Genomic DNA, 55,754 nt, shown 5'->3' with positions numbered 1-55,754 from the left:
ACGGGCGTAGTGGTCCTGCTGCCGGTCCAGCCAGGAGTTGGGCGTGCTGTAGACGTTCTTGAAAACGTCCAGGGGCTCCGGGTCCGGCAGGGTGGTGCAGCCCGTCCGCATCTCCCGTGCCACGGCGTCGGCCTTGTCCTTAACCTGCTGCTGCAGTTCCGCGGTCAGCAGGCCCTTCCGCTCGAGTAGAGCGGCGATCCGGCTGATCGGGTCGCGGGCCGCCCAGTCCTCGAGCTCGTTGGCGTCGCGGTAGCGCGTTGGGTCATCCGCCGTGGTGTGCGGGCCCATGCGGTAGCTGACGGCCTCGATGAACGTGGGGCCGCCGCCGCGGCGGGCCCGGTCCAGGGCCACACGGGTGGCTGCCATCACGGCCAGGACGTCGTTGCCGTCAACCCGCAGGCTGGGGATGCCGAATCCGGCGGCCCTGTCGGCCAGCTGGATGTGCGACTGGAGCCGGACGGGCTCGGAGATGGCCCAGTGGTTGTTGGTGCAGAAGAACACCACGGGCACCTGGAAGCTTGCCGCGAAGACCATGGCCTCGTTGACATCGCCCTCGCTGGTGGCGCCGTCACCGAAATAGGTCACGGCCACGGAATCGGCGCCGTCATTCTGGATGCCCATTGCATAGCCGGTGGCGTGGAGGGTCTGGGCGCCGATGATGATCTGCGGGGTGGCCATGTTGATGGTGTAGGGATCCCAGCCCGAGGACGCAGTGCCGCGCCATACCCGGAGGATGTCCGTCAGGTCCACTCCCCGGCAGTAGGCCACCCCGTTCTCCCGGTAGCTGGAGAACACAAAGTCGTCCGTGCGGAGCGCCCGGCCCGAACCGATCTGCGCGGCTTCCTGCCCCAGCAGCGGCGGCCACAGTCCGAGTTCGCCCTGCCGCTGCAGGGCGGTTGCCTCGACGTCGATACGCCGGATCACGGTCATGTCCTCGTAGAGGGAACACAACTGCTCGTCAGTGACGTCCCTGACCCAATAGTCGAACTCCGGGTGGCTGATCCGCTCACCGGAAGGGGTGACCAGTTGGACCAGATCCCGCCCCTGCCCCTGGGGGTGCCGGGCGCTGTTGGAGGCGGCTGGTCCGCCCTGGCCCGTTTCGTCTGTAGACACGATAGCCCGCAACCTTCTTACGTCGTTGACCCGCGGTTTTGGGACTTGTGGCCCCTTCGGCCGCCGGCCGCCCGGGCGCCGTTGCCCCGGATATTTGTGACCCTACTCACAATGCTCAGGAGGTACAACTACCGGCGCGATCACTGAGCAAAATGCTCTGCGGAAGGGCACGGGACCGTGCTAGCGTTGCGCATTATGCAAGCCTTGGATGGCACCGACGCCCGCCTGCTCTCTGCCCTGGCCCAGGATGCCCGGCAAACGGTGGTGGCACTGGCGCAGAAGCTTGGCCTCTCCCGGAACACCGTGCAGGCGCGGATGGCGCAGCTGGAGAAGAAACACGTCTTCCTGTCCTTCGAACGGCGCATCAATCCGGCGGCCCTGGGCTACCCGCTGATGGCCTTCATCTCCGTCCATGTCCAGCAGCAGCGGCTCGCCCTGCTGGCGAAGGAGCTCGCGGACATTCCCGAGATCCTCGAGGGCTATGGCCTGACGGGTTCGGCGGACCTGCTGCTGCGCGTGGTGGCGGTGGATGCCGAGGACCTGTTCCGGATCAACGGGAAAATTTTGGCGTGCGAAGGCGTGGACCGGACCGACACGGCGCTTGCCATGGGAGAGCTTATTCCCTTCCGTGTCCAGCCCCTCCTTGAACGTGGTCCCGGGCGGGCTTAGCAGCCGGCGCACTTTTGCGGAAGGCACGACGCCGGCGGCCCGCGCTATAGGCTGAATGCCAGTAAATCGGCGGGGCAGGCACAGCGCCCCGCATCCAGGCGGTGCCATGCACCATTTTCCGGAAAGGCTCCACCTTGAGCACTCCCCAGGAACCGTTTCAGCCGGGCCGCGCCGGCGCCGCGTCCCCGCAGCTGGCACATCCTCCGCACTACGGGCAGGACCCGGGGTCCCCCTTCGGGCTCCCGGGGCAGCCCCCGCCGAGGAGCCGGCGGAAACTGTGGATCATCCTGGCGGGCGCCGGCGGCGTCCTGCTGCTGGTGGTCCTGGGCATCGTCATTCTGGTTAACGTGGTGGGCAGCGCCACCAACCAGGCCAGGGGCCTGGCTGACGGTTTCACCAAACTGGTCCTTGCCGGGGACAGCTCCAAGGCCTATGACGAGTACCTCGACCCCGCGCTCCAGGAGCAGCTGTCCAAGGAGGCCTTCATTGAAGGCGTCAACAGCCTAGAGATGGATGAAACCTGCACGCCGGACTACAGCGACCTCAAGGTGGCCACCGAGAACGGCGTTAAGTCCGCGGATGTTGCCGGCCTGATCACCTGCGACGGCAAAAACGTGGACCTTGCCTACCGCTTCGAGGGCACTGACGATCTCAAGATGACCAATATCAAGCTGCGGCCGGCAGCGTAGTCCCGGCCGGCACAACAAAGCCTCCGCACCGGGGAACTGTTCCCCGGTGCGGAGGCTTTGTTGTTGCTGCCGTCAGCTCAGTGGTCGACGGCCTTTTCGGCACCCACCCCCGTAAGGGAGCGGACTTCCATTTCGGCCTGCTTGGCGGTGTCCTCCCGCTTCTTGTCGAGCGTCGTTCCGAGCCAGCCCAGGAAGAAGGCGAGGGGGATGGACACGATGCCCGGGTTGCTCAGCGGGAAGAGTGCGAAGTTGACGTCCTTGATCATGGATGTTGCTCCGCCGGAAACCACCGGCGAGAAGATGATCAGGATGATCGCGGAACCCAGGCCGCCGTACATGCTCCAGACTGCACCCTGGGTGGTGAACTTCCGCCAGAACAGCGAGTAGACGATCGTGGGCAGGTTGGCGGAGGCGGCGACGGCGAATGCGAGCGCCACGAGGAACGCCACGTTCTGTCCGTTGGCAAGAATGCCACCCAGGATGGCGAGGACGCCGATGACCACAACGGTGCGCCGGGCCACCTTCACCTCGGTGTCGGCGTCGGCCTTGCCCTTGGAAATGACGCTGGCGTAGATGTCATGGGCAAAGGAGGCGGCAGCCGTGATGGTCAGGCCGGCCACGACGGCGAGGATGGTGGCGAAGGCCACGGCCGAGATGAAGCCCAGCAGCAGCGGCCCACCCAGGTAGAAGGCCAGCAGCGGGGCGGCCGAGTTCACGCCGCCCGGTGCGCCCTTGATGGTCTCGGCACCAACGAGGGCAGCTGCACCGTAGCCAAGCACCAGGGTGAAGAGGTAGAACAGGCCGATCAGCCAGATTGACCACACCACGGACTTGCGGGCTTCCTTGGCCGTGGGGACCGTGTAGAAGCGCATGAGTACGTGCGGCAGCGCTGCGGTGCCCAGGACCAGGGCGAGGCCGAGTGACATGAAGTCGATCTTCGAGGTTTCCGTCTTGCCGTACTGCAGGCCGGGATTCAGGACAGCCGGGTTGTTGGCCGTCTCCACTGCGGCGCCCAGGAGGCTGGAGAGGTTGAAGCCGTAGATGGCCAGGACCCAAATGGTCATGACGGCTGCGCCTGCGATGAGCAGGATGGCCTTGATGATCTGCACCCAGGTGGTGCCCTTCATGCCGCCGATCAGGACGTACATGATCATCAGGGCGCCGACGACGATGATCACCAGGGCCTGCCCGCCCCAGTCGCTGATGCCAAGGAGCAGGGAGATCAGGCTGCCTGCGCCTGCCATCTGGGCCAGGAGGTAGAAGAAGCAGACGGCGAGCGTGGAGATGGCCGCGGCGATGCGGACGGGCCGCTGCTTCAGCCGGAAGGACAGCACATCGGCCATGGTGAACTTGCCGGTGTTGCGCAGGAGCTCGGCCACGAGCAGGAGTGCCACGAGCCAGGCCACCAGGAATCCGATGGAGTACATGAAGCCGTCATAGCCGTTGATGGCGATGGCGCCGGTGATGCCAAGGAATGAGGCTGCGGAGAGGTAGTCGCCGGCGATGGCGGTTCCGTTTTGCGAGCCGGTGAAGGAGCGGCCGGCGGCGTAGTAGTCCGCGGCGGTTTTGTTGTTCCGGCTGGCGCGCAGCACGATCACCATGGTCACGGCCACGAAGATGCCGAAGATTCCCATGTTGAGCAGCGTGGTGTCCTTGAGGGCGGCGACGTCCACCGCTGTTGCGATGCCGATCATTTGCTTGCTCCGCTCACTCGGTTGCCGTGCTTATCAAATTCGTGCCCCTCGATTTCGTCCCTGATTTCCTTCGCGATGGGGTCCAGCCGCTTGTTGGAGTAGTGGACATACCAGCCGGTGATGGCAAACGTCGACACGAACTGGAGCAGGCCGAGGATCAGGCCTACGTTGATGTTGCCCCAGACCTTGGTGGACATGAAGTCCACGGCGTAGTCGGCGAGCAGGACGTATGCGAAGTACCACAGCAGGAATGCGACTGCCATGGGAAAGACAAAGCTGCGGTGACGCTTGCGCAGTTCCTTGAACTGCTCCGTCGACTGGACCTGCTCGAAGTCCACGGACGCCGCTGCGTCCGGAGTGTGGGCATCGTTACCCATCGTTCCTCCTCGTTGAGACTTGCCTGAACACACCCAACGGCAGGCCCTGAAGACGGGATACCGCAAATGTGACTGCAATCACTCTGCAGGCTGCATCGCGCCAGTTCCAGAGCCTGCAGGCCTGCGGGCGCTCAACGGTCGGGATGCTGCGACAAACGGCACCCGCGGCTACGCTGGGCACCATGCCGGACTCCCCCCTCCTGACCGCCGTGGCCGTGGCCGTCATCGCCATGGCCATTGCCGTCGTCGTCGGGGTGGGGCTCAAGGTGCTCAGGTCCTTCCGCGACCTGGGCACCGATGCGGAACGCGCCACATACCACACCCTGCATGCCGCTTCCCAGGCAGGCCAGCACCTGCGCCGGGGCCTCAACCCCGCCGGCGCTGCCAAGGCCAGCCGCCAGCTGCGCACCCTGCTGGGCTGTGACGCCCTGGCCATCATGGACACCTCCGGAGTATTGGCGTGGGACGGTGCCGGCGAGGACCTGAAGCCGCGGATGATGGATCTTGCTGCCGGAGTCCTGGCGAGCGGCCGGACAGCTGTCCTTCCTGCCGGGGAGGCAGGGGCCGCCACGGAGGCCACCGGCGGCCCGCTCGCCGCCGTGATCGCACCGGTGCGTGCCGGCACCCGGGTGGTGGGCGCCGTCGCCGCCTTCGCTCCCGCCGCCGGCGCGGGGCTGGTCAGGGCCACCAGCGAAGTGGCGGACTGGGTGGCCGTGCAGGTGGAACTTGCGGAGCTGGACGCGTCCCGCACCCAGCTGATGGAGGCCGAGGTGCGGGCCCTGCGCGCGCAGATCAGCCCGCATTTCATCTACAACTCGCTCAATGCCATCGCATCCTTCATCAACACCGACCCCGCCCGTGCCCGGGAGCTGGTGGTTGAGTTCGCCGACTTCACCCGGTACTCGTTCCGGCGGCACGGGGACTTCACCACGCTGGCTGAGGAACTCCGCTGCATCGACCGGTACCTGCTGCTGGAACGCGCCCGGTTTGGTGAACGGGTCCAGGTCAGCCTGCGGGTGGCACCGGAAGTGCTCAGCACCGTTATCCCGTTCCTCAGCCTGCAGCCGCTGGTGGAGAACGCGGTCCGGCACGGGCTCGAGGCCAAGGAGGGGCCGGGACACATCAGCATCACCGCCAACGACGCCGGCGCGTTCGCGGAGGTGACCATCGAGGACGACGGCGTGGGCATGGATCCGGAGCAGCTGCAGTCCATGCTGGCCGGCCACACAGACGGCGAGCATGTGGGCCTGCGCAACGTCGATGCCCGCCTCCGCCAGGTCTACGGCAACGACCACGGGCTGGTCATCGAGACCGCGCCCGGCGAAGGAACCCTGATCACCATGCGGGTCCCCAAGTCCCAGCCCGGGCACGATGCGTGACCCTGCCCGGACCGCCGGCGCCTTGCCCCTGCTCCGGAAAGCTACCCTAGGAGCATGATTAACGTCCTCGTCGTTGATGATGAGCTGCCTGCCGTAGAGGAACTGGCCTTCCTGCTGGGCAAGGACGAGCGCGTGGGCAAAATCCTCCGCGCCACCTCCGGCAGCGATGCGCTCAAAGCGCTCGCCTCCGCCAGTATTGACGCCGTCTTCCTGGACATCCACATGCCGGCGGTGTCCGGCCTGGACATTGCCCGTGCCATCGCCGGGAGCAGCCGCCCGCCCGCCGTCGTGTTCGTGACAGCGGACGAGGACCACGCACTGGACGCCTTCGAGCTCGCGGCAGTGGACTACCTGCTCAAGCCCGTGCGGGTGGAACGCCTGTCACGCTGCGTGGGGCGCATCAGTGAACTGCGCGACGGCGGCGCCGCCCCGGAGATGATCACGGTGGACCTGGGCGGGACCACCAAGATGATCAGGCGCGACGACGTGACGTACGTCCAGGCGCAGGGGGACTACGCGAGGCTCCACACCGCCGAAGCCAGCTACCTGATCAGGGTCCCGCTGGCGGACCTCGAACAGCAGTGGGCGGATGCGGGGTTCATCCGGACGCACCGGTCCTACCTCGTGGCCCTCAAGCACGTGACCTCGATGAAGCTCGCCGCGGACGGTCCCAGCGTCACCGTGGCGGGCGCAGGCCTTCCCATCAGCAGGCGGCACCTGCCCACGGTCCGGGAAAAGCTTGAGGCCACCCGGATCAGGCCCAATACATGACCAGGGTGCGGGTGACGGCTCCGCGGACAGCGGCGCGTCCGGCCAAGGAGACGAGGGAGGCCGCGCAGGACTCGGAAGTGGGCCAGGTGTTCGTCAGGTCCCTGATCAGGTCCCAACTTCGGCTGGCCATGGTGGTGGCTGCAGGTTTCCTGCTGATCCTTTGCGCCTTCCCCCTGCTGCTCGCAGCGGTCCCCGGCCTGGCGGAAACCCGGGTGGCCGGCATTCCGTTCGCCTGGCTGCTGCTGGGGGCCGGCATCTATCCTGTCATCGGGCTCAGCGCGTGGCTGTACATCCGGACTGCGGCGCGCAACGAGGCCCGCTACCGCGACCTGGCCGAGGACCAGTGAGGGCTCCGTGAACCCCGGAGTGGCAATAGCTGCCCTGGTAGGGGTGTCCGTGGCCACCGCGGTCATCGGTTTCTACGGCCTGCGGATTTCACGGACCACGGGTGACTTCTATGTTGCCTCCCGGACGGTCCGGCCGTGGTGGAACGCCTCCGCCATCGGCGGCGAGTACCTTTCCGCCGCCAGCTTCCTGGGAGTTGCCGGCCTGATCCTGTTGTCCGGCACGGATGCGCTGTGGTTTCCGGTGGGTTACACGGCCGGGTACCTGATGCTGCTGCTCTTCGTGGCCGCACCGCTGCGGCGGTCCGGGGCCTACACCATCCCGGACTTCACCGAGGCCAGGCTTGACTCCCTGCCGGTCCGAAAAGTGACCAGCCTGGTGGTGGTGCTGGTGGGCTGGCTGTACATTGTGCCCCAGCTCCATGGCGCTGCCCTCACCATCCGCATCACCACGGGCCTGCCGTCCTGGGTAGGATCCGTGGCGGTGGTGATTGTTGTGTGCCTCACCGTGGTGGCGGGCGGCATGCGCTCCATCACGTTCGTCCAGGCGTTCCAGTACTGGCTCAAACTCACCGCGCTGGCCGTGCCCATCCTGTTCATCATCTTTGTCCTTGCCGGCAGCGGGACCGCCCCGCTCGCCCCGCCGTCGGTCAACCCCACCGGCGCGCCCCCTGCCGGCCTCTACCAGAACGTCTCGCTCCTGGTGGCCCTCCTGTTCGGAACCCTGGGCCTGCCGCACGTCCTGGTGCGCTTCTACACCAACCCGGACGGGCAGTCCGCCCGCCGCACCACGCTGATCGTCCTGGGCCTGCTGTCCGTGTTCTACCTGTTCCCTACCGCGTACGGGCTGGTGGGACGCATGTTCGCTCCCGGCCTGGCTACTGCGGGCCAGGCCGACGCCATGGTGCTGCTGCTCCCGGGGGAACTGGTGGGCGGAACGGCCGGGGACCTGTTGTCAGCCCTGGTGGTGGCGGGAGCCTTCGCCGCGTTCCTGTCCACCACGTCGGGGCTGGTGGTTTCCCTGGCCGGCGTCATCAGCCAGGACGTCCTGGGGGCAGGCGTGGGCAGCTTCCGGCTGGCAGCAGTCATTTCCGCCGTGGTGCCGCTGGGCTTTGCGTTCATGACCGATTCGTTCGCCCTCGCCGGGAGCGTCGGGCTGGTGTTCGCATTCACGGCCTCAACGGTCTGCCCGGTGTTGCTGCTGGGCATCTGGTGGCGCGGGCTGACCGACGCCGGCGCCATCGCCGGGATGCTGACCGGCGGGGTCCTGTGCGGCGGGGCAATGATCGCCGGAGCCCTGGCCGGGGCAGCCAGCACGCCCGGCTGGCTGGCCCAGCCGGCGGCGTGGACGGTTCCCGCCGCCTTTGCGGTGATGGTCATCGTGTCCCGCGCAACGTCGCAGCGGATCCCCAAAACCATGTCGAAGGTGATGACCCGGCTGCACACCCCCGAGCGGCCGCTGGCCACCGAACGCTGAGGCGGGGCCGGCAGGATCAGTCGATGGCAGCCATGAGCTCGACGACCCGGTCCAGGAAGGCATCCACCTGGGCTTCCTCGTACCCGTCGCGGCCCGCGGCGGGGCGGAAGACCGCCCGGCGGACGCTGTCAACGCTGAGCGGCTTGTCCTGCTCAAGGTAGGCGATGAGCTCACGGCACAGCCGGTCGACGTCGGCCGTGTTGTAGCTGCGGGCCTTCTTCTTGGCGGGGCGGCGGAAGCGGTCGCCGTCCGGCCGGTGCAGGCGGCCGCGCAGGATGCCCGAGAGGTGTCCGATCTCGCGCAGCCAGGCTTCCTCGCCGCTGGCAGCGATCAGCTCATCACGTTCCCTGCGTGCGAAGGCATCCTCGAGCCGGTCCAGTGCGGCATCCACGATGGCCGCGGAGTATCCGCCTTTGACCGGATCGAAGGAGACAGCCCGCACATCCGAGCTGTTGATGGGCTGCGGCGCTGATTCCGGGTTCTCCAGCGATACGCGCGCCTGCTGCAGGAACTGGTCCACCTGTTTGGCGTTGTAGCCGTATTCGCCGCGCTGGACGCGCTCAAAGGACGCAGGGATCTGCCGATGAATGTCCAATGCCACTTTGCTTCCTTCAATGCTCTTCAGCGGTGGTGCTTTCTGCACCAGCTTATTTGTGCCGGGGGTTCTCTGCAGGTCCGGCAGGGTTTGTGTCAGGCGACGGACACCAGTCCGTACAGGATGAACGCGGCCGGGGACGCGAACACGATTGAGTCGAGCCTGTCCATGACTCCCCCGTGCCCGGGCAGGATGCTGCTCATGTCCTTGATGCCCAGTTCGCGCTTGACCATCGATTCCGCGAGGTCGCCCGCCGTGGAAGCCGCCACCAGGCCGACCGCCAGGACGACACCCACCCACCAGGGCTGGTCCAGCACATACAGGCAGGCCAGGATTCCAATGAGAATGGCCCCGCCGATGGAGCCGGCGAATCCTTCCCAGGACTTCTTGGGACTGATCTTGGGCGCCATGGGGTGCTTGCCCAGCGACGCACCCACCAGGTATCCGAAGGTGTCGTTGGAGACCACCAGCAGGAGCATCACGGCTACCTGCCACGCGCCGTGGGGAACCGTTCCGCCCGGCCAGAGGCCCAGGGGCGTTGCACCGCCGGCCGCGTGCAGCGGCAGGATGGCGAAGCTGATGAAGAACGGCACCCAGCCGAGCGTGAAGACGCCGGCGAAGATGCTGTTGGCGGAACCTGCCGCGCTTTCGATGGACCGCCACAGGAGCACGGCCACTGAGCTCAGCAGCATCGCGAACAGGAGGCTCTCGATGCCTCCGAGGTAGGCGGCAAACGGCATGGCGACAGTACCCGTCATGACCGGGATGATGGGCATCCTGGTGCCGTTGGCCTCCAGGGCGCGGTAGATTTCCCACACGCCGAAAATGGCGAAGGTGGTGGTGACCGCTACGAAGGCAAGCGGGAGGAGCAGCAGTCCGCCCAGTACGGCGAAGAGCATGGCCAGGCCCACCACGACGGCGGCAGGGAGGTTCCTCCCTGCCTTCGGCGTCGGGTTGCTCCTGGGCTGCTTCCCCCGTATGCGCGCCCTGGATGCCGGGGCCTGATCTGCCTGGCCCATCAGACTTCGAGCAGCTCTGCTTCCTTGCGCTTGAGCAGCTCATCGATGCCGTCAACATGCGCCTTGGTGAGGCTGTCCAGTTCCTTCTCGGCCCGGGTGCCTTCGTCTTCGCCGGCTTCGCCGTCCTTGACCAGGCGGTCCAGGGTTTCCTTGGCCTTGCGGCGGATGTTGCGGATGGAGACCTTGGCGTCCTCGCCCTTGGTCTTGACGATCTTGACGTATTCCTTGCGGCGTTCCTTCGTCAGTTCCGGGATGGTGATCCGGATGACGTTGCCGTCGTTGGACGGGTTGGCGCCGACCTCGGAATCACTGAGCGCACGTTCGATATCCCGCAGCGCCGTCTTGTCGAAGGGTGTGATGAGGATGGTGCGGGCGTCCGGGATGGCGAACGAGGCGAGCTGCTGCAGCGGGGTGGGTGACCCGTAGTACTCCACCAGGACCTTGTTGTACAGGCCCGGGTTGGCACGCCCGGTGCGGACGGAAGCGAAGTCTTCCTTGGCTACCTCTACGGCCTTGTCCATCTTTTCTTCGGCTTCGAGCAAGGTTTCTTCGATCACGGTCTCTCCTCAGATTCTGGTGCAGTCCGGGGCGCCGGGTCCATGCACAAACGTGGTTCTTTGATGCCGGCCCGCCCCCGCCCGCAGGGGCAGGAACGGAACAGTCCTGAAATCATCCTAGCTGTAGCTAGGTGGTGACCAGCGTGCCCAGCTTTTCGCCGAGGATGGCCCTGGTGACGTTGCCTTCGCCTTCCATGCCGAAGACCACCATGGAAAGGTCGTTGTCCTTGCACATGGTCATGGCGGTCTGGTCCATGACCCGGATGTCGCGGCGGAGGGCGTCGTCGTAGCTGAGGGTTTCCAGCCGCTCGGCGGTGGGGTCCTTCTTGGGGTCGGCGGTGTAGACGGCGTCCACGCCGCTCTTGGCCATCAGGACGACGTCGGCATGGACCTCGAGGGCCCGCTGGGCGGCGACGGTGTCGGTGGAGAAGTACGGCAGGCCCGCGCCGGCACCGAAGATGACCACGCGGCCCTTTTCCATGTGGCGGATGGCACGGCGGGGAATGTAGGCCTCGGCGACCTGGCCCATGGTGATGGCGCTCTGGACCCGGGTTTCGACGCCGGCCTGTTCCAGGAAGTCCTGGAGGGCAAGGCAGTTCATCACGGTGCCGAGCATGCCCATGTAGTCCGCGCGGGAACGGTCCATGCCGCTCTGGGAGAGCTCCGCACCGCGGAAGAAGTTGCCGCCGCCGACGACGATGGCCACCTCCACCTGGGGAACGGCTGCAGCGATCTGCTTGGCGACGTCGCGGACGGTCTCGGGGTCAACGCCCAGCTTTCCGCCGCCGAAGACTTCACCTGAAAGCTTCAAGAGGACCCGGCGTCGGCTTTTCTCTGGCTGGATTACAGTGTTGACGGCTTCCATGATGCCTTCCCGTTGGTGGACTCTAAAAAGGTTATCCTGCTGCGTGGCCAAAGGTCTTATTCCGGCCTGTTCCATACGGGGCATCCCCCGCGCATGCAAAAGGGGCGGCCACCGAAGTGGCCACCCCCTTGCAGTTTCGGCTAGGAGCCGACGCGGAAACGCGTGAACGCGGTTCCCTTGACACCGGCCTCTGTGAGGACCTGCGCCACGGACTTCTTGGCGTCCTTCGCGAATGCCTGGTCAACCAGGACCTCACCCTTGTAGAAGCCGGTAACGCGGCCTTCCACGATCTTGGTGAGCGCGGCCTCGGGCTTGCCCTCAGCCTTGGCGGTCTCTTCGGCGATGCGGCGCTCGGACTCGACCAGGTCGGACGGGACGTCCTCGCGGGTCAGGTAGTTCGGAGCCATGGCAGCGATGTGGACTGCGACGTCGTGTGCTGCGGTGGCAGCGGCTTCGCCTTCACCGTCAACAGCGAACAGCACGCCAACCTGGGCCGGAAGGTCCTTGGAGGTCTTGTGCAGGTAAGCGTCGACCGTTGCGCCCTCAATGCGGGAGATGCGGCGGACAACAACCTTTTCGCCCAGGACAGCGCCTTCTTCGACGACGACCTCGGAGAGGGGCTTGCCGTCAACATCGGTGGCGAGCAGGGTCTCGAGGTCGGCAGCGCCGGACTCGACGGCCACGGCCAGGACCTTGTCGGCCAGCTGGATGAACTTGTCGGCCTTGGCCACGAAGTCGGTCTCGCAGTTGACCTCGATCATGACACCGACGCCGTTGCTGACCTTGGCGGCCACCAGGCCTTCAGCGGTGGAGCGGCCTTCACGCTTGGTAGCGCCCTTGAGGCCCTTGATACGGATGATTTCGATGGCCTTCTCGGCGTCACCGTTGGCCTCGTCAAGAGCCTTCTTGACGTCCATCATGCCGGCGCCGGTGCGCTCGCGCAGGGCCTTGATGTCCGCGGCAGTGTAGTTCGCCATGTGAACCCCTCTGTCTAGAAATGTGTGGTGGTGTACGGACTGACAGGACGGCAGCCCACGGGTGGGCCGCCATCCTGTCAGCAGCTCCGGCGCTGCAGGCAGCGCCGGAAAATCCGGATGTACTTGTGTTACTTGGCGTCTTCGGCGGGAGCCTCGGCAGCGGCCGGAGCTTCCTCGGCAGCCGGAGCAGCAGCCTCTTCAGCGGCCGGAGCGGCAGCCTCTTCAGCCTTGCTGCCTTCGAGGAGCTCGCGCTCCCATTCAGCCAGGGGCTCTTCCGGAGCTTCGGCAGCACCGGTGCCGCGGTTGTTGCGGGCGATGAGGCCCTCGGCAACGGCGTCGGCAACAACGCGGGTGAGGAGGTTCACGGAGCGGATGGCGTCGTCGTTGCCCGGGATCGGGAAGTCGACTTCGTCAGGATCGCAGTTGGTGTCCAGGATGGCCACAACGGGGATGTTCAGCTTCTTGGCCTCGTCAACGGCGAGGTGTTCCTTCTTGGTGTCCACGATCCAGAGCACGGACGGTGCCTTGGTCAGGTTGCGGATACCGCCAAGGTTGGTTTCCAGCTTGGTGAGTTCACGGCGAAGGAGCAGCAGTTCCTTCTTGGTGTAAGCGGAACCGGCGACGTCGTCGAAGTCGATCTCTTCGAGTTCCTTCATGCGCTGGATGCGCTTGGAGACGGTCTGGAAGTTGGTCAGCATACCGCCAAGCCAACGCTGGTTGACGTACGGCTGGCCGACGCGGGTGGCCTGCTCGGCGATCGCTTCCTGGGCCTGCTTCTTGGTGCCGACGAAGAGAACGGTGCCGCCGTGTGCAACGGTGGCCTTCACGAACTCGTAGGCACGGTCGATGTAGGACAGCGACTGCTGCAGGTCAATGATGTAGATGCCGTTGCGCTCGGTGAAGATGAAGCGCTTCATCTTCGGGTTCCAACGGCGGGTCTGGTGTCCAAAGTGGACGCCGCTGTCAAGCAGCTGGCGCATGGTTACGACGGGCATGCCGGCGCTCCTTCCGGCAGGTCATTCATGAGAGAGCCCATGGCTCTCTTACCCTGCCAATAGTTGACGGTTGATTAGCGTGGCCCGGGCCGGGCCGTGCTCCTGGCATCCACCATGCTTCCCATCAGGACGATGGTCCTGACCGCAGGAGGCCTGATCCTCCGTCAGCGAGGCCGGAGCGTCGCTTGCAGGAGGGCTGGATGCGCGTAGTCAGCTGCTGCTCCCCCACACTCCTGAATGAGATGTGCCGACGCATTCCGGACACGGGCATATACCGTTGGAAAGACCACTGGGATATCCGCCGGACCGAAAGCATTGAGGGCGCAGCAAACTGCTCCACCAAGTGTACTACAGGCACCTTCAGCAGGAGGACACTGACGAGGACAGTGACGACGCCGGCACGGGGCTTGTCCACATAGCCGGCGTGGGCACTCCCGGCGCCTTTGAAGCAGGAGCAATCTGGTGGCATGAAACCATCACGGCAGCTCGCGGCCCTTCTCCTGCTGCCGGCCTTGCTGACCCCGGCCGGCGGGCCCCTGGCGTTCGGGCCGGCCTATTCCGTGCAGCAGGCGGGGCATTCCCCTGCGGGCGCCAGCTCCCCGGCGGTGGCCGTGCCTTCGTGGCAATGGCCGCTTGCCCCGCGCCCGCAGGTGCTGCGGCATTTCGATCCCCCGCCCAAGCCCTGGCTCAGCGGCCACCGCGGCGTTGATTTGGGAGCAACGGCCGACGGCGCACCGGTCACCTCCCCGACGGCGGGTACCGTCAGCTTCGTGGGCATGGTGGTGGACCGGCCGGTGATCACCATCGACCACGGGGATGGGCTGCGGAGCAGCTTCGAGCCGGTGGACAGCACCCTGGCCGCCGGGACCCCAGTGGCGGAGGGCCAGGTTATTGGCACTGCGCTTCCCGGGCATTGCTCTACCGTGCTCTGTGTCCACTGGGGCGTCCGGCGCGGGGAAGATTACGTGGATCCGCTGCAGTTCGTGATGGACCTGAGGCCATCGGTCCTGCTGCCCCTGGACTCCTAGGGAGCAGCAGGCCTGACGAGGCCTGCCATGGACCCTAGACGATAGCGGAGATCCCGGTGATGGCCCTGCCGGTCACCAGCGTGTTGATCTCGTGCGTTCCTTCGTAGGAATAGATAGCTTCTGCATCCGCAAAGATTTTGGCCATCTCAAAGTCCGTCACAATGCCGTTGCCGCCCAGCAGGCTCCTGCCGATCGCCACGCTCTCACGCATCCGCGCAGTGGTGAAAGCCTTGGCCAGGGCGGACTGCTCATCCTTGGCCTCGCCGGCGTCCTCCAGCTGGGAGAGCCGGACCATCATGCCCATGGAGCTGACGGCGTTGCCCAGAATCTGGACCAGCTGACTTTGCACCAGCTGGAAGGATGCCAGCGGCCGGCCGAACTGGTGGCGCTCCACCGCATAGCGCCGGGCCACGTCGAAGGCAGCCAGCTGCTGGCCGACGGCCTGCCAGGCCACACCGAGCCGGGTGACCTTCAGGACCTTGTTGACGTCGCGGAAGCTGTTGGCGTTGGCGAGCTTGAAGAAGTCGGGCACCACCACATTGTCCAGCTTGATGTCGGCGTTCTGGACGGTGCGGAGCGCAATCTTGTTCTCGATTTTGCTGGCGCTGAAGCCACCGAGTGACGTGTCCACCAGGAACCCCTTGACCTTGTCATCGGCGAGGTCGCGGGCGTAAACCACCACCCAGTCGGAGAAGGTTGCATTTCCAATCCAGCGCTTTTCTCCATTGAGGATCCAGGAGTCCCCTTCCCTGCGCGCCGTGGTGCGGGTTCCGCCCGCCACGTCCGATCCGCCAAGCGGCTCAGTGAGGCCAAAAGCCCCGATCTTCTTCATGCTGTAGATGTCCGGGAGCCATGCATCCTTCTGCTCCTGCGAAGCCAGCGCTTCGATGGAACCCGTGAACAGCCCGTCATGGACTCCCATGAAGGTGGAAATGGAGGTGTCGGCGCGTGTCACTTCGGCGTGGACCAGGCCGGCGAACAGGTTGGAGTGGCCCTGCCGGTGGACGGGGCTGACCAGGTCGATGCCGGCAAGCTTCGGGATGAGGTCCATCGGGAACTCGCCCCGGTTCCAGCAGTCCACTGCGATAGGCCGCACTTCGCGGGCCAGGAACTCCCTGATCTCCGCCAGCCGGTCCCGTTCCTTGTCGCTCAGCAGTTGCTCGAAGGCGAAAAAGTCGCCATCCGCATAGGGAAGTTCGTTGAGGTCGGCAGCGGTGGTGGACATGGTTACCTCACAATGATCAGCGGTGACCGGAGCTCTCCAGGAAGGAGCACGGTAAGTTACTGCTCAGTAACTTACCGCAGATCTAAGGCTTTAGAAAGAAAACCGCGGCTGGCATGCATGCCGGCCGCGGATTCCGCGTTGGGGGGTAGGGCTACTCGGACTTGAACCGAGGACCTTAGGATTATGAGTCCCGCGCTCTAACCAGCTGAGCTATAGCCCCTAGATGTCCCGAACCTCCCGCGATCGGTACGCGGTGGCAGGGCAAAATTACTCTAGCAAACCCGGGAAAGCGTTCAGACCACCTTGTCCTCGAAGCGCGCTCCGCGGTACAGGTCCTCGAAGGTCTGCAGCGTGCCATCGATGCTGTGGGGTTCCACCATCTGCCGGCTGGCCTGTCCCATGGCGGCCCGCTGGTCGGCAGGGAGCTCCAGGACCATGGTGATCTTCTTGGCGAGGTCGTCGCTGTCGTTCGGCGTGAACAGGTAGCCGTTTTCGCCGTCGCGCACCAGGTGCGGCAGGGCCATGGCGTCCGCCAGCACAACAGGAGTGGAGGCAGACATCGCCTCGAGCGTGACCAGGGACTGCAGCTCCGCCGTTCCCGGCATGCAGAACAGGTCGGCCTGGATGTAGGCCCGGCGCAGTTCCTCGTCACTGGCGAGGCCCAGGAACTTTACCCGGTCCGTCATGCGCAGCCGGCGGACCAGCTCCTCCAGGGAGGAGCGCACCTCGCCGCCGCCAACAATTTCCAGGTGGACGTTGAGTTCCGGCGGAGTCTTGCTGACGGCTTCGATGAGCACATCCACGTGCTTCTCCTCGGCCAGCCGCCCGGCAAACATCACGGTTGGGTGCGGGTGGGGTTCGATCTGCTCGCCGGGTTGGAGCTCGTAGGCGGCGGAGTCAATGCCGTTGGACAGCGGCAGCACCTTGCGCAGGAAGGCGTGCTGGTGCATGGCCTTGGCGGCAAGCGGGGTGGGCGTGGTGACCACGTCCGCCTTGCCCATGACCTTGCCCATGTCCTTCCAGGAGATCCGGCCGATAATGTCCTTGAACCACTGGGGAAACGGCAGGAACGGGTTGAGGTTCTCCGGCATGAAGTGGTTGGTGGCCACGATCCGGACGCCGCGTTTCACGGCCTCGTACAGGACGTGCTCGCCGATCATGTAGTGGCTCTGGATGTGCACCACGTCGGGTTTCACGCGGTCGAAGAGGAGGCTGATCTCCTTCTTGATTTCCCACGGAAGGCAAATCCGGAAGTACTCGTGCGTGGGGACGCCGTGGGAGCGGAGCCTGTGGACTGTCCCTTCGGGCCGAAACTCCGTGAAGCTCTTTCCGTTGTCCGCGCGGCAGGCCAGCACATGGACGTTGTGCCCGCGGCCGGTCATTCCCTTGGCCAGGCGGTAGCCGAACTGTGCTGCTCCGTTGATGTGGGGCGGGTATGTGTCTGCAGCGATCAGGATGGTCAAGGGACGCTGGTCTGCGGGCGTGGTCACGTGGAGAGCTCCTGATGGTCACGGTGCGTTCAGCATGTACTGGCAGCACAGTTGGCCGCTGGCGCGGTGGCGCCTGGCCTCGTGGTGAAACTTGCTTGCGTAGATAACGGGCGGGATCTGGTGGTCAATGGCTAGCGGCTCGCCCGGCCCACGGCCTTCCGCGCGTCCTTCTTGCGCTTCGTGACCTCAGGATGGTGCCTGGAAAGGGCGATCACCCCAACGATAGCAAGGGAGGCAGCGGTTCCCATGGCAATGGCCATCACGGCGTGGACATCCGGCCGCAGTTCGCCGAGGATCACAATGCCGATGGCTATTCCCACCAGGGGATCAATGACGGTCAGTCCTGCGATCACCAGGTCCGGCGGACCCGACGAGTAGGCGCTCTGGACAAACCAGGACCCCAGCCCGCCCGCGGCGATGAGGGCCACCACGGAGTACCACTGCACGTTCAGCAGGAACAGCCCGTTCGGATCGAGCAGGTGCTTGCCGATGATCCGGGTCAGGACGGCCACGAACCCGAAGAGGACCCCGGCGCCGAGGATATAGACGAAGGCGTTGATCCGGTGCCTGAACATCACGGCCAGGGTGCCGAAGAGACCGACGGCGAGGGCCAGCAGCAGCACGATGGTGATCTCGTCAGCGACGTTTACGTCGTGGTTTTCCTGCGTGACGTTGACCGCCAGGAGGACGAAGAGCGCAGAGCCCGTCACGCAGGCCGCGATGGCCACCACCGTTGCCCGGTTGATGGTGAGGTTCTGGTCCTTGGCATTGATGACGGTGGTGATCACCAGGGCGATCGCGCCAATGGGCTGCACCACAGTGAGCGGTGCGGACACGAGTGCCACGGCGTTCATGGCCATGCCGGCACACAGGAGCAGGAGGCCAAACACCCAGCGGGGATTTCGCAGCAGGCGCAGGAAGCCGTTCGAGCTCAGGGCCAGGCCGCCAGTGTCGGCTTTGACGGCGCTCCCCTGGCGCTGCGCACCAAGGGCCAGGCAGAACGCGCCAACCAGCGCAAGCCCGACTGCCAGCCATACCATCAGGCGGTCCCGTCGCCGTGCTGTGCCTGCATTCTGCCCTTTCGCAGGATGGCCCAGAAGTAGTTGTAGGCGGCGATCCAGTGGCCGATCAACCCCAGGCCCAGGACTATCCACGCGGCGACGAACAATTCGGTGGAGAACCCGGTGTCCAGGCGTGAGAGGACCAGCATGGGGGTCCCCAGCAGCAGCAGGCCTGTGCGCACCTTGCCAACCACGCTCACGGGAAGGTCAGGGTGTCCACGGAAGAAAAACAGCGTCATGGTCAGCAGGACAGCGTCCGGAACCACCAGGGCGGCCAGGTAGAGCCAATGGACGACGCCGGCAATCACCAGCGTGACAGCGACCGCGATCAGCGCCAGCCGGTCGGCGATCGGGTCCAGGACCCTGCCAAGTTTCGAGGCTTGGTCAAAGCGGCGGGCGATGTACCCGTCAACCCAGTCGGTGCTGGCCATAACGGCGAGGACCACAACGGCGGCACCGTATTCCTTCTCGGCCAGGACAAGCCAGATGAAGAGCGGCACCCCCATGAAGCGCACCACGGTCAGCAGGTTGGGGATGGTGAACACGAGGTCGTGGTCCACCTGGGGGCGTCCGGGACGGGAGCCGGCACCAATGAACTTCACCCCGTCCCCCCTTCCTTCCTGCCGCCCCCTGCGAGCGCAATTACCGTTCCCTGAACTTCCGCGGCTGCCGAAGAGCCTGCCCTATCCCTGTGCTAGTACGTCCGGAGGAGCTTGCGCACCAGGACCAGGAAGACGGTTCCCGCGGCGATAAACGCTGCCAGCGGCTTCCAGCGTTGCTCCAGGTCCGCGGATCCGGACAACGCTGCGAATTTCCGGTCGGCAATATCCCTGCCGTGGCCGGCCAGGGCCTGGCCTTCGCGCAGTTTGTCCTGGGCGGTTGCCAGCAGGTACCTGCCCTGGGGCTTGACATCCAGTTCGGTGCCGAGTTCGTCGCGCACTTCGGTGAGGTGGTGGCGGCGCTGGCTGAGCCTGCGCACCAGCTCCGGTTCGGAGGCGTGCGGGAATTCCTTCTCGTGTTCAGCGGCCTTGGCTGCCTTCTCGGCCTTGGCCTTGGCAGCCGCTTCATCCTTTGCGGCCTTCGCCGCCTTGGCTTCGGGACTCTGCGGGTCAAGGACAGCCGGGTTGAACGCGGAGCCTTCTTTGACCACACCGATATCGTGCTTGATGCCGCGGATGGTCTCTTCCGGCATGAGCGGCATGGCCTTCTTGAACTTCCGGGCCCCGATCAGGCCGCCGATCAGCGCTATCAGCAGGAAGGCCGCGGACACCAGCAGGGCGGCCAGCCAGGCGGGCATGATGGTTGCCAGTCCCATGATGGCTGCCACAATGAGGCCCACCACCAGGAAAAGGAGGAAAACGAGGGCGACGGCGAAAAAGGCAGCGGCGACTCCGACCTGTATTCCCTTGCGCTTAAGCTCAATCTTCGCGAAGGCGATTTCGTCATTGAGCTGGCGCGGCGCCAACCGGAAAAGGAGTTTAAGCGTCCTGGGCAGCGCAGTGATGCGCAATCCCTGGCTGGTACGCCCGCTGTGACGTCCGCTCATCGGTTCCGCCTTACTGGTTATGGGTCGAATCGGCTTCCGTGTGCTGCAGGAAAGTGCAGCTGCACAGTCCCCGCACCAAAACTATCATTCAGGTTCAGGGCGAACTTCGGGGCTTGCCGGGCGGCGTGGACTACAACGCTGCAAAATTAGGCAGCGCCGGGCCTAGGATTGATCTCCGTGACCACTCCCAGCAATCCGGGCGACCTGTTGAGCCGCCGCCGGAAACTTTTGTACATCCTGCTGCTCGGCGCCCTGACGGCGTTGGGTCCGTTCACGATCGATCTTTACCTTCCCGCGTTCCCGGCCCTGGAGGCGAGCCTGGGCGTGACCGAGGCCCAGGTCCAGCTGACCCTCGCCGGCACCACCGTTGGATTCGCCATCGGCCAGCTGGTGGTGGGCCCGTTCAGCGACAGGTTCGGCCGCCGCACCCCGCTTATCCTGGCGACGGCGGTCCACATTGCAGCCTCCGTGGGCGCCGCCCTGTCCACTGACATCACCACCCTGGGCATTTTCCGCGTGCTGATGGGCGTGGGGGCTGCCGGCGGCGGCGTTGTGGCCATGGCTATGGTCCGGGACCTGTTTTCCGGATACGCCATGGTGAAGATGTTTTCCCGCATGGCGCTGGTGAACGGGCTGGCACCCATCCTGGCGCCCGTGATCGGTTCACAGCTGCTCCTGGTGATGGAATGGCCCGGGATCTTCGTGTTCCTTGCCGCCTACGGGACGCTGGTGATCATCTCCGCCCTGTTCCTGGTCCGCGAAACCCTGCCGCCTGAAAAGCGCCGACAGAGCGGCATGACGGCCCGCCAGCGCTACCGGGTCCTTTTCAGCGACAGGGTGTTTGTCGGTTTGCTGCTGGTGGCCGGGCTGAACTTTGGCGGGCTCTTCACGTACCTGTCGGCCTCCCCTTTCCTGTTCCAGGACGTTTTCGGCTTCTCCCCGCAGGAGTACGGCCTGCTGTTCGGCATCAACTCCCTGGGTATTGTTGCCGGCATCCAAACCAGCGCCCGCCTCATCCGCCGGGTTCCGCCGCAGTGGATCATCGCTGCCGCCACTGCCTGGATGTTCGTGATGGCCACGCTGATCGTCGTGTTCGACCAGCTGGGCTTCGGCTTGTGGGGCGTGCTGGTTCCCCTGTGGTTCTACATCCTGGGAACGGGGTTCATGTTCCCCTGCGTGCAGGTGCTCGCCCTGGCCGGCCACGCGGGACAGGCCGGTACTGCAGCCTCCCTGCTCGGGTTCTCGACGTTCATGATGGCGGGGCTCATCTCACCGGTGGTCGGCTGGCTGGGCATCACCAGCGCCGCCCCCATGGGTGCGGTGCAGGGAGCATGCATCCTGCTGGCCATCGCAGCCCTGTGGCTGGTGGTCCGGCCACGTACCGTTCCGTCGATCCACTGACGCCGTGCAGAACACACCAAAGCGCAGGCCGCACCGGAACCGCCGGGGACTTTTCCTCGGAGCGGTGATTGGCGCCGTCGCGGGCTACTTCGCCGGCCGGGCCCTGGGCAACCCTGCCATGGGCATTGTCCTGGGCATGGTTGCAGGGTCGGCACTGCTGTACCGCGTCAACCCGGGGCCCTGGAACCGACCCTGAAGCCGTACCGCAGGGGCGGAAGCAAAGCGCGTGGCGGGCGTGGAGTACCTGCCACCCGCAGGGCGCCCGCGATAAAATAGTGCTTGTGCCCACCTGGCAGGACCAACCGCCGCTTCCGGCCACATGGCAACGGTGCGATCACCGGATACTGCCACTGTGGTGGGAACGGCTGCGTGCCCAGGCGGGCGAACAGTCAGCAGCGCTGTATGCGGCGGGACTGTTTACTGAGGACCGGCGGCGGCCCATCGCGCAGTGGTACAACCCCGCTTTCAATGCCGCGCTGCTGGTAGCCCCTGAGGCCTCCCCCGAATGGCCTGTGCAGCGCTTCGGTATTTTCTACGCGCCGCCGGACACCGGAGTGGTGCGAATCCATTCGGCTCCCCACGAGTGGAACCCCCGCCAGCCCCGGACGTCGCCCACCGAAAAAGAGGCGTTCCTGGCAGCCATCGCGGAGGCGGAGCGCTTCCTGCAGGTGGAGATGGACTTCGTCTAACAAACAAAAATCCCCGTGCCTCACAAAGGAGGAACGGGGATTTTCCGTGTTGCTCCTCCTGCTGGACTTGAACCAGCAACCCTTCGATTAACAGTCGAATGCTCTGCCAATTGAGCTAAGGAGGAATGAAGCAGGTATGACATTAGCAAAGGTTTCCGGCCAAAGTGAAATCGGCGCTAATCCGGGGTGGAACGGGCAGTTGCGGGCATAAAAAATCCCCGTTCCGGAGGCCGGAACGGGGATTGTGCGCTCCTCCTGCTGGACTTGAACCAGCAACCCTTCGATTAACAGTCGAATGCTCTGCCAATTGAGCTAAGGAGGAATGAAGCGGGTATTAGCCTAGCAAAGACCCCGGCTGGAAGCGAAATCGGGAAACGGCGTCATAGGGTCCGGCGCTGCCGCGGGAACGGCTCAGGCGTCAGACCTGAGCGCCCGGCGTTCCATCTCCAGCATCATCAGTTCACGGTTGAGCCGCTGGTACATTTCCGGATCAGCCGCGGGGTCCAGCCGCTGGAGCTGGCCCATCTTGTCCGCCTTGACCCGGGTAATTTGAAGCTCGAACAGCCGCGAGAGGATGTCCCGGCAGTACTTCTGCACTGCTTCTTCGGTGCTGGCGGGCAACGGAACAACAGCAAGCTCGGATACCAGGGGCCGCAATGGTTCCGGAACCTCGTGCATCACATGCTCAACCCACCGGACGGGGTCGGCAGTGAGGGCGGGATCCGTGGCCCGCATGGCGTCGTGGACGGCCTGGAAGGCGGGGGTGGCGAAGCGGGCGGCGGAAAAGCGTTCCCAGACCCCACCCGCCAGGAGCGACGGCTCCTGCAGGGCAACCTCGAGCGCCTGCCGCTCCATGGAGGCCACGGGATCCCGGGGGTCGGGCCGGTGGTAGGACGGCACAGCTCCCGACGGCGGCCCTGCAGCTACGCCGGGTCCGCCGGGTGGGGCTCCGGGGGCGGAGGCCCGTGGAGCGGCGGCGGGAGCCCCTCCCTGGTCACCGCGCTTGCCGGCATTTTTGACTTCCGTGGTGACCAGCCGCAGCACCTCGTTCGGGTCCGGCATGCCCAGCCAGCCCGTGAGGGCCTGGCAGTAACCGGTCCGGGTGGAGGCGTCGCGGATGGCGGCAACCACGGGCACCGAGGCTTTCAGGCCCTGGACGCGCCCCTCCACGGTGTCCAGGTTGAACTGCTTCAGGGTGGTCCGGATGGCGAACTCAAACAGGGGCCGGCGGGACTGCACCAGCGCGTGCACGGCTTCGTCTCCGCTGCTTTGCCGCAGGTCGCAGGGATCCGCACCGGTGGGCTCCACGGCGACGTAGGTCTGGGCAGTAAAGCGCTGGTCCTCCTCGAAGGCGCGCAGCGCCGCCTTCTGCCCGGCGGCGTCGCCGTCGAAGGTGAAGATGACCTCTCCCCCGGTGCCGTCGTCGGACAGCAGGCGGCGGGCGATCTTGATGTGGTCGGTGCCGAACGCGGTGCCGCAGGTGGCAACCGCCGTCGTGATTCCTGCAAGGTGGCAGGCCATCACGTCCGTATAGCCCTCCACCACCACAAGCTGCCGCTCCTTGGCGATGCTGCGCTTGGCGAGGTCGATGCCGTACAGCACCTGTGACTTCTTGTAGAGCGCGGTCTCGGGGGTGTTGAGGTACTTGGGGCCCTGGTCGTCCTCATAGAGCTTGCGGGCGCCGAAACCGATGGTGTCCCCGGCGATGTCGCGAATGGGCCAGATCAGGCGCCCGCGGAAGCGGTCGTAGATCCCCCGGTTGCCTTCGGAGAACATCCCCGTGAGTTTCAGTTCCGCATCCGTGAAGCCCCGGCCGCGGAGGTGCTTGAGCAGCGCGTCCCAGCCCTGTGGGGCGTAGCCCACACCGAACTGCTCCGCGGCCGCCCGGTCGAACCCGCGGCCATGCAGGAAGGTGCGGGCCTCCGCGGCGCCGGGCGTCAGCAGCTGCGCCTGGAAAAACTCGTCGGCGATTTTGTGGGCGTCCAGCAGCCGCTGCCGGCGCCCCACTTCCTCGCGGTTGGGGCCGGTTCCGCCGTCCTCGTACCGCAGCTCGTAGCCGATCCGGGCTGCCAGCTTCTCCACGGCCTCCTGGAAGGAGCTGTGGTCCTGCTTCTGCACGAAGGCGATGACGTCTCCGTCCTCGCCGCAGCCAAAGCAGTGGTAGCGGCCCACCTGCGGCCGGACGGTGAAGGAGGGGGAACGTTCGTCGTGGAAGGGGCACAGGCCTTTGAAAGTCCCCAGCCCGGCGCCCTTGAGCGTGACGTACCCGTCAACCACTTCCTTGATGTCCGTGCGCTGGCGTACTTCGTCTATATCTTCGCGTTTGATCAGGCCTGGCACAGAGCCATCCTAGTGCCGGGGCCGGACATCGGACGCGCCGGAGTAACCAGGGTCACCACAGGGACGGCAGGCTCCCTACCAGCCGTTCGTACATGGCCAGCGCCGAGCCGTCGGTCAGCGACGCCACCTGGTCGATCACCACGCGAAGGCGCGCACCGTCGTCGGGCGCGTCCCGCCAGTCCGCCGCGAACATCGGTTCCAGGTGGCGGTCCCCGGTGGCGCTCAGCGCGGTGACCAGGGCGTGAAGCACCTCCCGCTGGCGCTCGTAGATGGGCTGGCGGTGCTCGGTGGTCATCACGAACGTGGTGGCCAGGCCCTTCATGACGGCGATCTCCATGACGGTCTCGTCCGGAACCATGAGCTCGGCGTTGAACCGCGTCAGGTTCTCCGGGCCGTACACGGCGCGGGTGGTTTCCAGCGCGCTCTGGCAGAACCTGCCGATCAGCTGGCTGGTCATGTTTTTCAGGGCCGCCATGGATTTGCGGCTGCCGTCGGCCTCGCGCACCCACACGTCCGTGGCTTCGAGCCGGGCCAGCGCGGCGTCAATGGCGGCGGGATCGTTGTGCGGCAGGTACCACTGCTTGGCGTACCCCACCACCCGGGCGCGGTGGTCCGGGTTGTCCATCCAGCGCAGCTGGAAGTGCCCGGCCACGATCGCGTCCTCGACGTCGTGCACGGAATACGAAATATCGTCCGCGAGGTCCATCACCTGGGCCTCCAGGCAGGAGCGGCGCTCCGGAGCGCCCTCCCGGATCCAGTTGAAGATCGGCAGGTCGTCCTCATAGGCGCCGAACTTGCTGGTCCGCTGGCCGTGGATCACCGGGGCTTCCAGTGCGGACCACGGGTATTTGGCTGCCGCATCCAGGCTGGCCCTGGTGAGGTTAAGGCCTGCGGGCTGGCCGTCCGGCGTCAGCACCTTGGGCTCGAGCCGGGTCAGGAGCCGCAGGGTCTGGGCGTTGCCCTCGAAACCTCCGATGGCGTGCGCCACCTCGTTGAGCGCCGATTCACCGTTGTGGCCGAACGGCGGGTGTCCAAGGTCGTGGCTGAGGCAGGCGGTGTCCACAACGTCGGGATCGCAGCCGAGGGAACGGCCCAGCTCGCGGCCCACCTGGGCAACCTCGAGGCTGTGGGTCAGGCGGGTGCGGACGAAATCATCCGTGTCCGGTGCCACCACCTGGGTTTTGGCACCCAGCCGGCGGAGCGCCGAGGAATGCAGCACACGGGCACGGTCACGTTCGAAGTCCGAGCGGTAGACGTTCTTGGGCGGCTCCTCCACCCAGCGCGCGGAGTCGTGGGTGTCGTAGCCCGGCAGGACGGGGGCTGCAGTGCGCGTTTCAGCCACCGGAAACGTCCAGTTCCGCCGCGGAGATGTCCCGCGACTGGTCGGCATTGAGGGCCCGGGACTCCAGCCAGTCCTTCGGGAGGGCCGGCCTCTTGGGTGAGCCGGCGCGGCCGCGGGGGCCTTCGGCGTCGTTGCCCGGGTAGGGCGAAGCGGCGTCCAGCTCGTCCAGGGCGGCGCGCAGTTCCCCAAGGCTGCTCACCAAAGCCATCCGCGTGCGGAGTTCGCCTCCCACCACGTAGCCCTTGAAATACCAGGCGATGTGCTTGCGGATCTCCCGCAGCGCCTTGTTCTCGTCGCCGAAAGTCTCCACCATCAGTTCGGCGTGACGGTACACGCCCTGGGCCACCTGGCCCAGATTCGGCTTGTGCCGGGTGTCGCTGCCTTCGAAGGCAGCCTGCAGGTCACCGAACAGCCAGGGCCGGCCTTGGCAGCCGCGGCCCACCACCACGCCGTCAACGCCGGTTTCACGGACCATGCGGACCGCGTCTTCCGCGGACCAGATGTCCCCGTTGCCCAGCACCGGGATGTCCGGCAGGGCCTCGCGCAGGCGCGCGATGGCGGACCAGTCGGCCTGACCGGAGTAGAACTGGGCGGCAGTCCGGCCGTGAAGGGCGACGGCGGCCACTCCGGAGTCGCGGGCGATGCGGCCGGCGTCGAGGTACGTGAGGTGGTCATCGTCGATGCCTTTGCGCATCTTGATGGTCAGCGGGACGTTGCCCTTCGACGCTTCCCTGACGGCCGTCTGCACGATCGAGGTGAAAAGGTCGATCTTCCAGGGCAGGGCCGAGCCGCCGCCCCGGCGGGTGACTTTGGGGACCGGGCAACCGAAGTTCAGGTCGATGTGGTCCGCGCGGTCCTCTTCCACGAGCATCCGCACGGCGCTGCCCACGGTCACCGGGTCCACGCCGTACAGCTGGACGGACCGCACCTTTTCGTCGTCGTCGTGGGAAATGATCCGCAGGGACTCCGGGGTCCGCTCCACCAGGGCACGGGAGGTGACCATCTCCGCCACGTACATGCCGCCGCCGTATTCACGGCAGAGCCTGCGGAAGGCGGAGTTGGTGATGCCGGCCATGGGCGCCAGGATCACCGGCGTGTCCACGGTGATGGGACCCAGCTTCAGGGGCGGGAGTTCCAGCTTGGGGGCGGGAGGGGTTGCTGCAACAGTCACCTGTCCATTGTTGCAAAGCCGGGCAAATCGGGCTGCCGGACGTGCTGGTCAACCAAGGTGGTCAGCCGCGGTCTGCCCGGCGCCCACGCCTGGTGGGCGGTGCGTCCTCCAGCTCAGCGGCGGAAAGCCGCGACCGGCGGGCAAAGGCTGCTGCGGCCAGCGACCCGTTGTCATCCACGCCCGGCTCCCCCTGGCTGCCTGTTTCCGCTGCCTGGGGCTCCTGCGCCTCCGAAACTCCTGCCCGGACGCCGGTGGCCTTGACCACCAGCACAGCGATCAGCGTGGTGACCGGGATGGCCAGGACCAGTCCGATGGAGCCCACGAGGGTCCGGATGACTTCCTCGGACAGTTCCGCGCTGGTGAGCGTGTCAGCGAGCGGGCGGTCGTAAAGCATCACGATGATGAGGATGGGAAGGGCCGCGCCGGCGTAGGCGAACGCGATGGTGTACACGGTGGACGCAATGTGGTCCCGGCCGATCCGCATGGCCGAGGTAAAGAGTTTCCTGGCACTGCTGCCCGGCGCCAGTTCGTACAGTTCCCACACCGCGGAGGATTGGGTGATGGTCACGTCGTTGAGGACACCCAGGCCGGAGATGATGAGCCCGCACAGGATGACGCCGGAGATGGAAATGTTGGCGGAGGTGTTCACCAGGGTGGTTGCCTCGTGGTTCCCCACCCCGGCAAGGTTCGCCGCGCCGGTTGCCCACGCCGCCAGGAGCGCGGTGATGCCCAGCCCGAACATGGTGCCCAGCAGTGCGGTGGAGGTCCGGGCCGAGAAGCCGTGGGCGAAATACAGCACCCCGATCATGATCACCGTGGATCCCACCAGGGCCAGCAGGAGCGGCGGTTTCCCTTCCACCAGCCCGGGAAGCATAAAGCTGGCCAGCACGAAGTAAGCGCCGACAAGCCCGATCAGGGCGCGGAGGCCCCGCCAGCGGGCTACCGCGATCACCACCGCCGCGTACAGCAGCGCCAGCAGGACGATCGGCAGGGTGCGGACGAAGTCAACGAAGATGAAGGCGGGCGAACCTTGGGAGGCGGAAGCGCCCTGGGCGTTGGACAGGTTCAGGTAGCGGATCTGGTCACCGGGCTTCACCCCGTGCGACTTCGCGACGTCCGGGTTGATCACCACCTTGACCGGGCTTCCTCCCTTGTCCGGCTCCGTGTAGGCAAAGGTGCAGTCGGATCCCTGCTGGCTCTGCTGGCCCTGCTGGGTTTGGGCCTGGTCTCCCTCGCCCGGCTCTCCCTGGCCCTGCTGGGCAATGCCCTGCATGCAGTTTTCGGTCACCACGCTTTGGATGGTGCCGGTATCGAAGGTGACACCAGGCGCGGCGGAGTAGGGGTTGGCCAGGGAGATGCCCTCCTTGCTGCCCGAGGGCCAGAGCATCGCCATCCCTGCGAGGGTGAGCAGCGTCAGCGGAATGAGTACTGCCGCGAGGATGCGGTTTGCCTTCCGCCGGGCGGCCATCGCCTGCGGCGTTGGCTCCGAATGACCTGTGGAAGCGTGGGAGTGACCGGACCCCATCAGCTGTAGAACCTCATACAGTGAACTCTACGTCCGGCACCGTAGGGTTGATAAATGGATCATCGGGGACTCGGAGGTACCAGGTATGGCCAACAGCAATACTGAGAAAAACGGCGGCGCGCGCCCTTCCGAAGCACCCGGCGCCGGGCGGCAGGCAGTCCTCAGCGTCCGGAAATCATCAGGTACCACCCGGGGAGTGGCCCTGGTCCTGCACGGGGGCAAATCCCAAAGCCGTGAGCCGGTGGAGGCCAGGCACCTTAGTCCGGCACGGATGGTGCCTTTCGCCTGGCATCTGCACCGGTCCGGGCGGAAGCACGGGCTGGCTGTGTGGTCGCTCCGCAACAGCGTTCGCGGCTGGAATGGCCAGGACATGTCTCCGCTGCAGGACGCCCGCTGGGCACTCGCCCGGATCCGGGAACAGCACCCTGATGTGCCCGTGTTCCTGGTAGGCCATTCCATGGGCGGGCTCACGGCTGTGATCGCCGCGGACCACCCGGGCGTGGAAGCCGTCGTCGCCCTTGCCCCCTGGCTCAACCCTGCAACTCCCACGTCCGGCGTGGCCAACCGCAAGGTGCTCATTGTGCACGGAACCACGGACAGGTGGACCAGCGCCTCGGCGTCCCTGCTGTTCGCCCGGCGTGCCTCTGCCGAGGCCGCCAGCATGCAGTACGTTGCCCTCAGGGGTGCCGGCCACTTCATGCTCCGCAAGGTCGGGGTGTGGCAGACGCTGACTACCGGTTTTGTGATGAAGGCCTTTTCCGAAAGCATTGGGGCGGAGCTTCCCCTGCCTGCGGACTACAGCAGGCTACTGCCGGAATCGGCCGTCCAGGTGACCCTCTAAACCCGTTCCCCCGGATTCGGCCCGTGCTTCCCAACGAGGTAGCGCTAAGTGTCGTTATGAGGCTTCAAAACGACACTTAGCGCTACCTGGTCGGGGTTGGGCGGGGCTAGTCCGAAACCACCAGGGTTTCCGCGCCCGCCAGGCGTGCCTTGCCGTTCTCGAGCAGGGGTTCGACGGCGGCGCGGAGGGCAGTCATGGAATCGTCCAGTTCCAGCATGACCGGGTGCTGGTACGCGATCAGCGAGAGCATGTCGCGCACGGCTTCCGCAGCGTCGTCCGCCGCGAGGGCGGGCTCGTGGCCAACGAAGACGTCCGTGGGCGTTTCCGCCCCGGCATCCTCCTGGCCAGGTGCCGCGTCCGGATTGGCCGGCGCCGCGTAGCTCACGGCGAAGGCCCGGATCCGGCCCTTCTTGCTGGGTGCAACGCCTGCCCCGAAAGCCGACTCAGGCTGGGCCCGCAGCACAATTGCGCCGTGGGCGCCGGTGAGGTCGTCCAGGAAGAGCTTCTGCACCTGGCCCATTGACAGGATCCCGGGGGAATCCCAGTCGTGGATGGAGGTGTAGTACCTGCCCACAACGTCGGTCAGTTCCACGGAGCCCGTGGCCAGGTCCATCACGACGTCGGAGCCTGCGTTCTCGTCGTTGGCCGGCCCCCCGCCGTCGTCCTTGGCCGGGAACACCGGCAGCCGCAGGGCTCCCGGTTCAATGACCACCAAACGGGAACGCTGGATGGGTTCCAGCTCGAAAGCCTCCACGAAGGCGGCACCCGGGGTGCCCGGCTCCACCTTGGCGCGGAGCCTGGTAACGCCCGACGGCGAGTGTTCAGCTTCACGGCGCAGCATCGCCAGGAGCGTGGCACCGATGCCGGCGCGCCGGTGGTCCCGTGCCACCTCGATGTAGGCCCAGAGCCGTTCGGGATGCAGGGAAGCTTCGTAGACGACGCCGGCGGCAACCGGAATCCCGACGCCGTCGATCACGTCCTCGGCCACGATGCAGCGCCGCCACGGCGTGCCGTTGGTCCCGGCTGAGGAAAGTGCCAGCGCGCCACGGAACTGGCGGGCCTGGTGGGTTTCCGGGTCGCCCCAGATTTCCAGCAGCGCCAGGTCGTCGCCTTCCCGCCATTCGCGGTATTCGATGGCCATGGCTAGGCGCCGATCAGGCGTGCGGCCAGGTAGCCTTCCACCTTGTCCAGGGAGACGCGTTCCTGGCTCATGGTGTCCCGCTCGCGGATGGTCACGGCCTGGTCCTCGAGGGTGTCGAAGTCCACGGTGATGCAGAACGGGGTGCCGATTTCGTCCTGGCGGCGGTAGCGGCGTCCGATGGCGCCGGCGTCGTCGAAGTCGATGTTCCAGTTCTTGCGCAGCTGGGCGCCGAGGTCCTTGGCCTTCGGGGACAGGTCCTCGTTGCGGCTCAGCGGCAGGACGGCGGCCTTGACCGGCGCCAGGCGCGGATCCAGCTTCAGGACGGTGCGGACGTCCACGCCGCCCTTGGCGTTGGGAGCCTCGTCCTCGGTGTAGGCGTCCACCAGGAACGCCATGAAGGAGCGGGTCAGGCCTGCGGCGGGCTCGATCACGTACGGGGTGTAGCGCTCGTTGGTGGCCTGGTTGAAGTAGCTCAGGTCCGTGCCGGAGGCCTTGGCGTGGGTGGAGAGGTCAAAGTCGGTGCGGTTGGCGATGCCCTCCAGCTCGCCCCATTCGGAGCCCTGGAAGCCGAAGCGGTACTCGATGTCCGTGGTGCCCTTGGAGTAGTGGCTCAGCTTTTCCTGCGGGTGCTCAAAGAAGCGCAGGTTTTCCTCCCGGATGCCCAGGCCGGTGTACCAGGCCATGCGCTCCTTCATCCAGTACTGGTGCCATTCCTCATCCGTGCCGGGCTCCACGAAGAACTCCATTTCCATCTGCTCAAACTCGCGGGTGCGGAAGATGAAGTTGCCCGGGGTGATCTCGTTGCGGAAGGACTTGCCGATCTGGCCGATGCCGAACGGCGGCTTCTTCCGGGAGGTGGTGAGCACGTTGTTGAAGTTCACGAAGATGCCCTGTGCCGTTTCGGGGCGCAGGTAGTGCAGGCCCTCTTCGCTGGCAACGGGACCCAGGTATGTCTTGAGCAGGCCGGAGAATTCCTGCGGCTCGGTCCATTCGCCGCGGGTGCCGCAGTTGGCGCAGGCGATGTCCTTGAGGCCGTTTTCGGCGGGGCGGCCCTTCTTTTCCTCGTACTCTTCCTCGAGGTGGTCCGCGCGGTAGCGCTTGTGGCAGGAGAGGCACTCCACCAGCGGATCGGAGAAGACCTCAACGTGGCCGGAGGCTTCCCAGACCTGGCGGGGCAGGATGACGGAGGAATCTAGGCCCACCACGTCCTCGCGGCCGCGGACCATGGACTGCCACCACTGGCGCTTGATGTTTTCCTTCAGTTCGGCGCCGAGGGGCCCGTAGTCCCAGGCAGAGCGCGAACCTCCGTAAATCTCACCGGCCTGGAACACGAATCCCCTGCGCTTGGAGAGGGAGATGACCTGGTCGAGTACGGATTTTGCTGCCATGGGGGTAACTCCAATTTCTACAGGGCCGCTGGGTGCGGTCCGCGGTTTCTGGCCCCGGCGAAGCCAGCGGCGGGATACCTCTGGCTGCAGGGCGGGGCGGGTGAAGGAAAGTGCGAAAAAGCTGCGTGTACTAGCCTACCGGCCGCTACCTGCCCGGATGTTACCTGCGCAGGCGTTATCTGCGCAGGGCGCCCCTGGGCCAGGGCAGGGTGGCCAGGATGATGGCGGCGAGGGTAAGGACTGTGCCCAGGACCGTGGCCGGAGCCACGATTGTTCCCGGAGCCGGCAGCACCACGTCGAGGGCGAGCGAGCCCAGCAGTTGCCCGGCGATCATGCCCAGCCCGGTGACCAGCACGCCCAGGCTCCGGACCAGCAGCGCGCCGAGGCCGATGAACACGCATCCCATGGGGCCGCCAAGGTAGTACCACCACTCGGCGGGCAGCGGGTTCCCGGGTCCGGCCACGGAAACCTTGACCGCGTAGGCAGTCCACAGCACAAAGGAACCCGCAACGAAGTTCACCAGCGTGGCGGCGATCGGTGTTCCGTAATGCATGGTGGCGGTCCCGTTCATGGCCTGCTGGAAGCTCATCAGGAACCCCGCCGCCACGGGCAGGAGTAGTGGAACCAGGAGCGCCGCGGGGCCGTCCGGCCCTGCACCGCCGTCGGCTGGCATTCCCGGGGTGCCGCCTGCTGCGGCGAACCGGGGTGACACAGCCCAGGCGACGGCGGCGATGGTCAGGAGGCACCCGATGACCCGGATGGCAGTCACCGACTTCCGGCCGGCCGGTCCAATACCGAGCTTGTCCACCAGCAGGCCGCTGACGGTCTGACCGGTGACAGTTGCCACGGTGAAGAGGGCGACGCCGAGGATGCCAACCGTGAAGGACTGGGCGAAGACGAACAGCGCACCGATGCCGCCGGCCAGAACATAGATACGTGGAAACGCCCTGCTGCGGACCGCGGGCAGGATCCGCGCAAGGCCGGCCCGGCCCCGCGGCAGGAGCAGCGAGATCAGGATCATCACCACCAGCCCTGTGCTGAAGCTCACCACCGCGGCGGCGATGCCGTCATTGAGGCGGGTGCCGAGGGCGCCGTTAATCCGGCCCTGGACTGGAATGGCGAGGCCCGCGCCCACCGCGAGTGGAAGGCCTGCGAGCAGCGGCAGGCGGGGGCTGGAAGTCATTGAATCAACCCTACGTCAGGCATCATTGCTTGTATGAGCAATGTTGAAGAGATCACCATCCGCGACAGCATGATCCGCCTGGGCCAGCTGCTGAAGCTCGCCAACCTGGTGGAGGACGGTGTGGAGGCGGCGGAGCTCATCAAGAACGGTCTCGTCAAGGTCAACGGAGAGATCGACGACCGCCGCGGCCGGCAGCTCCACAATGGCGACACCGTGACGGTGAACGGCCAGACTGTGAAGGTCGCCGCGCCGGAGGCCTGACCGCCACCACAGGGCAGGAAGACAGGCAGGGCAGGCGGGCCTCCGGCGCCGGCGGGCCGCCAAAGCCGCCGCCCGCCGTCGTACGTTCTATTTCTTCAGGACCTCATGCGTGAGGAACTCGCCCACGTGCCCGATCTCCTGCTGGTTGATCCCGTGCCACATGCCTGTGTAGAGCACCTTGGTGAGCTTGACGTGCTTGCGGACCCAGGCCATGGTGAAGTCGATCTTGTCCGGGGTGATCACGGGGTCCTGCTGGTCCCGGCCCCAGAACATGGGCACGGTGCCGTCCAGCTCGCTGTCCCGGAAGCTGGGATCGTCGCCGGCGTCCACCACGAAGCCTGAGAGTCCGACGACGGCGGCGAAGTCGGTGGGCCGCTGCCGCAGCAGGGTGGTGGCCATGGCCATGCCCATCGAGAAGCCGAGCAGGGTTACCGACGGGTGCCCCACCCGGATGGCGTCGATCCACTCGAGCACGTAGGCCGATGCCTCCTTGACGCGGTCCAGCGAGTAGTCGATGGACGCCGTGAGCGGGAACCAGGTGAAGCCCGGGCCCATGGCGATGGGGGCGCGGACGGACGCTACGGCAAAGCCGCCCGGCAGCATGTCGGCCAGGCTCAGCAGGTCCTGTTCGTTCGCGCCGTAGCCGTGCAGGAGCACCAGCAAGGGCTTGCCATCACGCTGGTCCTCCGGATGGGACCACAGGACAACAGGGGCAGGAAATACTTCGGCGTCAGTCATGGTTTCCATTCATACCAGTTACCCACAGGTAACTACCTACGTTGGCGTAGCCAGGGAAGCGAAAGGCAGGATAGGACCGTGAGTGACACAAGCGCCATCGAAACCCCATCCATGACCGCCGGCTCCCACCCTTGGAGCCGGTATGTGGCCATGGGTGACTCCTTTACCGAAGGCATCGGGGACCCCGAACCCTCAAGCCCGGGCGGGTTCCGCGGCTGGGCGGACCGCGTTGCCGAGGAACTGGGCCGGACCCAGCCGGACTTCGCCTATGCCAACCTTGCCGTCCGCGGCCGGCTGCTGCAGCAGATCGTGGATCAGCAGCTCGCCCCGTGCCTTGCGCTGAAGCCTGACCTGGTCACCCTGTCGGCGGGCGGAAACGACCTGCTGCGGCGGGGCGGGGATCCCGATGTCCTCGCCGCAAAGCTCGATTCGGTGGTGCAGATCCTGACGATGGGCGGCGCCACGGTGGTGCTGTTCAACGGCCCGGACACCGGCACGTCCGTACTCGGCAGGATCCGCAGCAAGGTTGCCATCTACAACGAGAACCTGCGGACTGTCGCCGCCCGGCACGACGCCGTCATTGCGGACATGTGGTCGCTCCGCCAGCTCAGCGATCCCCAGATGTGGGACGAGGACCGGCTTCACTTCTCGCCCCTGGGCCACCACACCATTGCCGCCATGGTGCTGGATTCGCTGAACGTGGAGCACACCCTGCAGCCCCTCCAGCCCAAGCCGTTCCCGGCCCGGAGCTGGCGGGAGGCCCGTTCCGGCGACCTGGTGTGGGCCCGCCAGTACTTTGTGCCGTGGGTGCTGCGCCGGCTGCGCAACCAGTCGTCCGGGGACGGCATTACGGCAAAACGGCCGACGCCGGGTCCCGTCTTTGGTCCGGGCGTTCCGCTGGGATCCGGCGAGGGTCCGCTGGGGTCGGCAGCCGGCATCCGGAACTAAGCCCGGTATTAACGCGCCGGGGTTAAGCTGGAGGGACACACACGAGAGGCTTAGCACCGTGAGCAACCTGTTTTTCTGGATCATCATCCTGTCATTCGTGATTCCGATGGCCATGCGGATGTACCGGAAGTCTGTGGCCCGCCGGGACCAGGAGCAAACCTTCTCGGGACGGTACCCGGACCAGTTCCCGGGCTCCGGGCAGTTCCCCGGGCCGGGGGGCTTTGGCTCGAACGGTCCGCAGAGCAAGCAGCCCCGGGACGGCTTCACCCAGCAGGATTACCTCGCGGGCGGCTTCCGCCAGATCGGGCAGCCGGCGCCGCTGCCGCCCAGCCAGCCCCTGCCCCCAATCCAGCCTGTCCCGCCCGCGGACCAGCAGTTTCCGCCGTACGGGCAGCAGCCGTACGGACAGCAGCCGTACGGGCAGCAACCGTACGGTCAGAACCAGCGCGAAGAAGCCCCGCAGCAGCCCGCTGCCCCCGCCACTCCCCCGCCGCCGTCGGCCCCGCAGGGGTTCCGGGCGCGCAAGCTCGCGGAACTGGACCAGCAGTACAGCAACGGGGAACTGTCCGTTGAGGAGTACATGGCCCGCCGCAGCGAGATCATGGACGGCTAGGGCACAACGGGCGTCCGTCCGATCAGTCGACCCGCTGGCTCAATCCACCTGGGGGAAGCCCAAGTCGATGACTGATGTTGCCGGGTCCGGCCAGCGGGTGGTCACTACCTTGCCGCGGGTGTAGAACCGGATACTGTCCGGCCCGTACATGTGGGTGTCACCGAACAGGGAGTTCTTCCAGCCGCCGAAGGAGAAGGTGCCCACCGGCACCGGAATGGGCACATTGACGCCCACCATCCCGGCTTCGACGTCGAACTCGAACTGCCGCGCCGCCCCGCCGTCGCGGGTGAAAATGGCAACCCCGTTGCCGAACTCGTTGTCGTTGACCAGGCGGACGGCGTCACTGTAGCTGTCCACCCGGACCACGGACAGGACGGGGCCGAAAATCTCGTCGTCGTAGACCTTCATGCCGGGCTTGACGTGGTCCACCAGGCTGACGCCGATGAAGAACCCGTTCGAGTCGAACTGCTGGGACCGGCCGTCCACAACCACCGTGGCCCCCTCGCTTTCGGCGCCGGCAACGTAGGAGGCAACCTTCTCGCGGTGTTCCGCGGTGATCAGCGGACCCATCTGCGATGCCGGATCCGTGCCGGGGCCGATCTTCAGGGTGGCCATCCGGCTCTTGATGGCAGCCACGAGGTCATCGGTGATGTTGCCGACGGCGACGAGCACGCTCACCGCCATGCAGCGCTCACCCGCAGAGCCGTAGGCGGCGGAGATGGCGGCGTCGGCTGCCATGTCCAGGTCCGCATCCGGCAGGACAACCATGTGGTTCTTGGCGCCGCCAAGGGCCTGGACCCGTTTGCCGTGGTCTGCTGCACGCTTGTAGATCGATTGTGCGATGGGTGTTGATCCAACGAAGCTGACTGCTTTGACATCCCGGTGCTTGAGCAGGGTGTCCACGGCTTCCTTGTCACCCTGGACCACGTTCAGCACCCCGGCCGGAAGCCCTGCCTCCGCGAAGACCTCCGCGATGAACACGGCAGAGGACGGATCCTTCTCGCTGGGTTTCAAAAGCACAGTGTTGCCGCACGCCAGGGCGCTGCCGATCATCCACAGCGGCACCATGGCCGGAAAGTTGAACGGCGTAATACAGGCCACCACGCCCACGGGCTGCCGGACGGAGTGGACATCCACACCGCTGGACACCTGCTCGGAGCGTTCTCCCTTGAGCATGTGGGACAGGCCGGTGGCGAACTCGATGTTCTCAAGGCCGCGGGAGATCTCCCCTTCGGCATCGGAGAGAACTTTGCCATGCTCGCTGGTCAGGATGGCGGCGAGTTCGGACTTGCGCTCATTAAGGATTTCGCGGACACGGAAAAAGATGTTGGTCCGTTTGGCGAGGCTCGCCGCCCGCCACGCCGGCAGCGCGGCTTTGGCCGCGGCAATGGCTTCCTCCACCCTGGCCGCGGAGGCCAACGCCACCTGCTTTTCCTGCTCGCCGGTGGCGGGATTGAAGACGGGGCCGAAGCGCTCGGCATCGGTGACGCGGCTGCCGTTGATGTAATGCGGAATGGTGTGCACGAAGGTCTCTTTCCAGGGCGTTCAGATGGCTGTGGTGTGGACGGCGGGTTCGCGGAGGCAGCTACTTCGCTGCATCGAGCGAGCCGTCGGCAAGCTTGATGATCATGGAGCAGTCCTTGCCGGCGTCACCGGCATCAATGAGGCGCTGGTACAGCTGCTGCACATGCCTGCCGATTTCGAGCGGCGTTCCTGTGTCCTCAGCGGCGCTGATGGCCAGTCCGATGTCCTTGTTCGCCAGTTCTGCGGTGAACGTGGGTGCGAAGCCGTTGTTGGATGCTGCGGTGGGAACCACACCCGGTACGGGGTACCAGGTGCGCAGGGCCCAGCTGTCTCCGGAGGAAACCGAGGCGATGTCCCAGAAGACTTTCTTGTCCAGGCCCAGCCTGTCCGCCAGCACGGCGCCCTCTGCAGTGGACGCCAGGTTGATCAGGAGCATCAGGTTGTTGCAGATCTTGGCCGCCTGCCCAGTGGTGGGTCCTCCGGTGGGGATGGTGTTCGCGGCCATCGGCTCGATGTAGCGGCTGGCGTCGGCCACAGCGTCCGGTTCGCCGCCCACCATGAACGTCAGCGTTCCTGCCTTGGCGCCGCTCATCCCGCCCGACACCGGGGCGTCGACGAAGCGGAAGCCGGCGGCAGCGGCGGCGTCGTGCAGTTCCTTTGCGGCTGCGATGTCGATGGTGGAGGAATCGATGAGGAGGGTGCGCGTATCGGCGTGCGCCAACACCCCATCTCCGCCCAGGTAGACCGCCTTGGCGTGCTCGCCTTTCGGAAGCATGGTGAACACGGCGTCCGCGCCCGCAACGGCCTCGGCGATGCTCCCCGCGGGCTTGACCCCACCGGCCTCTGCTGCGGCCAGGGCTGCCGGGTTGAGGTCGAACCCCCTCACGTCATGCCCGGCCTTTGCCAGGTTCGCCGACATGGACCCGCCCATGTTCCCCAAACCAATCCAACCGATTACTGCCATGGCATAAGCTCCTTTGCTGTGTCTCCGGCCGGCGGCCGTAAAGTCTGTGTCCACCATCACACCCCGCTATAGTGCAATCAAGGCAAAAAATCACAGATGGCATGTGCACTGATGCACATCCGTGGGAGGCAGGCATGGCGCAGCTACCGAGTCCGGACGACCTGCTGATCCTGCTGACAGTAGCCCGGCTGGGGCGTTTCAACGCCGTCGCCGAAACGCTGGGCACAACGCACACCACCATTTCGCGCCGGATCCTGGCCCTCGACAGGCAGCTGGGCGGCCGCACCCTGGAGCGCAGCCCGCACGGGTGGGAACTGACGGAGCTCGGAGCTTCGGCCGTCGCCGCGGCGGAACGGATCGAGGAAACACTCGGTTCACTGGCCGCTGCCACAAGCCAGGACCGGGACGCCCTGTCCGGCATGGTGCGCATCAGCACCTCGGACGGGTTCGGCGCCGAATTCGTGACTCCTGCGCTGGTCCGCCTGCAGCAGCGGCATCCACTGCTGAACGTGGAGATGTTGAGCGCCACGCGCAGGGTCAGCCAGAACCGCTCCGGAGTGGACCTTGAAGTGGTGGTGGGCCGCACCGACGTGAGCAACGCCCAGGCCATCTTCCTGACCAACTACTTCCTGCGGCTTTACGCCAGCCCCGCCTACGCGGCGGAGCGCGGCCTGCCGGAAACGCCCGACGGCGTGGGGCAGCACGGCTTCGTCTCTTACGTCGAGTCGGCGCTCCAGGTGGCCGAACTGGGGCACCGGTCCTCGCAGCTGCCGATGCCGAAGTCCAGCTTCCAGGCGACGAGCATCTTTGCCCAGGTAGAGGCGGTGCGCCGGGGCGCCGGGATAGGGCTGCTGCCGAACTTCATGGTGGCCCGCAACCCGGAGTTCGTTCCGGTGCTCCCCGATGCGTTCCAGCGCCAGGTCCCCATCTGGGCAGTGGCCCGCCCGGAGTCGCTGCGGTCCGCCCGGGTGCAGGCCGTGATCGGTGCCCTTCAGCACGAGGTGGCGGAGCGCCAGGATCTGCTGGCCGCCTGAGCTGCCGGCAGTTTAGGTGGTGGACGCCGTGGTAGTGGACGCCGGACCGGTTTTACGCCTGGAAGAGCCGCCTCACCACCTGCCCGGCGGCGAGCGCGTCGAGGCCTTCGTTGATCTCCGCCAGGGGCTTGGTGTCCGTGTGCAGCAGCTCAACGGGTAGCCGGCCCTCGCGCCAGTACCCCAGGTAGAGGGGAATGTCCCGGTCCGGTACGGCGTCGCCCATGTAGGAGCCCAGCAGCCGCTTGCCCGCGCCGGCAAACTGCAGCGCAGGCACCGTCAGCTCTGCGGTGGGGTGCGGCAGGCCGACGGAGACCACCGCGCCACCCCTCGTCACATGCCCCAGACAGGACGCAATCACCCGGGCCGAGCCCACGGCCTCGACCGCGATGTCCACACCGTCACCGGCGGCTTCCGCGATCAGGCGGGTGGCGTCCTCCGGGGTCCCCACCGCGGTTGCCCCACACTTCATGGCAAGTCCGTGCTTGGCCTTGTTCGGATCAATGGCAATGACGGCGGAGGCACCGGCGAGCGCGGCAGCCATGACGGCCGAAAGCCCCACCGCGCCGAGCCCGAAGACGGCTACAGACTGGCCTTCCTGGATAGCGGCCGTGTTGAGGACGGCTCCCATTCCGGTGAGCACGGCGCAACCGAACATCGCCGCGACCGTGTCGGGGACGTCGTCGTCGATCACCACCACTGATTCGCGGGCCACCACCGCGTAATCCGCGAAGGCAGAAACCCCCAGGTGGTGGTTGATCCGCTCCCCCGCAGGCGTGCGCAGCAGCGCCTCGCCGTGCAGAAGGTCACCGGAGCCGTTAGCCTCCGCGGCCCGGTGGCAGAGCGCGGGCCGCGCCGCCAGGCAGGCACGGCAGGAACCGCAACTGGGGACGAAAACGAGGACCACGTGGTCCCCCACTGCAACGTCGGTGACGCCCTCACCCACCGCCGCCACCCGCCCTACGGCCTCGTGCCCCAGCGCCATGGGAAGCGGCCGGACGCGGGATCCGTCCACCACCGAAAGGTCAGAGTGGCAGAGGCTGGAGTAGGTGACGGTGACACCCAGCTCGCCGGCGCGGGGTTCGGGACGGCTGAGCTCCTGGACCACCAAGGGCTGCGCTTCGGCGTAGCTGGTGCCAGGAGGAACTGTGGAATAGAGGACTGCTGCTCGCATGGTGTTCCTGACTTTATGTTTGGTGACAGGCAGCTGCCCGGACCTGCGGTGCGTGCAGGTCCGGGCAGCTGCCGTGTCCGTGGTGCTGTGCCGTGGGGACTACTTCCTGGCGGCTATTTCTTGGCCGCGGCCAGAAGGTCGGCGGTGCCCTGGGCATCGGCGGCATCAACGTCATGCAGCGAGATACCGCGGGTTTCCTTGAGGAAGAACACCGAGATCGCGGTCACCACGCAGGCGCCCAGGAGGTAGAACGCCACCGGAACGGACGAGCCGAAGCTGCCCAGCAGTGAGCTGGCGATGATGGGCGCCAGCGAGCCGGCCACGATGGACGTCACCTGGTAGCCGAGGGAAACGCCCGAGTACCGCATGCGGGTGGGGAACATTTCGGCCATGATGGACGGCTGGCCGGCGTACATGAGCGCATGGAAGAGCAGGCCGATGGTGATGGCCGCAAGGATGATGAAATCGTTGCCGGTGTCCATCATGGGGAATGCGAAGAACCCCCAGGTTCCGGCGAGGATTGCACCGGCCATGTACACCGGGCGGCGTCCCAGGGAATCGGACATCTTGCCCACCAGCGGTACTGCGCAGAAGTGGATGAAGTGTGCCACCAGCAGGAGGAGCAGGATGCGGGAGGTGTCCGTCTGCACCACCACCTTCAGGTAGGTGATGGAGAACGTGACCACGAGGTAGTAGAGGATGTTCTCTGCAAAGCGCAGGCCCATGGCGGTGAACACGCCGCGCGGGTACCGGCGGAAGACTTCGGCAACACCGTAGCCCTTGTTCTCGACAGTGACTTCCTTGCGGGCCTCGAGGAAGATCGGCGCGTCCTGGACCTTGGTGCGGATGTAGTAGCCGATGATGACGATCACTGCGGAGAGCCAGAAGGCGACGCGCCAGCCCCAGCTGAGGAAGGCTTCCGGGGCGAGGGTGGAGGAGAGGGTGAACAGGACAGCGGTGGCGAGCAGGTTGCCCATGGGGACAGCGGACTGCGGCCAGCTTGACCAGAAGCCGCGGGACTTGTTCGGGCTGTGCTCGGCGACGAGGAGCACGGCGCCGCCCCATTCGCCGCCCACCGCGAATCCCTGGACGAAGCGCAGGAACACCAGCAGCGCCGGGGCCCAGTAGCCGATCTGCGCAAAGGTCGGCAGGCAGCCCATGAGGAAGGTGGCAACACCCACCAGGATGATGCTCAGCTGCAGCAGCTGCTTGCGCCCAAACTTGTCGCCGAAGTGGCCGAAGACGATGCCGCCGATGGGGCGGGCAACGAAGCCGACCGCGTAGGTGACGAAGGCTGCGATGATGCCGTCCAGCTCGGTTCCGGAGTTGGGGAAGAACAGCTTGCCGAACACCAGCGTGGCGGCGGAGGCGTAGAGGAAGAACTCGTACCACTCAACCACGGTGCCGGCCATGGAGGCCGTGACGACCTTCTTCAGGCCTGAGGACTTGACGTCGGTTTCCTCGGGCCGCCGTGCGGCGGACTTTTCCGTACTCATTGATGAACTCCTTCGGCGTCTTCTTCGACACCACTGGGACAGTCTGTGGCGGATACGTGTGATTTTGGCCACGAACCGCCGGGTCCCAACGAGTATGGTCCGCCTGAACACCAAGCTCAACGGCGAATCATGCAGAGGCTATCTGCATAAATGCACATTTGACTGCCTGTGGGGGGAAGTTTTATGCCGAGAGGTGCGCCCGGAGCTGGTGGCCCAGCTGGCCTATTTCGGTCAGGAAGCCGTCATGGCCTATCGGTGCCTCGATGACGTGAACGTCCACTTCTCCCGGCAGCGCCGCGGCAAGTTCCCGGGACTGGGCCGGGAAGTAGAGCCGGTCAGAATCCACGGCTGCCACGAAGAACCGCGCACCCGACCGCGCCAGGGTCTCGGGAAGCGGCCCCCTGCCCCGGCAGATGTCGTGGCTCATCAGGGCCTCGGTGATGGCGATGTAGCTGTTGGCATCAAACCGTCGGACCAGCTTGTTCCCCTGGTGGTCCAGGTAGCTTTCCACCTGGTAGCGTCCGCGGGCGGCCAGGACGCCACCGTGCAGGGGTGACTCCGGAGCCTGGGGTTCGCGGCCGAACCTGCCTTCCAGTTCCGCCGCGGAGCGGTAGGTGATGTGCGCGATCCGCCGGGCCAGGGCCAGTCCGTCCTCGGGGAACGGGCCGCCGTAGTAGTCGCCGCCCTTGAAGTTGGCATCCTGGCGGATCGCCAGGGTCTGTGCCTGTGCGAACGCAATCTGCTCGGCCGTGCTGGCGTGGCCGATGGAGATCACCCCGCAGCGCTGCACCCGCTCCGGGAAGGAGATGGCCCACTCAAGTGCGCGGGCTCCGCCCATGGAACCGCCCAGCACCGCAAACCAGCTCCGGATCCCCAGCTGGTCAGCCAGCCGGGCCTCCGCCACAGTGCTGTCCCGCAGCGTGACCAGGGGAAACCGGGATCCCCAGGGGGCCCCGTCCGGTGCCGGCGACGACGGCCCGGTGGACCCGTAGCAGCCGCCCACAATGTTGATGGACACTACAAAGAACCGGTCCGTGTCCACGGGCGCACCCGGCCCGGCCAGCTGCTCCCACCAGCCCGGTTCGTCGGTATCGCCGCGGGTCACGTGGGTGCTGCCGGTCAGGGCGTGTTCGATCAGGACGGCATTGCTGGCGTCCGCGTTAAGTGTGCCCCAGGTTTCGTAGGCCAGGGTGACCTCGGGCAGGTAGCCGCCAGCCTCAAGGTCCAGTCCCCCAATGGAGGCATAGCGGACGATTCCGTGTTCGGGGACGGTGGTACGGGTGACGGTAACCGTCATGGCAAGACCTCTTCTACGCGCTTGCCCGCCGTCGAATGACCGGCAGGCCAGGTCTTCACCCGGGGCACCCCACCGCGGAAGGAGGGTTGCCGGCCAGCAAGCCGGGGCTGTCACTGGCACTCATGACCTGGTTCGAGTGTACGAAACAGCCCCCGCCTGCCGCCAAGAGTGTGACTGGTTATGACTTCCCCGGCTTGCCGCCGTGCTGGTTTTCTTTGGGCGCCTGGCTAGGCTCCGGTGGCGTCCTTCGCTGCCCGGAAGCCCGCTTCCAGGTCCGCCAGGATGTCATCGATGTGTTCAATTCCCACCGACAGCCGGACCAGGCCGGGGGTTACGCCGGCAACAGCCTGCTGTTCCGGGGAAAGCTGGCTGTGGGTGGTCGACGCCGGGTGGATGACAAGGGAGCGGACGTCACCGATGTTTGCCACATGGGAGTGCAGCTCCAGCGCGTCCACGAAGCGCTTGCCGGCCTCGGCTCCGCCGGCCAGGTTGAAGGACACAATCGCGCCCGTGCCCTTGGGGCCATACTTGCGGCCCCGTTCGTACCACGGGCTGGAGGGCAGCCCCGCATAGGCGACGGATTCGACGTCGTCCCTTCCTTCCAGCCAGCGCGCCACCTCCGTGGCGTTGGCAACGTGCCGTTCCACGCGCAGGCTCAACGTTTCCAGGCCCTGTGCGATCAGGAATGCGTTGAACGGGGAGACGGCGGAGCCCAGGTCCCGGAGCAGCTGGACGCGGGCCTTGAGGATGTAGGACAGATTGGCGCCCAGGGCACCGTCCTTGCCGAGGTCCCTGGCGTACACCAGCCCGTTGTAGGTGGGGTCCGGGGTGTTGAAGCCCGGGAACTTTGCCGGGTCCTTGCCGAAGTCGAAGTTGCCTGAGTCCACGATCACACCGGCAATCGCGGAGCCGTGGCCGCCCAGGTACTTGGTTGCCGAATGGACAACGATGTCCGCTCCCCATTCCAGCGGGCGGATCAGGTACGGGGTGGACAGGGTGTTGTCCACGATCAGGGGCACACCGGCATCGTGTGCCACCTGGGAGATGCCTTCGATGTCCAGGACGTCCTGACGGGGGTTGGAGACCACCTCGCCGAAGAACAACTTGGTGTTGGGCTGCACTGCAGTGCGCCACTGCTCCAGGTTGTCCGGGTCCGCCACGAAAGTCACCGAAATGCCGAACTTCTTCAGGGTGTGGGCAAAGAGGTTGTATGTTCCGCCGTAAAGGCTGGGGCTGGCAACAATATGGTCTCCAGCCTCTGCAATGTTCAGGAAGGCGAAGGTCTCGGCGGCCTGGCCCGAACTCAGCAGCAGTGCCCCCAGCCCGCCTTCAAGGCTGGCGATCCGCTGTTCCACGGCCTCCTGGGTGGGGTTGCCGATGCGGGTATAGATGGGTGCCAGTTCAGCAAGGGCGAACCTGTTGGCGGCGCTCTCGGCGCTGGGAAAAACGAAGGACGTGGTCTGGTAGATAGGGAGTGCCCGAGCGCCCGTGGCACTGTCCGGCTCCTGTCCTGCGTGGATCTGGCGGGTTTCGAATGACCATCCGTTGGACAATTAAGGCTCCTTTGACTGGGCCCGGCATGCACGAAGCACCGCGGGCCGCGCTTGCCATCCGGCCATTTACCGGACAGCCAGGTCCTCACCCGGGGCACCCCACCGCGGAAGGAGGGTTGCCGGCCAGCAAGCCGGGGCTTAGCGCTGGCACTCATAACCTGAGCCCAGTGTAGGAACACCTGCGCAAAGCGGCACAGCATTGTGACGAACATGGTCCCGCGCATGACCCTTGCGGAAGTCCGCGCAATCACTTCCCGCAGGGAAAATCCCAGTAAGGCTACCCTTAGCTGAGAGCCCGATCACAAAGTGCCAAGATGTTGCCATGCGCATGGATCACGTCTCTTACGCCTGTGAACACGATGGCCTGGCTGCCACCACCGAACGTATTTCCTCTGCCCTCGGCGTTGAGGCAGTAAAGGGTGGAGTGCACCCGCGGTTTGGAACCCGGAATATGATCATCCCGCTCGCGGGGCACAAGTACCTTGAGGTCGTTGAGGTCCTGGACCACCCGGCTTCTGACAAGGCCCCCTTCGGCCAGGCAGTGCGGGCACGCTCCGCCGCAGGTGGCGGATGGATGGGCTGGTGCGTCGAAGTGGACGACCTGGTCCCCTTCGAGGAACGCCTGGGACGCTCCGCAGTCAACGGCAACCGTAAATTCCCTGACGGCCGCGAACTCGTGTGGAAGCAAATCGGCATCCTCGGCTTGATCGCCGACCCCCAGGTCCCGTACATGCTCAAGTGGGAGGGCGACCCGTCCCTGCACCCGTCCAACGCCTACGAGAGCAACGTCAAGATGAGCTGCCTCACCATCGCCGGCTCGGCAGCCCGGGTGACCGAGTGGCTGGGGGAACCAGTGGAAAAGCCGCTGGAAGACGTAGCTGTGGAGTGGGTGGCACCGCATGGAACCCCCGGGATCCTTTCGGTGACATTCGAGACCGCCAACGGGGCAGTCACTATCTGACGCTCCACCGCCTGCCCGGGTGCCCACGCCTGGGCATCAACGTGGGCAAAAAATGCATTCTGCCCGCAAAAGCTTCGGCCGCCATCAGCAGGTGACAACGGCGCCACCCGCTGATGGCGGCCGAATTCGTCTCCCAGCTGCATTCCAGTGCGCGGGAGTTCATGCCGCCTCCATGAACGCCACATTGTCAGACCCCCTTGCGATGATGGGTGTATGGGCAGGGAAGCGGTGGCGGGGGCGTTTGCGGATATCAGGGCCGCTCTTGCTGTGCTCAATGCGGAGGTGGATGGGTGCGGTGCGGAGCCGTTCTCTGCTGCCGATCCGTTGGCCGGGCTGGCGGATGGGAGCCTGGACATCCTTGCCGGCGCGGCGGCTGTGGAGGCCGGCGTGGCGGGCCTGAAGGCCCGAGCTGCCATGAAGTACGCCGACACCGCCCATGCCCTGGCCCCTCCCGGGACGCCGGTGCAGGCACAGGAAATGGCTGTGGCCGCCGAGATCGGGTGCGTGCTGGCCATCGGGCCGCGGGCCGCCAGCGCGTTCCTGGCCGTATCGCACGCCCTGACCACCACCTTGCCCCTGACCCTCTCCGCTTTGCAGGCCGGCACGCTCTCGTGGCAGCACGCCCAGGTCATGGCGGACGAGGCAGCCACCCTCGACCCCACCGCCGCCACCGCCCTGGAGGCCCACTTCCTGGACCCGGACACACCACGGCCGGCCGGTGCGGCGACGATCGGGGAGATGCCCGCTCACCGGTTCAAGGCCAAGGCCCTGACCTGGCGGGAACGCCACCACGCCGAATCGATCGAGAAGCGCCATACCAAGGCCGTGGCGGACCGGCGGGTGGAATACAGTCCTGACCAGGACGGGATGGCCTGGCTCACCGCCTACCTCCCCGCCCACCAGGCCATGGCAGGCTGGAACCGGCTCAACGCCCTCGCCCGCGCCGCACAAGGACCCCACGAGGCCCGCACCCTCACCCAAATCCGGGCCGATACCTTCGCCGAAGCCATCCTCACCAGCGGCACCGGCCGCGGGAGTGGTGACAGTCCCAGCGTCCCTGCAGACACCAGCGCCGGTGCAGGTGCCGGAACGGATCCCGCCGGGCTGTCGTCGCGGATCCGGGCGCAGGTCCTCGTCACCGTACCGGTCCTCACCCTCATGGGCCTGACCGACGAGCCAGCAATGCTCGACGGATACGGACCCATCCCAGCCTCCATGGCGAGGGACCTGGCCGCTAACGGGGCCGATTCGTTCCACCGCGTCCTGGTCGATCCGCGGGACGGGGCCCCGCTGGAGATCGGCAGGACCAGCTACCGGGTCACCAAAGCCATGCGGAACTGGCTCCGGCTGCGCGACGGCAAGTGCCCCTTCCCCGGCTGCAGCAACAGCTCTTTGGACAACGAGGCAGACCACCTCCTCGCCTGGCACCACGGCGGAACCACCGGCATCAGCAACCTCGGACAACCCTGCCCGAAACACCACAAACTCCGGCACACCACCGGCTGGAAACCAACACCAGCCACCAAAAACCAACCACCCGGCTGGACCTCACCCACCGGCCGCCACTACAAAAGCGAACACCAAGACTGGGAACCACCCCACTGGCCCAGCCTGTCCTGTCGGCCTTAGCGGCGGAGTTAAAACTGACGGAGCATCACACCGGGCAAACGCATGGTTTAGGGCCGTACCCGCCCATGCCCACTGCTCGTGACTGCTCCCTCTTCTACGCTGCGCCGGCCGTCTTGGCGCAGGGCCCGCTCAGGGAAGTTGACCCGGTACTGACCTAGCTGCCACCTGCTGCCCGCCATCGTGCTCACTATTGCCCGCGGTCGTGCCCACCCGAGCCTAACGCGGTGCTTACCGTGGCCGACGTCGCCTGAGGAATTCAGCCCAACCCGACTGCCGTGCCGAACAGGCTGAAGCCTACGAAGGCAACGATGTCGAGCAGTGCGTGAGCAATGACCAGCGGCATCACCCGCCGCGTTCGGGTATAGAGCCACGCGAAGACGATGCCCATCACCACATTGCCGATGAAGGGGCCGAAGCCCTGATACAGGTGATACGTGCCGCGGAGCAGCGAGCTCGCCAGGATGGACAGCGGAATGCTCCAGCCGAACTTTCCAAAACGGTTCATCAGGTATCCCACCACGATGACTTCCTCCACCACGGCATGGCGCATCGCTGACAGGATCAGCACCGGTACTGTCCACCAGTACGCGTCCAGTGCACTGGGAATGATGGCCGTGGTAATCCCCAGCGCCCTGCCTGCGGCGTAAAGGCCCAGGGAGGGGATGCCGATCAGTGCTGCCAACCCGAGTCCCTGGAGCAGATCCCCGCCGGGGCGGGCAAAGTTGAAGCCAAGCTTGTTGAAAGCTGACCCGGAGTTGCTGCCGTCGCCGGACGCGGCCTGACGATGGTCGCTGAGGAAATAGAGCACCAGCAGCACCGGAACCAGCGCGAAAATGATGTCCAGCAGCTGGTAGGTCAGGTCAAAATATTCGCGGGTGCTCTGCGAGCGGTTAAGTGTGGACGTGCCCTCCGCCAGCGGTGCACGGGTCATCTTGTCCAGGAGCTGCACCACGGAGTACACAGCAGACTGGCCCAGGGACAGGCCCAGGACAATCCAGACTTCAAACCGAAGGCGACGGCGGGAGGGAACCAGCATGCTCCCATCTTGCCTTCAGTTTCTGGATCCAGGCTGATTGCCCTTCCAGTGTCACGCGGTAGCCCGAGCCAATGCCTTCTACCCCGTGGCGCCAGCCAGTGCCTCCCACCCGGTGGCGACGAGCCGGTGCCGCCCAGCCAATGCCGCTTAGCCGGGGGCGACGATCACTTCCGTGCCGTTGGCTTCGAAGGCAGCCTTGTCCTTCGCCGAAATTCCGGAATCCGTGATCAGCCGGGTGAAGTTGTACCCGTCCATGGTGGCAAAGGCACGCACGCCGACCTTGGACGAGTCCGCCAGGACGTAGGAAACCCTTGCCCTGCTGGCGAGGAGGGCATTGACGGAGGCCTCACCCTCACCTGTATTGGTTGGCCCCACTTCGGGATCAATGCCGTTAACGCCGATGAAGGCGATGTCCAGCACCACCTTCTGCATGATGATGTCCGTGTAGGGACCCACCAACTCGTAGGAGCGTGGATTGAGGATCCCGCCCGTGACCATGACTTTGATGCTGGGCCGGACCGCCAGCTGCGAAGCGATGTTGATCGCGTTCGTGACCACTGTCAGGGTGGGCTGGTTGGACGGCGCGTTGAGGTCTTCGCGCGTGGCCAGGATCTGTGCCAGCGCGGTGCTGGTGGTCCCGCCGCACAATCCGATCACCGCACCGGGAGCTATCAGCGCAGAGGCAGCCTGGGCAATCTGCTCCTTGGCCTCGGCGTGGTCATCGCGGTTGTACCGGCCGGGCAGGTCGTAGGCAAGGGCTCCCGTGGTGGCGCCTCCGCGGGTCCTGGTGAGCAGCCGGCGCTTGGCCAGGCTGTCCAAATCGCGACGGGCGGTGGCTGGGGACACGTTCAAGGTGCTGACAATCTCTTCGACCTCCACCTGGCCGGTCCGTGCGAGGAGGTCCAGGATTGCCGTCAGTCTGTCAGTGCGGGTCATGCAGGGCCTCCAAGTACTCAAGCCACCTGCTCAGATGACGTTTTCTGATCATAACAGACCGCAAACGATCATCTAACGTCATTAGGATCCCGGAGCTACCGCGCCTGCTTTCCTGCCCGCCACACAGCGTATGTCAAGGGCATCCCCGGCCGGTAGGCGAGGTGGGTGGCGGACGGCGCATTAAGGACATGCAGATCGGCCCGGTGGCCGACCGCGATGGACCCCACCGCCCGTTCGCCGTCGGCGTCGTTCCCTGTGTCCTTGTGCAGCGCGAGGGCTCCCCCGTACGTGGCTGCCCGGACGGCTTCATGGACGCTGAGGCGCATCTGCAGCACCGCCGTGGCGACACAGAACGCCATGGAGCTCGTGTAGGACGTTCCCGGGTTGCAGTTGGACGCGAGCGCCACCTGGACGCCGGCATCCAGGAGCGCCCGGGCAGGGGCCAGAGGCTGGCGGGTGGAAAGGTCGCAGGCCGGAAGGCAGGTCGCAACCGTGCCGCGGCTGCCGGTGCCCGTGCCGGCGTCCCAGCCGGTCCAGGTCCCGGCCAGGGCATCAACATCCCCTGCGGCGAGGTAATTAACGTGGTCCACGCTGGCAGCATCGAGCTCCACCGCGAGCTGCACGCCCGGGCCTTCGCCAAGTTGGTTTCCATGGACGCGGAGCCCCAGGCCGGCGTCGCGGCAGGCCAGAAGGACCCGCCGGGACTGTTCGGCAGTGAAGGCTCCTTCCTCACAAAAGACGTCTGCCCACTGCACAAAGGGCCGGACGGCAGCCAGCATGGGACCGCATACCAGGCTGGTGTATTCCTCCGGGTCCTGTCCCGCGGGAACCAGGTGCGCCCCCAGATAGGTGACCTGGTCCGCCACGGTGGAGGCAATCCGCGCGCTCCGGGTTTCGTGCTCAACGTCCAGTCCATAGCCCGTTTTTGTCTCAAGGTAGGTGGTTCCCTGCGAGACGGCTTCGTCAACACGGCCAAGCGCCAGGCGGGTCAGGTCAAAATCCGACGTGCCACGGGTTGCGTTCATGGTGACCGCGATGCCTCCGGCCGCATAGGACTCCCCCGCCATCCGCGCCTCGAACTCAGCGGTCCGGTCCCCCGCGAACAGGAGGTGGGTATGGGAATCCACCCAGCCGGGCAGCACGGCGCGGCCGCCCATGTCCACGACATCATCCGCGGCCGGAGCATCGGCAGCAGCGCCGATCCATGCAATCCGTTCGCCCTCAATCACCACCGCCGCGTCCTTCAGGACCCTGTGTTCCAGGTCCTGCGTCATCAGCTCGGCGATATTGGTAATCAGGGTGCTCATACAGCCATTCTTCAGCGCCGCACGGACCAGCGGGTGGCCGCCAGCGCCTGCGCTGTCCGGGATTCCGGACCCGCCGTCCCGGTTGCGGCGGCAGCACCGGCCTGGCCCGCCAAAATCTGGGCTGCCGCGAGTTCAGCCATGGCCGAGGACGTCTGGAATCCGTAGCCGCCCTGCCCGGCGAGCCAGTAGAAGCCCGGAGCCTCCGCGTCGAACCCCGCCACCGGAACGCCGTCGGCCGCCTCCGTCCGCAGCCCCGTCCATGCCCTGCGGACTTCCGTGATCCCCAACGTGGTTTCCCGGTTCAACCTGTCCACCAGCCGCTCGATGTCACCGGGCCGCGGGCGGGCATCCTCGGGCCCGCTGGGCTCCGATTCGGAGGGCGAAATGAGCACGTCGTCCCCGTCCCGCCGGAAATAAAACGAATTGTCCGCTGCCGCCACCATGGGGCTGTGCTCAGGCAAGGGATGGTCGACGGCGGCAATCGCCGCCGTGCGACGGTACGGCTGGAGTCCAAGCTTTTCCACTCCGCTGATCACGGCAAGTTCGTCCGCCCATGCGCCGGCAGCGTTGACCAGGACGCCCGCCTGGAAGCCCTCCGTGCCGGCACCCACCTGCCAGCCGGAACCAAGCCGTTGCGCGGTGTGCACCCTGGCGCCGGTAATGATGTCCACCCCGGCAGAGGCGGCCCGCTCCCGGTGGTCTGCCAGCAGCAGCGGCGCGTTGCAGCCGAAGGACCCTTCGTCCAGCCCCGCGGCCTGGAAGGTACCGGGGACCAGCGCCGGGCAAAGCTCCAGCGCCTCAGCGGGGGTAATGGACCGCATGAGCCCACTGGCTTCCGCGGCCACGTCTTCCTCCGCGCCGATCAGCATGAAGCTGCGGGGCGTCAGGATGGGTTCGGGCAACTCCGTATCGCGTGCGGCAAGCAGCTCAAGCGTCCGGACGGTCAGTTCCTGGACCACGGGCGGGCCGTAGCTCGGAATGAACTGGCGGGCCGAGCGGGATGACGTGTGGTACGCCAGTTCCTGTTCCGCCTCCACCAATGCCACGCTGCATTTGCCCGCCAGCGCAGACGCCAGGGACAGTCCGGCAATGCCGCCGCCAACAATCAGGACATCATAATGAGCTGCCATTTCCCTATCCTTGCAGACTTGGCTTCCAGCGCTACCCTTCCTGGCCTGCTACCTCGGCACGGCTGGCGACGAAGGCACGCACGCACGCTTCGACGTCGTCCGCCGAATGCGCAGCCGATAGCTGCACCCGGATCCGCGCGGCACCCCGCGGAACCACCGGGAAGCTGAAGGCTGTGACAAAGACGCCGTGCTGCAGCATCCGGTCAGCCACCTTTGCGGCCAGCACTGCGTCGCCGAACATCACCGGCACAATGGCGTGTTCCCCGGGCAGGAGATCGAAGCCTTCCTCCGTCATCCGGCGCCGGAACAGGACGGCGTTCTCGAAGAGCGTGCGCCGCAGGTCCGCCGAGTTCTCCACCAGGTCCAGGGCCTTGATGGTGGCCGCGACAATGGCCGGAGCAAGCGAGTTGGAGAACAGGTAGGGGCGGGCCTTCTGGCGGAGCATGGCCACCACCTCGGCCCGGCCGGACACGTAGCCGCCGGACGCTCCGCCCAGCGCCTTCCCGAACGTGCCGGTGTAGATGTCCACCCGGTGCGACACTCCTGCGTGTTCGGGTGTGCCCGCCCCCGTTCCGCCCATGAAGCCGACGGCGTGGGAGTCGTCCACCATCACCAGCGCGTCGTGCTTCTCGGCGAGGTCGCAGATGGCCTCCAGCGGCGCAAGGTACCCGTCCATGGAGAAGACGCCGTCGGTAACAACGATCCTGCGGCGGGCGTCCTTCGCCTCCACAAGCTTCGCCTCGAGGTCCGCCATGTCCTGGTTGGCGTACCGGTACCGCTGGGCCTTGCAGAGCCGGATCCCGTCGATGATGGAGGCATGGTTCAGGGCATCGGAGATGATTGCGTCCTCCGGCCCGAAGAGCGATTCGAAGACACCGCCGTTGGCGTCAAAGCAGCTGGAGAACAGGATGGTGTCCTCGGTGCCCAGGAAGCGGGAAACCCGGGATTCGAGTTCGAGGTGCAGGTCCTGGGTGCCGCAGATGAACCGCACGCTGGCCATGCCGAAGCCTCGCTCGTCCATGGCCGCCTTGGCCGCGTGGATGATGTCCGGGTGGTCCGCCAGGCCAAGGTAGTTGTTGGCGCAGAAATTCAGCACGTCCGCGCCCGTCTGCCCGATCTGTCCGGCTGTGATGTGGCTGGACTGCGGGGAACTGATGCTGCGTTCGGTCTTGAAAAGGCCCGCGCTGCGGATATCGTCCAGCTCCGTGCGCAGCTGGTCCTTGATCGAGGTGTACATGGTGTTCCTTAGAGTTGGGTCCAGTCGAGGACAACTTTGCCACCTGTGCCGCTGCGGGCAAGGTCGAAGCCTTCTTCCCATTGGCCCGCAGGCAGCGTGTCAGTGACGACGGCGGATATTCCCGCATGCAGCACGGGGCTGGAAGAGAGCATGGCGCTCATGGCGTACCAGGTTTCATACATTTCGCGGCCATAGATGCCCTTGAGCGTGAGCATATGGGTGACCACCTTGCCCCAGTCGATGATGATGTCCTGGCTAGGCAGGCCGAGCATCGCGATCCGGCCGCCGTGGTTCATGTTGTCGATCATCTCCGGCAGCGCACCGGGATGGCCGGACATTTCCATGCCGATGTCGAAGCCCTCCCGCATGCCGAGGTCGCGCTGGGCATCGCGCACGCGGGTGGTGGAAACATCGATCGCGAGGTCTGCCCCCAACCGGCGGGCAAGCTCAAGGCGTGGGCGCGAAACGTCGGTGATGGCAATCTTACGGGCCCCGGCGTGCCGGGCAACGGCGATGGCCATCAGGCCGATGGGTCCGGCGCCGGTGATGAGCACATCCTCCCCCACCAGGGGAAAGCTCAGGGCGGTGTGCACGGCGTTGCCGAAAGGGTCGAAGATGGCACCGAGTTCGGGCGTGACCGAGGGATCGTGGTGGACCCAGACGTTGGTCTCCGGGATCACCACATACTCGGCGAACGCACCGTCACGCTGCACGCCAACACTGACGGTATGGATGCACATCTGCCGCCTGCCGGCGCGGCAGTTCCGGCAGATCCCGCACACCACATGGCCCTCCCCGGACACCCGGTCCCCCACTTTGACGTCGCGGACGTCCTCCCCGGTTTCCACAACCTCGCCATAAAACTCGTGGCCCGGAATGAGGGGGGCTTCAATGATCCCCTGCGCCCAGGAATCCCAGGACTGGATGTGGAGGTCGGTGCCGCAGACGCCGGTGGTCATGACCCGGATCTTCACATCAGCAGGGCCCGGTACCGGCTCGGGGCGGTCTACCAGCTCGAAGCCGGCCTGGGGTCCGGCCTTGTACAAAGCCTTCATCGGCTTCCTCACTCTTTGTTTGTCGTGGCAGGTCCTGCCTTCCTCATTACAGCGAGGAAGAAGCTTTAGCACAACAGCAAAATACTCAATCGACGATGTAGCTATTCCTAATGCATAGAATGCTGTGATGGAGATTCACCAGCTTGAAATCCTGCGCGAACTGGGCGCCCTCGGAAGCGTCAAGGCAGTGGCGGACACCCTCATGGTCACCCCGTCCGCCGTCTCCCAGCAGCTGGCTCTGCTGCAACGGAAGATCGAGGTCCCGCTCACCCGCAAGGAGGGCCGCAACCTGGTGCTCACCGAGGCAGGCCAGGTGCTGGCCGACGCCGGGGCCGCCGTCGTCAGCGCCATCGCAGACGCCAAGGATGCCATCGGGAACTACCACGGTTCCGCTGCCGGCAGGGTAAGCCTGTGCGGATTCCACAGCGCGGGGCAGGCGGTCTTCGCCCCGCTCGCCCGGATCCTCGCCGCCCCTGGACAGCCGCGGATAGAACTCTCGGACGAGGACGTGGCCCAGCAGGACTTCCCCGCCCTCACCGCGCGCTATGACCTGGTGCTCGCCCACCGGATGGACCACAGCCCGCGCTGGCCTGCCGAACGCGTGACGGTGATCCCTCTTGCCCACGAGCCCCTGGACGTGGCTCTGCCTGCCGGGCACCCCCTGGCGGCCAAGGCGGCGGTCACAGCGGACGACGTCGGAGGCGAGACCTGGGTGACCAGCCACGCCGGCTACTCCCCCGCGGACGTGCTGTCCGCCGTCGCCGCCGTTTCCAGCCGGGAACTGAACATCGTCCACCGGATCAACGATTACTCCACGGTGGCCGCCCTGGTTGCCACCGGCGGCGTGGTGGGCTTGCTCCCCAGGTACACCGCGGGGCCGGTACTGAATCCGGACATCGTGCTGCGCCCGCTCGAAGGAATCAGCACCCGGCGGCGGATCGACCTGCTGGCCAGGCCTGAAAACCTGAAGCGGCGGTCCGTGACCATCGTGTGCGAGGCACTGCAGGGCATCATGGCGGGGCTGGTGGACCAGGGCTGACCCAACTGAGTAGCAGCAGATGTCGTTATGAGCCTCCACAACGACACTTGCTGCTACCTAGTTGGGTCCTTTGCCGTGGCCGCGGCCCAGCCCCAGGCCCGGACCCCCGCCGGCGCCCTCAACGATGCGCTCCGCCGTCACGGTGTCCCCGTCCTTCACTCCGGAGATCCGGACGTCGTCGCCCGTGGCGATGTCCGCGATGGTTCCGTCGGCCCGCTTAAGCCGTTTGCCGCCGTCGTCCTTGGCCTCAGCATCCTCCGCCGGCGGAGCCGTCACCTGCGTAATCCTCGTGCTGGCGTCGATGGTGTAGGCCTGCGAGTAGCCGTCCTCGCTTCGAACGGTGATGGAGGTGTCGCTGACGGACTCCACGGTGCCGCGCTGTGTCACCTCGGTATGGAAAGTCCCGTCAGCCTTTTTGGCCACGCTCTCGCCATGCAGGTGCTGCGGGCGCTGTGCCTTGTCTGGCTTAGCGTGTCCGGGCGCCTTGTCCTGGCCGGGGGCCCTGTTCTGCCCAGGGGCATCGCCCGACTTTCCCGGCGGCGAGGACGACGACGGTGCGGGCGGCGGAGTCTCGTTCGCGGCCCACGCGAACGCCACCCCGGTCCCGGTCAGGACGAGTGCCACGGCCCCGCCTAGCGCAGCCTTGCGGAATCCCAGCGGTTCCCTTACCGACATAAACCCACACCTCCCACAGCAACGGCAGGACATTCCTCGTGAGCGGAGCCCTGGTGGTTCAGTGTAGGACGGGGCTGTACTGCCGCACACGAGTAGCCAGCGGCTGCCGGGAGGTGAGTACTACTTAAACGCAACTGGGTAGCAGTAGATGTCGTTATGAGCGCTCAAAACGACATCTGCTGCTACCCAGTTGGGCGGGAGGGGCTAGGAGACTGCTGAAATATCCGCTGGTTTAGGCGCGTCGGCTGGACTGGTGAG

53 protein-coding genes, 3 tRNA genes and 2 riboswitches (1 of these 58 running past the window's edge) are annotated in these 55,754 nt (G+C 66.0%); of the genes, 18 read left to right on the top strand and 38 right to left on the bottom strand.

From position 1 onward, the window contains the following. On the bottom strand, positions 1–1,113 hold the 5' portion of the coding sequence (gene pdhA, locus AC6CHP_RS14800) for a pyruvate dehydrogenase (acetyl-transferring) E1 component subunit alpha (RefSeq protein ID WP_377195738.1). The gene continues 57 nt to the left of window position 1, outside the view; 1,113 of the gene's 1,170 nt are visible here — the first part of the coding sequence; it begins with the start codon at positions 1,111–1,113; its stop codon lies beyond the left edge, outside the window. 195 nt (positions 1,114–1,308) lie between these two features. Between pdhA and AC6CHP_RS14795 the strand changes: the two genes are divergently transcribed. Further along, a complete protein-coding gene (locus AC6CHP_RS14795; protein WP_377195739.1) occupies positions 1,309–1,782 on the top strand; it encodes an Lrp/AsnC family transcriptional regulator in 474 nt (157 codons plus the stop codon). Between the two features lie 134 nt (positions 1,783–1,916). Continuing rightward, the gene (locus AC6CHP_RS14790; RefSeq protein WP_498230682.1) at positions 1,917–2,471 is read left to right on the top strand and encodes a hypothetical protein; all 555 of its coding nucleotides are present in this window, start codon (positions 1,917–1,919) and stop codon (positions 2,469–2,471) included. A gap of 77 nt (positions 2,472–2,548) precedes the next feature. Here the strand turns inward: AC6CHP_RS14790 and AC6CHP_RS14785 are convergent, their stop codons facing one another. Then, positions 2,549–4,165: a monocarboxylic acid transporter gene (locus AC6CHP_RS14785; RefSeq protein WP_188732157.1), complete on the bottom strand. Its 1,617-nt coding sequence runs from the start codon at positions 4,163–4,165 to the stop codon at positions 2,549–2,551. Next, positions 4,162–4,542 (bottom strand): DUF485 domain-containing protein, encoded by a 381-nt coding sequence (locus tag AC6CHP_RS14780; protein WP_104185235.1) that lies wholly within the window; start codon positions 4,540–4,542, stop codon positions 4,162–4,164. The genes AC6CHP_RS14785 and AC6CHP_RS14780 overlap by 4 nt, the downstream gene beginning before the upstream one ends. A 182-nt stretch (positions 4,543–4,724) precedes the next feature. Between AC6CHP_RS14780 and AC6CHP_RS14775 the strand changes: the two genes are divergently transcribed. Genes AC6CHP_RS14775 through AC6CHP_RS14760 form a run of 4 tightly spaced genes read left to right on the top strand, consistent with a single transcriptional unit; the run spans position 4,725 to position 8,513 of the window. Continuing rightward, entirely contained in the window at positions 4,725–5,921 is a 1,197-nt protein-coding gene (locus tag AC6CHP_RS14775) for a sensor histidine kinase (RefSeq protein ID WP_498230780.1), read from the top strand. Between the two features lie 54 nt (positions 5,922–5,975). Continuing rightward, a complete protein-coding gene (locus AC6CHP_RS14770) occupies positions 5,976–6,692 on the top strand; it encodes a LytR/AlgR family response regulator transcription factor (RefSeq protein WP_377195707.1) in 717 nt (238 codons plus the stop codon). Then, complete coding sequence (locus tag AC6CHP_RS14765; RefSeq protein WP_498230679.1) at positions 6,689–7,039, top strand: DUF485 domain-containing protein; 351 nt, start codon at positions 6,689–6,691, stop codon at positions 7,037–7,039. Before AC6CHP_RS14770 ends, AC6CHP_RS14765 begins: the two co-directional genes overlap by 4 nt. Before the next feature lie 7 nt (positions 7,040–7,046). After that, complete coding sequence (locus AC6CHP_RS14760; RefSeq protein WP_188732160.1) at positions 7,047–8,513, top strand: sodium/solute symporter; 1,467 nt, start codon at positions 7,047–7,049, stop codon at positions 8,511–8,513. A 16-nt stretch (positions 8,514–8,529) separates the two neighbouring features. On the opposite strand, the gene AC6CHP_RS14755 is transcribed toward AC6CHP_RS14760, so the two are convergent. The 6 genes from AC6CHP_RS14755 to rpsB form a co-directional block, all read right to left on the bottom strand. Next, entirely contained in the window at positions 8,530–9,114 is a 585-nt protein-coding gene (locus AC6CHP_RS14755; protein ID WP_188732161.1) for a DivIVA domain-containing protein, read from the bottom strand. A gap of 89 nt (positions 9,115–9,203) precedes the next feature. Continuing rightward, complete coding sequence (locus AC6CHP_RS14750) at positions 9,204–10,127, bottom strand: phosphatidate cytidylyltransferase (protein WP_188732163.1); 924 nt, start codon at positions 10,125–10,127, stop codon at positions 9,204–9,206. Next, positions 10,127–10,684, bottom strand: coding sequence for a ribosome recycling factor (gene frr, locus AC6CHP_RS14745; protein WP_066274709.1), 558 nt, complete (start codon positions 10,682–10,684; stop codon positions 10,127–10,129). The genes AC6CHP_RS14750 and frr overlap by 1 nt, the downstream gene beginning before the upstream one ends. 127 nt (positions 10,685–10,811) lie before the next feature. Next, positions 10,812–11,549, bottom strand: a complete 738-nt coding sequence (pyrH, locus tag AC6CHP_RS14740; RefSeq protein ID WP_066274706.1) for a UMP kinase — start codon at positions 11,547–11,549, stop codon at positions 10,812–10,814. Between the two features lie 140 nt (positions 11,550–11,689). After that, entirely contained in the window at positions 11,690–12,526 is an 837-nt protein-coding gene (gene tsf, locus AC6CHP_RS14735) for a translation elongation factor Ts (RefSeq protein WP_066274704.1), read from the bottom strand. Positions 12,527–12,654: 128 nt separating this feature from the next. Then, positions 12,655–13,521, bottom strand: coding sequence for a 30S ribosomal protein S2 (rpsB, locus tag AC6CHP_RS14730; RefSeq protein ID WP_188732164.1), 867 nt, complete (start codon positions 13,519–13,521; stop codon positions 12,655–12,657). A gap of 467 nt (positions 13,522–13,988) precedes the next feature. Here rpsB and AC6CHP_RS14725 point away from each other — a divergent pair, with 467 nt between their 5' ends. After that, positions 13,989–14,549 carry a M23 family metallopeptidase gene (locus AC6CHP_RS14725; protein ID WP_498230675.1) on the top strand — a complete coding sequence of 187 codons (561 nt, stop codon included), beginning with the start codon at positions 13,989–13,991 and terminating at the stop codon, positions 14,547–14,549. Positions 14,550–14,583: 34 nt separating this feature from the next. Here the strand turns inward: AC6CHP_RS14725 and AC6CHP_RS14720 are convergent, their stop codons facing one another. From AC6CHP_RS14720 to AC6CHP_RS14695, 6 genes are all read right to left on the bottom strand, one after another. Then, positions 14,584–15,774, bottom strand: a complete 1,191-nt coding sequence (locus AC6CHP_RS14720) for an acyl-CoA dehydrogenase family protein (protein WP_498230673.1) — start codon at positions 15,772–15,774, stop codon at positions 14,584–14,586. Between the two features lie 146 nt (positions 15,775–15,920). Further along, a tRNA-Ile gene (locus AC6CHP_RS14715) sits at positions 15,921–15,994 on the bottom strand. Positions 15,995–16,067: 73 nt separating this feature from the next. Beyond that, on the bottom strand, positions 16,068–17,264 hold the full coding sequence (locus tag AC6CHP_RS14710) for a glycosyltransferase (RefSeq protein ID WP_427115275.1): 1,197 nt from the start codon (positions 17,262–17,264) through the stop codon (positions 16,068–16,070). A gap of 131 nt (positions 17,265–17,395) precedes the next feature. After that, a complete protein-coding gene (locus tag AC6CHP_RS14705) occupies positions 17,396–18,304 on the bottom strand; it encodes a DMT family transporter (protein WP_188732169.1) in 909 nt (302 codons plus the stop codon). Beyond that, complete coding sequence (locus AC6CHP_RS14700; RefSeq protein ID WP_498230671.1) at positions 18,304–18,927, bottom strand: CDP-alcohol phosphatidyltransferase family protein; 624 nt, start codon at positions 18,925–18,927, stop codon at positions 18,304–18,306. Before AC6CHP_RS14700 ends, AC6CHP_RS14705 begins: the two co-directional genes overlap by 1 nt. Positions 18,928–19,019: 92 nt before the next feature. Beyond that, a complete protein-coding gene (locus tag AC6CHP_RS14695; protein WP_498230669.1) occupies positions 19,020–19,871 on the bottom strand; it encodes a phage holin family protein in 852 nt (283 codons plus the stop codon). A gap of 177 nt (positions 19,872–20,048) precedes the next feature. Between AC6CHP_RS14695 and AC6CHP_RS14690 the strand changes: the two genes are divergently transcribed. From AC6CHP_RS14690 to AC6CHP_RS14680, 3 genes are all read left to right on the top strand, one after another. Further along, positions 20,049–21,272, top strand: a complete 1,224-nt coding sequence (locus AC6CHP_RS14690) for a multidrug effflux MFS transporter (protein WP_188732172.1) — start codon at positions 20,049–20,051, stop codon at positions 21,270–21,272. A gap of 4 nt (positions 21,273–21,276) precedes the next feature. After that, a complete protein-coding gene (locus AC6CHP_RS14685; protein ID WP_104185248.1) occupies positions 21,277–21,468 on the top strand; it encodes a hypothetical protein in 192 nt (63 codons plus the stop codon). 85 nt (positions 21,469–21,553) lie between these two features. Further along, positions 21,554–21,961 carry a hypothetical protein gene (locus tag AC6CHP_RS14680; RefSeq protein WP_377195701.1) on the top strand — a complete coding sequence of 136 codons (408 nt, stop codon included), beginning with the start codon at positions 21,554–21,556 and terminating at the stop codon, positions 21,959–21,961. 52 nt (positions 21,962–22,013) lie between these two features. Here the strand turns inward: AC6CHP_RS14680 and AC6CHP_RS14675 are convergent. From AC6CHP_RS14675 to AC6CHP_RS14650, 6 genes are all read right to left on the bottom strand, one after another. After that, positions 22,014–22,086, bottom strand: a tRNA-Asn gene (locus AC6CHP_RS14675). Positions 22,087–22,210: 124 nt separating this feature from the next. Continuing rightward, positions 22,211–22,283: transfer RNA gene (locus AC6CHP_RS14670), tRNA-Asn, on the bottom strand. A gap of 89 nt (positions 22,284–22,372) precedes the next feature. After that, entirely contained in the window at positions 22,373–24,301 is a 1,929-nt protein-coding gene (gene dnaG, locus AC6CHP_RS14665) for a DNA primase (protein WP_498230666.1), read from the bottom strand. A 52-nt stretch (positions 24,302–24,353) separates the two neighbouring features. Continuing rightward, on the bottom strand, positions 24,354–25,643 hold the full coding sequence (locus AC6CHP_RS14660; RefSeq protein WP_104185250.1) for a deoxyguanosinetriphosphate triphosphohydrolase: 1,290 nt from the start codon (positions 25,641–25,643) through the stop codon (positions 24,354–24,356). Then, on the bottom strand, positions 25,636–26,814 hold the full coding sequence (gene dusB / locus AC6CHP_RS14655; RefSeq protein ID WP_498230664.1) for a tRNA dihydrouridine synthase DusB: 1,179 nt from the start codon (positions 26,812–26,814) through the stop codon (positions 25,636–25,638). The genes AC6CHP_RS14660 and dusB overlap by 8 nt, the downstream gene beginning before the upstream one ends. 61 nt (positions 26,815–26,875) lie before the next feature. Then, a complete protein-coding gene (locus AC6CHP_RS14650) occupies positions 26,876–28,282 on the bottom strand; it encodes a YibE/F family protein (protein WP_498230662.1) in 1,407 nt (468 codons plus the stop codon). A 142-nt stretch (positions 28,283–28,424) separates the two neighbouring features. Here AC6CHP_RS14650 and AC6CHP_RS14645 point away from each other — a divergent pair, with 142 nt between their 5' ends. Then, entirely contained in the window at positions 28,425–29,180 is a 756-nt protein-coding gene (locus tag AC6CHP_RS14645; RefSeq protein WP_498230660.1) for an alpha/beta hydrolase, read from the top strand. A gap of 106 nt (positions 29,181–29,286) precedes the next feature. Here AC6CHP_RS14645 and AC6CHP_RS14640 read toward each other — a convergent pair whose 3' ends face one another. From AC6CHP_RS14640 to AC6CHP_RS14630, 3 genes are all read right to left on the bottom strand, one after another. Beyond that, positions 29,287–30,321, bottom strand: coding sequence for a GNAT family N-acetyltransferase (locus AC6CHP_RS14640; protein ID WP_498230658.1), 1,035 nt, complete (start codon positions 30,319–30,321; stop codon positions 29,287–29,289). A 2-nt stretch (positions 30,322–30,323) separates the two neighbouring features. Continuing rightward, positions 30,324–31,709: a glycine--tRNA ligase gene (locus tag AC6CHP_RS14635; protein ID WP_104185255.1), complete on the bottom strand. Its 1,386-nt coding sequence runs from the start codon at positions 31,707–31,709 to the stop codon at positions 30,324–30,326. 175 nt (positions 31,710–31,884) lie between these two features. Then, entirely contained in the window at positions 31,885–32,892 is a 1,008-nt protein-coding gene (locus AC6CHP_RS14630) for a DMT family transporter (protein WP_427115281.1), read from the bottom strand. A gap of 33 nt (positions 32,893–32,925) precedes the next feature. Between AC6CHP_RS14630 and AC6CHP_RS14625 the strand changes: the two genes are divergently transcribed. After that, entirely contained in the window at positions 32,926–33,153 is a 228-nt protein-coding gene (locus tag AC6CHP_RS14625; RefSeq protein WP_104185257.1) for an RNA-binding S4 domain-containing protein, read from the top strand. Positions 33,154–33,240: 87 nt separating this feature from the next. On the opposite strand, the gene AC6CHP_RS14620 is transcribed toward AC6CHP_RS14625, so the two are convergent. Beyond that, positions 33,241–33,891: an alpha/beta hydrolase gene (locus AC6CHP_RS14620; RefSeq protein WP_104185258.1), complete on the bottom strand. Its 651-nt coding sequence runs from the start codon at positions 33,889–33,891 to the stop codon at positions 33,241–33,243. Positions 33,892–33,969: 78 nt separating this feature from the next. Here AC6CHP_RS14620 and AC6CHP_RS14615 point away from each other — a divergent pair, with 78 nt between their 5' ends. Continuing rightward, positions 33,970–34,839 (top strand): SGNH/GDSL hydrolase family protein, encoded by an 870-nt coding sequence (locus tag AC6CHP_RS14615; protein ID WP_377090147.1) that lies wholly within the window; start codon positions 33,970–33,972, stop codon positions 34,837–34,839. A gap of 58 nt (positions 34,840–34,897) precedes the next feature. Next, complete coding sequence (locus tag AC6CHP_RS14610; protein WP_427115282.1) at positions 34,898–35,452, top strand: SHOCT domain-containing protein; 555 nt, start codon at positions 34,898–34,900, stop codon at positions 35,450–35,452. Between the two features lie 39 nt (positions 35,453–35,491). Here AC6CHP_RS14610 and AC6CHP_RS14605 read toward each other — a convergent pair whose 3' ends face one another. Together AC6CHP_RS14605 and mmsB are read right to left on the bottom strand one after the other, a co-directional pair. After that, entirely contained in the window at positions 35,492–36,976 is a 1,485-nt protein-coding gene (locus tag AC6CHP_RS14605) for a CoA-acylating methylmalonate-semialdehyde dehydrogenase (protein ID WP_498230655.1), read from the bottom strand. 61 nt (positions 36,977–37,037) lie between these two features. Beyond that, a complete protein-coding gene (gene mmsB / locus AC6CHP_RS14600; protein ID WP_427115284.1) occupies positions 37,038–37,940 on the bottom strand; it encodes a 3-hydroxyisobutyrate dehydrogenase in 903 nt (300 codons plus the stop codon). 134 nt (positions 37,941–38,074) lie between these two features. Between mmsB and AC6CHP_RS14595 the strand changes: the two genes are divergently transcribed. Continuing rightward, positions 38,075–38,974 (top strand): LysR family transcriptional regulator, encoded by a 900-nt coding sequence (locus AC6CHP_RS14595; RefSeq protein ID WP_427115285.1) that lies wholly within the window; start codon positions 38,075–38,077, stop codon positions 38,972–38,974. A 52-nt stretch (positions 38,975–39,026) separates the two neighbouring features. Here AC6CHP_RS14595 and AC6CHP_RS14590 read toward each other — a convergent pair whose 3' ends face one another. The 4 genes from AC6CHP_RS14590 to AC6CHP_RS14575 all read right to left on the bottom strand — a co-directional run bounded on the left by AC6CHP_RS14590 (position 39,027) and on the right by AC6CHP_RS14575 (position 44,491). Then, complete coding sequence (locus AC6CHP_RS14590; protein WP_427115286.1) at positions 39,027–40,145, bottom strand: zinc-binding dehydrogenase; 1,119 nt, start codon at positions 40,143–40,145, stop codon at positions 39,027–39,029. A gap of 113 nt (positions 40,146–40,258) precedes the next feature. Next, positions 40,259–41,641: an MFS transporter gene (locus AC6CHP_RS14585; protein WP_104185264.1), complete on the bottom strand. Its 1,383-nt coding sequence runs from the start codon at positions 41,639–41,641 to the stop codon at positions 40,259–40,261. A 181-nt stretch (positions 41,642–41,822) separates the two neighbouring features. Next, positions 41,823–42,938, bottom strand: a complete 1,116-nt coding sequence (metX, locus tag AC6CHP_RS14580; protein ID WP_188732185.1) for a homoserine O-acetyltransferase MetX — start codon at positions 42,936–42,938, stop codon at positions 41,823–41,825. A gap of 12 nt (positions 42,939–42,950) precedes the next feature. Beyond that, a riboswitch (SAM riboswitch) is annotated at positions 42,951–43,066 on the bottom strand. Positions 43,067–43,165: 99 nt separating this feature from the next. Then, positions 43,166–44,491 carry a bifunctional o-acetylhomoserine/o-acetylserine sulfhydrylase gene (locus AC6CHP_RS14575; protein WP_498230651.1) on the bottom strand — a complete coding sequence of 442 codons (1,326 nt, stop codon included), beginning with the start codon at positions 44,489–44,491 and terminating at the stop codon, positions 43,166–43,168. Between the two features lie 42 nt (positions 44,492–44,533). Next, positions 44,534–44,650: riboswitch (SAM riboswitch) on the bottom strand. 163 nt (positions 44,651–44,813) lie between these two features. Here AC6CHP_RS14575 and AC6CHP_RS14570 point away from each other — a divergent pair. Together AC6CHP_RS14570 and AC6CHP_RS14565 are read left to right on the top strand one after the other, a co-directional pair. Beyond that, positions 44,814–45,452, top strand: a complete 639-nt coding sequence (locus AC6CHP_RS14570; RefSeq protein WP_104185268.1) for a VOC family protein — start codon at positions 44,814–44,816, stop codon at positions 45,450–45,452. A gap of 213 nt (positions 45,453–45,665) precedes the next feature. Next, positions 45,666–47,081, top strand: a complete 1,416-nt coding sequence (locus AC6CHP_RS14565; RefSeq protein WP_498230649.1) for an HNH endonuclease signature motif containing protein — start codon at positions 45,666–45,668, stop codon at positions 47,079–47,081. Between the two features lie 256 nt (positions 47,082–47,337). Here AC6CHP_RS14565 and AC6CHP_RS14560 read toward each other — a convergent pair whose 3' ends face one another. The 6 genes from AC6CHP_RS14560 to tdh all read right to left on the bottom strand — a co-directional run bounded on the left by AC6CHP_RS14560 (position 47,338) and on the right by tdh (position 53,782). After that, positions 47,338–48,117 carry a CPBP family intramembrane glutamic endopeptidase gene (locus tag AC6CHP_RS14560; RefSeq protein WP_188732188.1) on the bottom strand — a complete coding sequence of 260 codons (780 nt, stop codon included), beginning with the start codon at positions 48,115–48,117 and terminating at the stop codon, positions 47,338–47,340. 147 nt (positions 48,118–48,264) lie between these two features. Next, a complete protein-coding gene (locus AC6CHP_RS14555) occupies positions 48,265–49,053 on the bottom strand; it encodes a DeoR/GlpR family DNA-binding transcription regulator (RefSeq protein ID WP_104185271.1) in 789 nt (262 codons plus the stop codon). A 95-nt stretch (positions 49,054–49,148) separates the two neighbouring features. Next, the gene (gene hutI, locus AC6CHP_RS14550) at positions 49,149–50,360 is read right to left on the bottom strand and encodes an imidazolonepropionase (protein WP_188732189.1); all 1,212 of its coding nucleotides are present in this window, start codon (positions 50,358–50,360) and stop codon (positions 49,149–49,151) included. An 11-nt stretch (positions 50,361–50,371) separates the two neighbouring features. Then, positions 50,372–51,490, bottom strand: coding sequence for an NAD(P)/FAD-dependent oxidoreductase (locus AC6CHP_RS14545; protein ID WP_498230646.1), 1,119 nt, complete (start codon positions 51,488–51,490; stop codon positions 50,372–50,374). A 31-nt stretch (positions 51,491–51,521) separates the two neighbouring features. Beyond that, entirely contained in the window at positions 51,522–52,727 is a 1,206-nt protein-coding gene (locus tag AC6CHP_RS14540; protein ID WP_498230644.1) for a glycine C-acetyltransferase, read from the bottom strand. An 8-nt stretch (positions 52,728–52,735) separates the two neighbouring features. Then, positions 52,736–53,782, bottom strand: coding sequence for an L-threonine 3-dehydrogenase (gene tdh / locus AC6CHP_RS14535; RefSeq protein WP_498230642.1), 1,047 nt, complete (start codon positions 53,780–53,782; stop codon positions 52,736–52,738). Between the two features lie 127 nt (positions 53,783–53,909). Here tdh and AC6CHP_RS14530 point away from each other — a divergent pair, with 127 nt between their 5' ends. Beyond that, positions 53,910–54,821 carry a LysR family transcriptional regulator gene (locus AC6CHP_RS14530; protein WP_498230640.1) on the top strand — a complete coding sequence of 304 codons (912 nt, stop codon included), beginning with the start codon at positions 53,910–53,912 and terminating at the stop codon, positions 54,819–54,821. Between the two features lie 57 nt (positions 54,822–54,878). On the opposite strand, the gene AC6CHP_RS14525 is transcribed toward AC6CHP_RS14530, so the two are convergent. Further along, complete coding sequence (locus AC6CHP_RS14525; protein WP_498230638.1) at positions 54,879–55,496, bottom strand: hypothetical protein; 618 nt, start codon at positions 55,494–55,496, stop codon at positions 54,879–54,881. Positions 55,497–55,754: the final 258 nt, after the last annotated feature.

It is taken from the genome of Pseudarthrobacter sp. GQ63 (genome assembly GCF_059758765.1).
This window is presented reverse-complemented; position numbering and strand designations above follow the sequence as displayed.

Bases quoted from the DNA above. Each gene is read 5' to 3' on its own strand.
- metX (WP_188732185.1), bottom strand. From the start codon at position 42,938: ATGACGGTTACCGTCACCCGTACCACCGTCCCCGAACACGGAATCGTC.
- AC6CHP_RS14620 (WP_104185258.1), bottom strand. From the start codon at position 33,891: ATGACTGACGCCGAAGTATTTCCTGCCCCTGTTGTCCTGTGGTCCCAT.
- mmsB (WP_427115284.1), bottom strand. From the start codon at position 37,940: ATGGCAGTAATCGGTTGGATTGGTTTGGGGAACATGGGCGGGTCCATG.
- rpsB (WP_188732164.1), bottom strand. From the start codon at position 13,521: ATGCCCGTCGTAACCATGCGCCAGCTGCTTGACAGCGGCGTCCACTTT.
- AC6CHP_RS14775 (WP_498230780.1), top strand. From the start codon at position 4,725: ATGCCGGACTCCCCCCTCCTGACCGCCGTGGCCGTGGCCGTCATCGCC.
- AC6CHP_RS14765 (WP_498230679.1), top strand. From the start codon at position 6,689: ATGACCAGGGTGCGGGTGACGGCTCCGCGGACAGCGGCGCGTCCGGCC.
- AC6CHP_RS14590 (WP_427115286.1), bottom strand. From the start codon at position 40,145: ATGCGAGCAGCAGTCCTCTATTCCACAGTTCCTCCTGGCACCAGCTAC.
- AC6CHP_RS14630 (WP_427115281.1), bottom strand. From the start codon at position 32,892: ATGACTTCCAGCCCCCGCCTGCCGCTGCTCGCAGGCCTTCCACTCGCG.
- AC6CHP_RS14725 (WP_498230675.1), top strand. From the start codon at position 13,989: ATGAAACCATCACGGCAGCTCGCGGCCCTTCTCCTGCTGCCGGCCTTG.
- AC6CHP_RS14560 (WP_188732188.1), bottom strand. From the start codon at position 48,117: ATGCTGGTTCCCTCCCGCCGTCGCCTTCGGTTTGAAGTCTGGATTGTC.
- AC6CHP_RS14530 (WP_498230640.1), top strand. From the start codon at position 53,910: ATGGAGATTCACCAGCTTGAAATCCTGCGCGAACTGGGCGCCCTCGGA.
- AC6CHP_RS14695 (WP_498230669.1), bottom strand. From the start codon at position 19,871: ATGAGCGGACGTCACAGCGGGCGTACCAGCCAGGGATTGCGCATCACT.
- AC6CHP_RS14645 (WP_498230660.1), top strand. From the start codon at position 28,425: ATGGCCAACAGCAATACTGAGAAAAACGGCGGCGCGCGCCCTTCCGAA.
- AC6CHP_RS14570 (WP_104185268.1), top strand. From the start codon at position 44,814: ATGCGCATGGATCACGTCTCTTACGCCTGTGAACACGATGGCCTGGCT.
- tsf (WP_066274704.1), bottom strand. From the start codon at position 12,526: ATGGCGAACTACACTGCCGCGGACATCAAGGCCCTGCGCGAGCGCACC.
- AC6CHP_RS14545 (WP_498230646.1), bottom strand. From the start codon at position 51,490: ATGGCAGCTCATTATGATGTCCTGATTGTTGGCGGCGGCATTGCCGGA.
- AC6CHP_RS14555 (WP_104185271.1), bottom strand. From the start codon at position 49,053: ATGACCCGCACTGACAGACTGACGGCAATCCTGGACCTCCTCGCACGG.
- AC6CHP_RS14635 (WP_104185255.1), bottom strand. From the start codon at position 31,709: ATGGCAGCAAAATCCGTACTCGACCAGGTCATCTCCCTCTCCAAGCGC.
- tdh (WP_498230642.1), bottom strand. From the start codon at position 53,782: ATGAAGGCTTTGTACAAGGCCGGACCCCAGGCCGGCTTCGAGCTGGTA.
- AC6CHP_RS14795 (WP_377195739.1), top strand. From the start codon at position 1,309: ATGCAAGCCTTGGATGGCACCGACGCCCGCCTGCTCTCTGCCCTGGCC.
- AC6CHP_RS14585 (WP_104185264.1), bottom strand. From the start codon at position 41,641: ATGAGTACGGAAAAGTCCGCCGCACGGCGGCCCGAGGAAACCGACGTC.
- AC6CHP_RS14705 (WP_188732169.1), bottom strand. From the start codon at position 18,304: ATGGTATGGCTGGCAGTCGGGCTTGCGCTGGTTGGCGCGTTCTGCCTG.
- AC6CHP_RS14625 (WP_104185257.1), top strand. From the start codon at position 32,926: ATGAGCAATGTTGAAGAGATCACCATCCGCGACAGCATGATCCGCCTG.
- pyrH (WP_066274706.1), bottom strand. From the start codon at position 11,549: ATGGAAGCCGTCAACACTGTAATCCAGCCAGAGAAAAGCCGACGCCGG.
- AC6CHP_RS14640 (WP_498230658.1), bottom strand. From the start codon at position 30,321: ATGGCCATCGAATACCGCGAATGGCGGGAAGGCGACGACCTGGCGCTG.
- AC6CHP_RS14720 (WP_498230673.1), bottom strand. From the start codon at position 15,774: ATGTCCACCACCGCTGCCGACCTCAACGAACTTCCCTATGCGGATGGC.
- AC6CHP_RS14785 (WP_188732157.1), bottom strand. From the start codon at position 4,165: ATGATCGGCATCGCAACAGCGGTGGACGTCGCCGCCCTCAAGGACACC.
- AC6CHP_RS14595 (WP_427115285.1), top strand. From the start codon at position 38,075: ATGGCGCAGCTACCGAGTCCGGACGACCTGCTGATCCTGCTGACAGTA.
- AC6CHP_RS14650 (WP_498230662.1), bottom strand. From the start codon at position 28,282: ATGGCCGCCCGGCGGAAGGCAAACCGCATCCTCGCGGCAGTACTCATT.
- AC6CHP_RS14750 (WP_188732163.1), bottom strand. From the start codon at position 10,127: ATGGGCCAGGCAGATCAGGCCCCGGCATCCAGGGCGCGCATACGGGGG.
- AC6CHP_RS14770 (WP_377195707.1), top strand. From the start codon at position 5,976: ATGATTAACGTCCTCGTCGTTGATGATGAGCTGCCTGCCGTAGAGGAA.
- AC6CHP_RS14525 (WP_498230638.1), bottom strand. From the start codon at position 55,496: ATGTCGGTAAGGGAACCGCTGGGATTCCGCAAGGCTGCGCTAGGCGGG.
- AC6CHP_RS14780 (WP_104185235.1), bottom strand. From the start codon at position 4,542: ATGGGTAACGATGCCCACACTCCGGACGCAGCGGCGTCCGTGGACTTC.
- AC6CHP_RS14540 (WP_498230644.1), bottom strand. From the start codon at position 52,727: ATGTACACCTCGATCAAGGACCAGCTGCGCACGGAGCTGGACGATATC.
- AC6CHP_RS14565 (WP_498230649.1), top strand. From the start codon at position 45,666: ATGGGCAGGGAAGCGGTGGCGGGGGCGTTTGCGGATATCAGGGCCGCT.
- hutI (WP_188732189.1), bottom strand. From the start codon at position 50,360: ATGAGCACCCTGATTACCAATATCGCCGAGCTGATGACGCAGGACCTG.